Here is a 57,671-nt window from a genome sequence, read left to right as displayed (position 1 = left end):
GTGAGCTGGATGAAAAAGTAGGCTGATTGTATTTTTCCGCAGCATTAAAAATAGCCAATGTATGAGCTAAAGAGGCTGATATGGGCTTGTCTATAAACATAGGCTTCCCAGCTTTAAATACCTCAAGAGCCTGCTCCAGGTGTAACCTTCCGTCATTTGTTTCAAGCAGAACAAAATCTACTTTGTCAAGGAGACTTTTGATGGAATCGACTACTTCTACTCCCAATTCTTTGATTTCCTTGATGTATCCTGGGATCCGGTCCACGGAGGATTTGATTTCTTTGCTGCCGTAGGGATAGGCGGCCACCACCTTATATCCTCCCAGATCAGCGGCAGCATCCGAAGCATTGAATGCTTTGGTAAAGGCGATACTGTGAGATGTGTCCAGCCCGATGATTCCGACCCGTTTGGCATTGTTTATTCCAGTGCGGCTTGAAAAAGCAGCAAGCTCCGAAGAAAGGCCAATGCCCATACCTGCCATAACAGCCGTACCTATAAATTTCCTTCTATTAATGGATGAAGTCATAACTGATATTTGCGTTTAAGGATTATCATTTCAAAACGTTGTAGACTTATGTCTTTTTGAACTCACAATTTAGTGCTTTATTTATAAAATCGGCCAATTGAACCTAACGAATTATATGTTCGGTTCAGGGTAATTGATGGACGGGAAAAATAAACATGGAATTGACATAAGTAGCGATTTAAGCTGAGGTGTACGTACCCATTTTTTATGAAAGGAAAAATTGTGCTTTTCTATTTATGGGACTTCGTATCTGCGGGGATTAGGGAACGGGTATAAAAACGTAACGAAGCCAGATATTGAATAACCTCTCGTGAACACGAATCAAATAGTAAAATGAAATCGTTATCTTCACGGTAAAATACCATTAAACCAATGGAACCAGTTAATATCCGGGAAGAAATAAACCAATACCTTGAACATGCAGATGATCGTTTATTAAAGCTTATACATGGACTGATCAAAGCAGACCAAGCATCTTCATCAGCCGGGTATAGGCCGGATGGCATAGGTATCACAAAAGAGGAGCTGATAGCTAGAGCGGAAACGGCAGAAAGGGACATCAGTGAAGGCCGTGTAAAAACTTTAAAGCAGATCAGAGAGGAAATGAAGAGCTGGTGATCTACGGAGGTGAGGTATGCAGTATGGGAGGGAAATTGTCTTAAAGAAAATTACTCACAATATCCCTTCACCAAATAGATATGGTGATGGAGAAGTTCAAATTCTCAGATTTTTTATGGAACAATTCAGACTATTATTGTCCAAACTAACCAAAAGATAAAAATGGGAAAACAGAAAGATTTTTCAGGCCCGTTTATGAAATTAAAGCTTGATAAAAAATTATTGGAGAATGAGATGAATATTGTGCGGAAAGGAAAAATCCCCGTCGATATGGACGATAGATGGTTAATTTGCTACAAGGAAAGTGTATTGTATTTTTATAGAAGTTGGACTGGAATTTGTATTTACAAAGTTAAGATTGATGAAGGTAGGCTGGTAGAAGTGCAAATAAATGCAGATAAGGAAATTTATAATATAACAGACGAAAAAACAGAGCTGAATTTTTTTTATGAGCTTTTGGAGCTCTTTTTAGAATCAAAAATTTAAAAATTTCGGCTTCACGATGACAACTGGTAATTCAAATTCCAAAGATAAAAAGTTGACTTTTAACTACACCTAGCCGGGGAAACATTGGGAAAATGACAAGATGAATAGTAAGAAAATAGTAAAGGGTATAAAGGTAGCATTACCTTTGTTGGCGTTTGATAATAAATCGGTTGAATGAAAGATTTGCAAATTAAACTTGAAGAGTTAATAGGTGTATTGAAAAAAAACAATACAGAATCCTATGAATATTTTGTAAATCAAAAGGAGCTTTTGGATGACGAACAGCATATGTTTGAAGCCGTTGAAAGCTTAAAAAAATCTTATTCAATAATTCAATATGCGAATTTTTCCTTTGAAGAAGAAAAATTGTATAATCAAATGTATGATGCCTTGGAAACGACTTTTAATTCAGATTGATTTTTTAAATTGTTTATTCGATCGAAACCAGCGTCCTGAGAAAAAGAAGGCAGACCGACCATTGAATCGGTTTTGGCGGGAACGTGTGGGCAGAACTAACGTGATAGCGGCCAAAACGATGCTACGGGTAATCGTTTCATACCCCTGGGTTGAAACCCACGGCTACTATATCGGCCACCCCTCTGGGGTTGTTCAAATGATTTATCAAAATAAATTACGAATGATCGTATTAACCGATTACATATGATGTGATCCGTTGTAAGAGATGCCGCTTAAATTTTGTTAAAATCAAAGGTGAGTCTTTCACCATATACTAAAACTGGAGGAAAAATATGTAATTATAGGGATCGTAATCCCTAAATATACGTATATTTGGGGATTACGATCTCTGAATATGCATATCACCAGATTTCTTGAGAAAAGTCTAGCTGCAAAAGTAGATTGGAAAAAAGCCTTGATTTTGCTTGGCCCAAGACAAGTAGGGAAATCTACACTTGTCAATAAATTAGCCCGTGATCTGGATCCTGATTTTCTTCTTTTGAATGGGGATGAAATTCAAACCCAAGAACTTCTGGCCAATTCAAGCCTTGAATTTCTTAAAGCCTACTTGGGAGATTCAAAGGTAATCGTTATCGATGAGGCGCAAAGAATCCAGAATATAGGGTTGACACTCAAACTAATCATTGATAATTTTAATGATGTCCAATTGATTGTTACCGGATCATCTTCTCTTGAACTTGCTAGCACCATCTATGAACCTTTAACGGGAAGAAAATGGGAATACAGAATATTTCCTGTTTCTTGGGAGGAAATAATAGGCTGGAAAGGTTTAGCTAAAGCTTTGCCAAAACTTGAAAGCCTTTTGGTTTTTGGAGCTTATCCTGAAATACTCACACATTCCGGAGAAAAAATTCCGTTACTTCAAAATCTATCTTCAAGCTATTTATATAAAGACCTACTTAATTTCCAGGGTATTCGAAAACCTGAGTTACTCAACAAATTACTACAGGCTTTAGCATGGCAGGTAGGTTCGGAAGTAAGCTATAACGAGTTGAGCAACACCATCCAAGCAGATAAAGCAACTGTCTCCAGCTATTTGGATCTTTTGGAAAAGGCATATATAATTTTCAGATTAAATCCCTTTAGTAGAAACCTTCGATCCGAAATAACAAGTAACAGAAAGATATTTTTTGTAGATAACGGCATGCGCAATTCCATCATTGGAAATTATGCGCCATTGTCCAACCGAAATGATATCGGACAACTCTGGGAAAACTTTTTGATTGCGGAACGTCAAAAATTACTCAATTATCATGGATTTTACGGAAGGACATATTTTTGGAGAACTGTCAGAGGTCAGGAAGTGGATTATGTTGAGGAAATTGATGGGGAAATCCATGCCTTTGAATTCAAATGGAATCCTAAAGCCAAAGGAAAAATACCAAAATCATTTATTGAAGCCTACAATCCCAAAACCGTGAAAACCATTCATCGGGAAAACTTTTGGGAATGGTTGGGGGCTTATCCTTATGGTTGGGGAAAACAACTTGGAGGTATTGGAAATTGATGGGGTTATTAGTTGATTGGTCTATAGGTCTATGGTTCTAAAGGTCGATGAGTCTATAGGTTTGTAGGTTGGATTGGTTGCTCCGCCCCGGAAGAATCGTCAATGGAGAAGATTGTCTTTTTTGACGGGCTCTAAAGGCCCCCCTACAGGGGGGATTTAGGGGGGCAGTTCAAAGACGGATTTGAATAAATTTTGAAGCTGGAAAACATTGGTGCGGTCATAAAGGCCAAAAACCAATTAACCCATCGACTCATCAACCCATCGCCTCATCAACTTACTTAGCAAAGCTTTTAAAATCCTTCTCCAAATCCTTATCTCCAGCTTTCTTTCCGGAATAAACGATAATGCGATGCTTAAATGTTATTGACTCCCCACTTTTTAGCTTGTGGTTGAGTTCATCTTTGCCGTCGCTCATTGCTTTTTGACCTAGGGGATTTGCGGCATATAAGCCGTATCCTCTGGCATGCCAGTAAGTAGGATAACCTACATTTTTTGGATGGTCCAGGATGGCGACAGAAATGTTTTCTCCTTCTATAGTTCCGGAAAGATTCATCCATTTGCCACGGGTACCCCATACGTCATCTCCCTCTATTCCTTCGCTACTTCTATACATGCCAGTGACACCTTCATTGTTCATAGAAGGAACATCAGTGGGATTGCCTTGAGCATCGGTAAATTTTTCAGGCTTATTAGATGGGTGCTCCAATTCACGGGCCATACGTAGTCCCAGCATACCTTCTTTATTGTCGGTAAAAGAAACTTCCTGTCCTTGGGCGGTGAGGGTAGTGATGCGGTCAATTGACCGTTTGTCACCTTTGCCGCTAAAGATAAAGGTAGTGTTTTCCTTCAGCAATACATTGCCCTGATGGTCTACCCAGTCCATGCTTACTTCCAAAATGCCTTCGTTTTTACCGCTTTTGGTCTGTTTGATTTCCTTGTGAACAATGGAACCGTATTTGCTTTTCCGATCTGCGGGAATGGCATCAGAATTATTCCAGAAATCCAACCCGTTTACATCGCCGTAATTCAGCCAAAGGCCGATATGGTGGGGATGGTCCACACGCTCCCCCGGACGGTTAGCGATGGGGTAACCACGGGTAATAAAGGCGCCTTTGGAAGTTTTGATAGGATATAAAACGGGTTTGTCAATAGTAGAAGGGTACATGTAGGAGGTGAAATGTTCCCCGTCAATATAGACGTCAACTTTTTTTTCCGCATCGTTTCGGACGAGCGAAATGCGTTCATCATTTTGCATGGGTGCAGTCGATTCTGGATTATTGGCAAATGTTACCAATGTCACCATCAAACATAAAGAAAGAGAAAGCAGGGTGTGTAAGAAATGGCGAATATTCATAAGTGTTTTGGGTTTTGTAATTTTTTAAAGTAGTACACATAGGAGCTAGCGCCCCTATGTGTACTACCTGTTTTGAGCAAATGGACCATTAATTGGTAAATGGCAAAATGGATTTATATAGAACTTTATTTCGAAGTTAAACTTTCAAATTGGGTTCCCAGCCTTTTTCATACTCCCGCTTCCAAAGGCCCTTACCTTTTTTGCTGTTTTTGATATGGCCATTGCTTGAGTCGCATTCCAAGATCTCCCCGGTTCGGGAAGCGATATTGGCTAAGTGACATAACAGAACACTTTTCGCACCTTCAAGAATAGGCGAGCGTTGTTCTTCTTTGCCTCGAATCGCTTCAAAGAAATTTACCACATGTCTCGTCGACATGCCGCCGCCACCTCCAAGTTGCGTACCTCCTTCGTCACTTCCGGAAGCATTCTCTTTAATTAGCTTGCCCGCTCTGTCATACATTTTGTATCCTCCTCTATCAATAAATACCGTTCCTTCTGTACCATAAATAACCGTTCCCCGTCCAGTAGGTCCAAAGGTATTGTAGCCATTTCGGCTCTTACCATCCCATTGGATAGTCTTGTTGTCTTCAAATTTAAATACAGCATCCATAGTGTCATACATGGTCCAGCCGTCGTTGGGCCAGTGGTATTTGCCGGAGTCAACGATCACGCGGCTAGGAAAGTGAACATCAAGTGCCCATCTAGCCACATCCAGTTCGTGGGTTGCATTGTTTCCTGATTCGGCAGTGCCGTAATCCCAGCCGTACCAATGCCAGTTGTAATTCCAAGTATCATGGGTGTACTCTTTCCGCGGTGCTGGACCCTGAAACAATTCCCAATCCAACCCATCAGGCGGAGAAGCTTTCTGGGGAAGAGGAACTTCTCCCCTTGCGGAATTGTAGAAAGCGGTGGCTTTATAAGCATTTCCAATCTTTCCTTCGTGAATGTCTTTGATGACTTCAATACTTTCAGGGGCGGACCGCTGTTGATTCCCCATTTGAACTACCTTATTATACCTCTTCTGGTAGGCAACTAGCAATTCTCCCTCATAGGGGTTATGGCTACAGGGCTTTTCCACATAGACATGCTTTCCAGCCTCCAAGGCCAGCCAAGTGCCGGGTGCATGCCAATGATCGGGAGTGGCATTGATTAATGCGTCCACTTCCTTGTCCTCAATCACTTTCAGGATGCTGTTCTCCAATTTAGGTTTGTAATCAATGACCTTTGCAAAGTTGCTCGCAGCCTTTTCCCGTTGGGAGGCCATCACATCACATAAGTATACCAAATTGACGTTGCTGGTTTTTAGACCTATAGGTTGATAGAATGCTCCGAGTCTTCTACCCAGCCCAGCTATCGCTACGTTTATCCTATCATTTGCACCGATGATTTTGGCGTAACTTTTAGCAGAGAAGCCGATAGATCCCAAGGTGGCAATGCCCGCAGTGGTCAAGGCAGTTTTTTTGAGAAATTCCCTGCGGACTTGGATGTTTTTTTTATTTTTCATTTTGGTTTTTATTGGTATCGATTTTTTTTATTCCAATCATTGGTTTTTATAATATGGTGTGAATAAGCCCTTTTTCCAACCCACGCAATTCCGCCAAGCCTTTTAGCCTTCCGATTGCGGAATAACCGGGATTGGTTGTTTTGCCCAAGTCATCGAGCATTTGATGACCGTGATCGGGGCGCATAGGCAGGGATTTTTTACGCCGCTGCTGGAGCAATACCAATTCTCTTACCACATCTATCATGGGAACATCGCCCTCAAGATGATTCGCTTCATAGAAATTCCCTTCCTCGTCCCGTTGCGTACTTCTTAGGTGGATGAAGTGGAAATAATCCCCATACTTACGAACCATCTCAGGAAGATCATTGTCAGCCCTGACCCCCAGGGAGCCTGTACAATAGGTAAATCCGTTGTGCGGACTATTGTTCCCGGCAAGAATGCGGTCATAGTCTTTGGCTGTACTAACTACCCTTGGCAATCCAAATATCGGAAATGGCGGATCATCGGGATGTATACAGATAAAGACGCCACTCTCTTCCGCCACCGGAATGATGGCATCCAGGAATAATTGTAGATGAAGGGCAAGTTTTTCGGCATCAATTCCTTCATAGGTATTGAGCGTCTCTTGAAAGTCTTCTACGGTATATCCAGCTTCTGCCCCGGGAAGTCCTGCAATAATCGTTCGTACGAGTTTTTCCCGGCCTTCATCTGGCAGGTTTTCTGCATAAGTCTGCGCCTTCGCCAAGATTGCGGGCGTATAGTCTTTTTCAGCTCCGGGTCGTTTTAATATAAACACATCGAATGCCGCCAAGGAGGTCATGTCAAAACGCAACGCTTTGGAACCGTTATCCAAGGTATAACCCAAATCAGTTCTCGTCCAGTCCAGAATGGGCATAAAATTATAGCAAAGCACCTGAATACCCTCAGCCCCCAGATTACGAATAGTTTGTTGGTAATTGGCAATGTGTCGCTCAAAATCACCTCTGCGTGTTTTGATACTTTCATGTACGGGTACACTCTCTACAACCGACCAGGTTAACCCACCTTCAGATACGATTTTTTGCCGTTCTCTAATGGCTTCCCGAGACCAAACTTCCCCATTGGGAATATCGTGTAGTGCCGTTACGATGCCAGTAGCTCCAGCCTGAAGGATGTCAGCAAGACTGACAGGATCTTTGGGACCGTACCATCTCATGGTCTGCTCCATATAAATTGCTTGTTCGCTCATACTCCCGCAAAAACGTTAAATCCCCCATCAACCTCAATAATGGCACCCGTGACAAATTTAGAAGCGTCACTACAAAGAAACTGAACTGCACCAAAAAGTTCATCCGGACTGCCAAACCTTGCCATCGGCGTGTTTTGAATTATCAGATTTCCTCTTTCTGTTAGGCTTCCGTCTTTATTTGTTAGTAAAGTTCGGTTTTGCTCGGTCAGGAAAAAGCCGGGCGCAACAGCATTGACACGCATACCCTCACCGTATTTTTTGGCAAATTCTGTGGCCAACCACTTTGTAAGGTTATCAACGGCCGCCTTTGCAGAGGCATAACCCATAACCCGAGTCATTGGCCGGGAAGCAGCCATTGAAGATATATTGACAATACTTCCTTTTTTGTTTCCTGTCATCAACGGTAAAAAAACCTTAGTTGGCAAAAATGTACCCATGTAATTCAAGTCCATGATTTTTCTCACATCCTCTCCGGACAGGTCTGTCAAAAATTGATCGGGCATTACAACCGCTCCGGGCATATTTCCTCCGGCGGCATTGATGAGCACATCAATTTGGTCAAATTCCGAAGCAATCTCCTTATAAAGAGCCTGAAGTTGATCTTCTTGTGTCACATCAGCTACAGCGGGATGGGCAAATCCCCCTTCATCCTTTATATCATTGACCAGAGTGTTCACCTTCTCTGGGTTTCTTCCCAAAACAATGATCTGGGCACCTTCTGTTGCGAGGTGTTTTGCCATCGCCTTGCCCAATACTCCGGTAGCTCCGGAGACCATGATGATTTTATTTTTTACTGAAAATAAATTTGACATGAGTTGGTTATTAATTTGTCGATTTTGAATTTAAAGTTTATAAAGATACACCTCTTTTCCAAGGTATAAAATCATCTTGATTCAATTCAACAGCTTTGGGTTTGATTTTTCCGCTGGCTACTTGTATAATAAACTCAAACATGTCATCACCTACCTCGGCGATTGTTTTTTCACCCGAGACCACAAACCCTGTATCCACATCGATGATATCGGACATTTTTTTGGCCATTCGGTGGTTGGAGGAAACTTTGATCACAGGAGTAATAGGATTACCGGTAGGAGTTCCCAAGCCTGTTGTAAATAGGATGATAGTTGCTCCTGATCCTGCCATCGCTGTGGTACTTTCTACGTCGTTTCCAGGAGTACAAAGCAAATTAAGTCCTGGTTTGGTGGCTTGCTCTGTATAATCCAGAATGTCTACAATAGGGGATGTACCTCCTTTTTTTGCCGCTCCCGCAGATTTAATGGCATCGGTAATTAATCCATCTTTAATATTGCCCGGAGAAGGATTCATATCAAATCCAGACCCAACAGCTTCGGCAGAAGCAGAGTAGGTACGCATTAAATGCACAAATTTTTCCGCATTGGCATCTGTGGTGCACCTGTTTATTAGCTCCTGCTCCACTCCACAAAGTTCCGGGAATTCGGAAAGAATAGTTTTGCCTCCAATAGCTGCAAGAATGTCGGAGACATGTCCAACGGCTGGATTGGCGGAAATACCCGAAAAACCATCTGACCCCCCACATTCCAATCCAATAGTCAATTGGCTCAGCGGTGCAGGTTTCCGTTGTAGCTGATCAGCATCTACCAATCCCAAAAAAGTTTCCTGGATAGCCCTGGTTATTAGTTGGGATTCAGTTCCTTCTTTTTGTTGCTCCAGGATGATCACCGGTTTTTTTAGATCCGGGTCAATGGCGGCAAGTTTTTCTCTTAAAATAGCAGGCTGGGCGTTTTGACAGCCAAGGCTTAGGATTGTCGCGCCAGCCACATTAGGATTGGCTATATAGCCGGCAATCAAAGCGCAGAGAGCTTCCGAATCTTGCCGGGTACCTCCGCAGCCTCCCTGATGGGTGAGGAATTTAATTCCATCTACCTGCTGGAAGAGGCGGCTATTGGCATCACGCTCCACTGTCTGTAAATCCATGGATGCGATTTTGTGTCCCTCACCTTTCTCATACACTGCCTTCATCTGTTGTACAAAGGATTTGTAGGGGTTGGGTTTCGCAAATCCGAGTTCTTCTACAAAGGCTTGCTTCATGATATCCACATTTCGATTTTCACAAAACACAAGTGGAACGACCAGCCAGTAATTTGAAGTCCCTACTTTTCCATCGGCTCGGTAATATCCATCAAAAGTTCGGCCCGTCCAATGGCTTACATCGGGTGCTTCCCAAGGAGTGCTTTCCCGCTTGCCTGTATAGGGAGATGTAGCGTGAGCCAAATTTTCGGTGGTGATGGCGGCACCTTTTTCTATTGGAGCTTTGGCTTTTCCCACGATAATGCCATACATATAAACGTAATCGCCCGTAGCAAAATCCTGTTGGGCATATTTATGTTTTGCATTGACGGAAGTCTTGAGCGTAATGGTTTGGTTTTCAAAGGTAATGTTGTCGCCTTTGTTTAAATCAGTCAGCGCAACCAAGACATTGTCCTTGGGATGTATTTTTAGAACGTTGTGTTTCATTTCATTTATTTACTTATATTGAGCAATCGATTGCACAATTTATGGAAAAATCGACTGAAAAAGGTGGGCTGCTTAGCTTTTTTTTCAGTTTTTTGAATTTTAAACCTAACTTCAAAAAAGAAAACTCGAATGTCCAAACGCATAATTACATTGGGAGAGGTCATGATGAGGCTTTCCACCCCTGGTCATGAGCGATTCATACAAACCCACAATTACGAAGTTCAATTTGGCGGTGCAGAGGCCAATGTTGCTGCCTCACTAGCTTATTGGGGGCAATCAGTAGCCCATATTTGCGCCTTTCCGGATCACGAGATCGGCAGGGCGGGAGTCCGCTATTTGCGTTCATCTAATATAGATACCTCTTTTGTTTTTTTAGGAAAGGGACGTATGGGGCTTTATTTCTTTGAAAACGGATCCATGCATCGATCGTCTAAGATCATTTACGACCGCTTCGATTCTGCCTTTTCCCGATTTGATGGCGATCAGGTGGATTGGAAGAAGGTCTTTGCCGGTGCTGATTGGTTTCACTGGACGGGAATTACCCCGGCAATTTCAGCGCCAGCCGCCAAATTGTGCCTTCAGGCGGTAAAGGCAGCTCATGAACATGGCGTAAAGGTCAGCGGTGACATCAATTATCGGCGAAACCTCTGGCAATACGGGAAAACTCCCATAGATGTGATGCCTGACCTTATCCAATATACCGACGTGATTATTGCAGGCTTAACGGATTTTGGCAATTGCCTCGATATTCTGGAAGATGATTTTGTCATAGCTTGCGAAAAGGCAAAATTACTTTTTCCCCAGATTCAATATGTGTCCACAACACATCGGGATGCGGTAAGCTCAACCCACAATAAGCTGTCAGGGGTTTTATGGAACGGGAATGAATTGATTCAAGGACCTACGTTTGACATGCCTGATATAGTGGATCGGGTAGGAGGAGGGGATGCATTTATGGCGGGCCTTATTTTCGGGTTATTGAACAAAGCAGATAAGGATGCGCTGACCTTCGCTCTCGCAGCTTCGGTATTAAAGCACTCGATTTCCGGGGATGCCAATTTTGTAACGGTGGAGGAAGTTGAGCATTTGGTCAAAGGAGAAAATGTCGGCAAACTGCTTCGCTGAGAAAGATACCTTCTACATAAAACACGTACGTTTCTGGAAAAAGAAAGACAACATACTATATTTTTTGCCTAAACCAATGTAGTTTTAGGCGGTAAAAGATTTGTTTTGCTTTTTGCTAAAAAGTACCAATCAATTCATCCATAATAATCACCAATGAGAGAATCAATTAACAAGAATTCCCGATTTAATCTATTTCGAACAGGTTTTTCAATCCTGTTAGTGCTGACGTTTTCAGCCTGTTCCAAGCCGGGAGGAGTACGGATCCTAAAACTCGGCCACGGTCTTGACACGAGCCATCCCGTACATGAGGCCATGATATTTATGGCCGACCGGATTGAAGAAAAATCAGGAGGGGAGATGATAATTCAAGTCTATCCCAATCAACAGCTGGGTTCCGAAAGGGAACTGGTAGAGTTGCTTCAAATTGGAAGTCTCGCCATGACAAAAGTTTCCACGGCTGCCATGGAGGGTTTTGCTCCGGAGATTAAAGTGTTAAGCCAACCTTATTTATTTAGAGATGACGCCCATCAGGTCAAGGTATTGGAGGGTCCTATTGGCAAGGAATTGTTGGCCGCTGGTGAAAAATATTGGTTCAAGGGATTATGTTTTTATGATGCTGGAAAACGTAGCTTTTATACAAAAGACAAACCAGTCAATACTCCGGAAGATATCCGGGGATTGAAAATCCGGGTCATGGAAAGTCCAACGGCAGTTCGGTTGATTCAGAGCTTTGGTGGATCTCCTACTCCGGTTTCCTTTGGGGAATTGTACACGGCACTTCAGCAAGGGATTGTAGATGGTGCTGAAAATAATCCGCCGAGTTTATTAACCTCCAGACACTATGAGGTGTGTAAATTCTATAGTATCAATGAACACACAGCCGTTCCCGACATGATGATTGTCAGTACAAAGGTATGGGAAAGGCTTTCAGAACAGGAAAGGCTTTGGTTGCAAGAAGCGGCGGACGAATCCGCAACATTCCAATATGAGCTATGGGCAGAATCTGTGGAAGAGTCGATGAAGGTCTTGCAGGAAGCAGGAGTACAGGTATCGTACCCCGATAAGGCCCCTTTTGAAAAGGAAGCTGAAAAAGTTTACGAGGCCTTGAAAATCGAAGATCCCGAAATGTATGCGTTGGTACAGAAAATTAAAAGTTACTAAAGGCAATGATAGAACTTAAGAAGAAAATAGACAGAATGGTATCCGTGATGCTGATAGTGATCTTGGGTGTTATGGTAATAAACGTAACTTGGCAGGTATTGTCCAGATATGTGTTTCAGTCTCCAAGTTCGTACACAGATGAGCTTTCCCGGTATCTGTTGGTTTGGTTGGGTATGCTTGGGGCGGCCTATGTGGCCGGCAAAAATGAACATCTCGCCATAGATTTGTATCCCCAAAAGCTCTATGGAGCGCCTAAGCGAAGGCTGATGATATTTATCAGTTTGGTGATTGTTGCGTTTGTACTGCCAGTCATGGTGCTTGGTGGGGGAAATTTGGTTTATATCACCTATGTACTAGGGCAAAAATCCGCTACGTTGGGATTACCATTGGCCTATGTCTATGCAATGATTCCCATCAGTGGACTTCTCGTCATTTTTTACCAAATCGTCGAGATTAAAAATATCCTCAGTCAACCATTAACCCAAACAAATCAGTAGCATGGAATATGTCAGCATCATAATACTTGTTCTCAGTTTTATTACTTTAATGGCATTGGGCGTGCCCGTTGCCTGGAGCTTAGGTCTCTCCAGCTTTTTGACCCTTACAGTAACCATTGCTACGGTACCTTCAGCCACTACCATTGCCCAGCGAATGGGAACCGGTTTGGACAGTTTTGCCCTTTTAGCTATTCCATTTTTTATTTTGGCAGGAGAGATCATGAACAAGGGAGGGATTGCCAACCGGTTGATTAACCTTGCCAAAGCACTTACCGGCAGACTACCGGGGGGCTTGTTATACGTGAATGTTATCGCTTCCATGCTTTTCGGTGCCATAGCCGGTTCCGCTGTGGCTGCCGCATCAGCCATAGGGGGAATATTGGCACCCCGGATGGAAAAAGAAGGCTATCCAAGAGAATTGGGAGCGGCGGTGAATATTACTTCTTCGACTACAGGCTTAATTATTCCGCCTTCCAATGTATTAATTGTATATTCATTAGCGAGTGGAGGAGTTTCTATCGCCGCATTGTTCGTTGCGGGATATATTCCAGGCCTATTGATAGGTCTAATGCTGATGATTACGGCAGCAGTGTTCATCAAAAAGCATAACTTACCTGCGGGAGAATTAACCCCCTTGAAAGAGTTGGCAAAGAAATTCTTAGATGCACTCCCCAGCCTTTTTTTGCTGGTAGTTGTTATTGGCGGGATAGTGATTGGCGTTTTTACCGCAACGGAAGCTTCTGCTATAGCCGTGGTTTATACGATTATTTTGTCACTTATATACAGGGAGATATCATTTAAGGACCTGCCGCGGATTCTTCTCAAGTCATCTGAGACGACAGCCATCGTCATGTTGCTAATAGCGACATCCATGAGCATGTCCTGGGCGATGTCCAGTGAAAATATCCCCCAATCGATTAGTACGACTTTACTTGCTCTCAGCGACAATAAGTTTGTAATCTTAATCATTATCAATTTGATCTTGTTGTTTGTGGGTACGTTTATGGATATGACTCCTGCAGTGCTAATTTTTACCCCTATTTTCCTTCCGGCTGTTGTGACATTGGGTATTGATCCTGTTCACTTTGGCATCATGATGGTGCTTAATTTGTGTATTGGCGTTTGTACGCCACCGGTAGGGTCCGTCTTATTTGTGGGTGTAGGGGTGGCTAAATCGAGTATTGCCAAGGTTTTCTTCCCACTTCTACCCTTTTTTATTACGATGATCATCGGTTTATTAATTATAACCCTTTTTCCAGGTTTGTCTCTTTGGCTGCCTTCAATATTCGGATTGTAGAGGTAATTCACATTGCACACCAAAGGTCTTTAGCTCAGTGCTGGACCTTTGGTGAATTTCAAGTAGTTTTTTTATAATAAATATGCCTCAGTTCGGAGGTTCACGCTTTTTTTAGTATCTTTCATTTATCAAAAATCTGATGTGATATTACTCATTTTTACTGTTATTCATGACCAAAAAACTAACGTTTGCGAATGGAGATCAAATGCCCGCTATAGGGCTTGGTACCTGGCAATCAAAACCCAATGAAGTTTATGAAGCTGTTTTAGCCGCCATCCAATTGGGATATAGGCATTTTGATTGTGCGCACATTTATAAAAACGAAAAGGAAATCGGAGAGGCCTTACAAAAAGCCTTTGCGGAAGGTTGGGTAATCAGGGAAGAACTTTGGATCACATCCAAATTGTGGAATGACTCACATGCTCCTGCTGATGTGTTACCAGCCTTGCAGCTCACGCTAAGAAATCTGCAATTGGAGTATTTGGATTTATATTTGGTCCATTGGCCTGTGTCATTAAAGAAAGGTGTGGATTTCCCTACCAAAAAAGAAAATTTTATCAGCTATACAGATTCTCCATTAACCTCCACTTGGACCGCAATGGAGCAGCTTGTAGGACAAGGCCTTACGCGGCATATAGGGGTGTCCAATTTCAATACAAGTAAACTGGCGGAAATACTGGCAGTTGCAAAAATTCGCCCTGAGGTAAACCAAGTGGAGCTTCATCCGTTTCTTCAACAGGAAACCTTAACTTCTTTCTGTGAGAAAAACAGGATTTTTCTAACGGCATATGGCCCATTGGGGGCCGCCTATAGGGTAGCCAACGAGGAAGTCAATCATCCCATATTGCTTGAAAACACAACCATTCGGAGGATTGCCGACAAACACAAATCAACCCCTGCCCAAATCGTTCTGGCTTGGGGAATGCTTGGAGGAATTGCCGTCATACCTAAATCTGTCAACCACCAGCGGATACGGGAAAATCTTGAATCTATTCACGTTGCGTTGGATGAGGAAGACATGGAGCAAATTAGCTTCCTCGAAGGGCCTTACAGGTATACCTCAGGTCCTGCATGGATTAAGTTCGACAGCCCATACAAGTTGAGTGACCTTTGGGAAGAATTCAATGTATAATTATAAACTAACTACCAACTAATAAATTCTATGAAATACATCACGTTTGCAAATGGTGACAAAATGCCTATGTTAGGTCTAGGGACTTGGAAATCAGCTCCAGGCGAGGTGTTTCAGGCAGTTCTATGGGCACTGGAGGCTGGGTACAGACACATTGATTGTGCGGCCATTTACCAAAACGAAAAGGAGGTCGGAGAGGCTCTTGCGAAAGCATTTTCAGATGGGCTGGTTAAAAGGGAGGACGTTTTTATTACTTCAAAGCTATGGAACAATGTTCATGAAGAACATATGGTAGAAGTGGGCTTGGATCAGACATTAGCAGATCTAAAGTTGGATTACGTGGATCTTTACCTGATACATTGGCCTGTTTCCCTAAAAAGTGAGGTTATGTTTCCAAAGGAAGGCGACGATTACCTTACGTATGAACAGGTTCCACTTACAAGTACTTGGAGCGGGATGGAAAAGCTTAAAAAATCAGGTAAAGCCCGACATATTGGCGTCTCAAATTTTAATATAGCCAAGCTCAATATGATCTTGCAATCGGCTGAATTGGCACCTGAAATGAATCAAATTGAATTGCATCCTTATTTGCCACAATACCGACTTTTGGATTTCTGTAAAAATAAAGGCATTGCCGTCACTGCTTATTCTCCACTGGGCTCTGGAGATAGGCCAAAGGGACGAAGAAGCGACGATGATCCCGTCTTGTTGGAAGAAAAGTCCATCCATGAAATTGCCAAAAAGCATTCCGTTTCTCCAGCCCAAGTGTTGATTTCATGGGCAATTCACAGAAATACCGCAGTCATCCCCAAATCGGTATCAAACGAACGAATCAAACAAAACCTCGCCTCTAAGGATATAATACTCGATTCCTCAGATATGGAAAAAATAAAAACCATCAACCATAAATTTCGATATATTGATGGAAGTTTCTTTACGGATATTCCGGGAAGTCCCTACAAACAGTCTGATCTCTGGGAAGAGGCTTAGGGATATTTTCATTTTACAGTTCATGGCCTGGAAATTATATTTCCAATGACCAACGTTTAAAATAATTACAAAAGCAAAAAATATCATGGGTGAAGTAAAAGAAGAATATAGCTTATTTAAGGATGTTAGTAAAGTCGTTGATTTGGCAGCTGTATATCTGGATATACATCCGGGATTATTAAGTCAAATCAAAGAATGCAACAGCATCTACAAATTCCATTTTCCACTGCGCAATGACGACGGTACCTACGAAGTGCTCAAAGGTTACCGAGTACAGCATTCACACCATAAATTGCCTGTAAAGGGCGGTATTCGGTACAGTAGTTTTGTTGACGAGGAAGAAGTTAAGGGATTGGCCGCTTTGATGACCTATAAATGTGCGCTGGTTAATATCCCCTATGGAGGAGCAAAGGGTGGAGTAAGTATTGACCCCAATAAATACAACGCTACCCAACTTGAACGTATCACGCGGAGATATACTTCCGAGTTGATCAAGAAAAACTTCATCGGCCCGGCGATCGATGTTCCTGCTCCTGACTACGGAACTGGAGCAAGGGAGATGTCTTGGATTGTGGATACATATGAAGCTTTTAATCCGAATGCAATCAACGCAAAAGGCTGCGTTACTGGAAAGCCGCTTTCCCAGCACGGAATTGATGGACGTACCGAGGCCACTGGTATGGGTGTGTATATAGGAATCCGTGAAGCAGTTAGTGTAAAAGAGGATATGGATGTTCTGGGTTTAACTACGGGACTTGGTGGAAAGAAAGTGATTGTGCAGGGATTGGGAAATGTAGGTTATTACGCGGCCAAATATTTGCAGGAAGCAGGCGCAACAATTATAGGTGTAGCAGAGTATAATGGTGGCATATTTGACGAAGGCGGGATAGATATAGAAGCATTGAAATCATTTCAGGTAAAGAACAAAGGGTTTAAAGGATATCCCAAAGGGAATTTTGTGGAGGAGTCTGCTGAGATGCTCACCTATCCATGCGACATCTTGGTTCCCGCAGCTCTGGAGAATGTAATCACAGAAAAAAACGCAAGTCAAATACAGGCTAAAATTATTGGAGAAGCTGCAAATGGTCCTGTCACCCAAGAGGCTGCCCAAATATTAATTGAAAAAAATGTCTTGGTTATTCCTGATATGTATCTAAATGCAGGTGGTGTTACGGTCTCTTATTTTGAATGGCTAAAAAACCTTTCCCGGGTTTCTTTTGGTAAGTTGGAGAAGCGGTATGATATGAAAAAATATGAGGCTTTGTTGGAAAGCATCGAAAATGCGACAGGGGATACTTTTACTGATGAACAAAAAGACTTAATTGTTCGCGGAGCCAGTGAAAGAGATCTTGTAAACTCAGGATTGGAAGAGACGATGGTGACAGCGTATCATCATATGAATAGTGTCAGAAAATCTAAGGGGATAAAAACTTTGCGGATAGCAGCATTTACAGTAGCATTGGAGCGTATTGCTGTTAGTTATTTGGATCTGGGTATTTTCCCTTGATTTTCAATATACATGAAAAAGCGGCAGTTTATTAAAACTTCTACCCTGATCTTAGCGGGCAATTACGTAATGCCTATGATGTCTTGTAAAAGTACTCCCAAACAGCCTGCCCGGTTAAACTGGGCAGGCAACCTTACCTACCACGCAAGCGATCTAGACCAGCCGGAAACTGTAGAGGATCTCCAAATCCTTGTGCGCAGCCATAATAAGGTGAAGGCCTTGGGTACCCGCCATTCATTTAATACCATTGCCGACACCCAATATAGACACCTGTCCCTGGATAGGCTGGCCAATCAAATTGAGATAGACCGTGTTAACCAGACCGTAACCGTAAGTGGCGGGGTACAATATGGCGTATTAGCTGCCAAGCTCCATGAATCAGGGTTTGCGTTGCATAACTTGGCATCTCTGCCCCACATTTCCGTTGCGGGTGCCTGCGCCACGGGTACCCATGGATCCGGCGATTCCAATGGCAACCTTCCTTCTATTGTAGTCGGTATCGAAATGTATACGGCAGAAGGTGAAAGAATACGGTCTACTAAAAATCAGGATGTGGGGAGGTTTAGTGGGATGATTGTAAATCTGGGGGCGATGGGAATTGTTACAAAGCTTACCCTATCCATTCGGCCAACATTCGATATGGTCCAGTTTGTTTACGAGGACCTGCCATTAGCTTCCTTGCAGGATCATTTTGAGGAGATATTTTCCAGCGCATACAGTGTCAGTCTATTTACGGACTGGCAAAAAGAAAGAATCAATCAGATTTGGCAAAAAGTCAGAATTCAGGGAATGCAAATACCGCGTGTTGCTTCGGATTACTTTGGTGCCACCCTTGCCAGCGACCATTTACACCCTATACGGGAGATTTCTGCGGAAAATTGCACGGAGCAAATGGGTCTTCCTGGACCATGGCATGAACGGCTTCCCCATTTCAAAATGGATTTTACTCCAAGTAGCGGGAAAGAACTCCAATCTGAGTTTTTTGTTCCCAGAACTCATGCTGTTGAAGCAATAAATGCAATGTATAGAATGGGTGATGAAATCTTTCCCCATTTGTTAATATCCGAAATAAGATCCATAGCTGCGGATAGACTTTGGCTAAGCCCGGCGTATGGAAGGGATAGCATTGCCATCCATTTTACATGGAAGCAGGATTGGCCAAATGTCCAAAGACTACTTCCCAAAATTGAAAATGAACTGAAACCTTTTCAAGTGCGTCCACATTGGGCGAAGCTCTTTACGCTACCTGCGGAGTATCTAAAAGATCAATACGTGCGTTTGGATGAATTTAAAAGTATTGTAAGGGAATTTGATCCCAAGGGGAAATTTCAAAATTCTTTTTTGGAAGAATATCTACCTATGGTGTAGATTAGTGCTCACCATGAAAAATATTATATGTCATAAGTGTCAAGGTGATTTCTTTGGGTTTTTCTCCGCCAGAAAAATTTACCGAAGAAATTTTAATGTAGAGGAATCCGTAGAGCAATTTTTCCTGTCGTTATGCGTAAAGACAGAAAACATAGACATTTGAATTGTCGGAAACAGGTTTTCAATAAAGATGAAAATAAAAAAGGCCCTGAAAAATCAGAGCCTTCGTGTTTTTGAATAAAACAACCCCCTTAAAGCTACTACCGAACTTCCTTAATAGTCTGTATGGCCTGTTTTGTAAGTTCCTGAATTTTGTCATAGTCTTTAGCTTCCAAAAGCTGTTTGCTGACAAGTTTACTTCCCATACCCACCGCACAAACGCCAGCTTTAAACCAGCCTTCTAAATTTTCTCTATCTAGGGAAACACCACCAGTTGGCATAAACAGCAGGTCAGGAAACAATGCTTTGATGGATGACAGGAAGCCGGGTCCCAGCATGTCTCCGGGGAATAATTTGATAAGCTTGGCTCCCAAATTTTCGGCGGCTATAATTTCAGAAGGCGTCATGCAACCGGGTACCCATAGCATGTTGTGTTTATCCACCGCTTCCGCGACTTCCGGAATTGTGCCTGGACAAATGATATAGTCCGCACCTGCGGCAATATAGGTTTCCGCCATGACAGCGTTTTTTATTGTCCCTATGCCCAAGTAAAGATCTTTCATCTCCTTGTCACGGAGGTCACGCATCTTCTTGAAGTTTTCCAACGCTGCCGCACCTCGATTGGTGTACTCCACCATACGAATTCCTGCACCGTAAAGAGCTTTTAAAACATTCAAGCTTACTTCCGGGTCTTTGTCAAAATATAGCGGTAATATTCCCTGTTCGGGTAGGCGTTTCAATAATTCTTCTTTCATGTTCATTCGTTAGGGGTAAAAACCCCACTTTACCGAAAATATCCTGACAAAGTGGAGTTTATTTAACATTTCTTGGCAGTCAAAGTGTACTTAGATTTTAACTTTGAGAACCAGCTTTTTTATCGTTCCTTCCCCAATCATTGGGGCATGTACGTCTTCTGGAAAAAGGATCGCAAACTGACCGTCATGCAACTGAAAATACATATCCGGTGCATCACTGTAGTAGGCCACGTCTTTTTCAGGATTATAATCACCCTTCGGGTTGGCGCAACTTTCCCTAGGTTTCCAACCAATGGTTTCCGATCCCTGTATGCAAAGTTGGATATCTATGTGTTTATTGTGGCATTCAAACTTTGCAAGGGATTCTTCGGCGGTTTTGGCCGGACTGTCGAATGCAATGGCTTTCAGTTCGTCGCCAGACACTTCGTACTTTCCGGGTTCAATCTCCGCCAAGTTAAGAGACCTGATATAGGCAAAAGCTTTTCCAAACAGCGGATGTACGGAAAAATACTTGTCTGCATTGGATAATGAATCTATAATCATGCGCTAAATGGGTTTGTTTTGATAACGAAGTTTTTTATCGTAGCCTACCGCTGAACACGACCGCTGGCATCACCTTCCATTAGCACCTTTACCTCACTGAGTGTGGCATGGTTCATGTCCCCGGGGATAGTGTGCTTCAATGCGGAAGCTGCCACTGCAAATTCCGTTGCTTCTTTCATCGGCATGCCTGATACTAGGGCATATATTAATCCGCTGGCAAAAGAGTCTCCACCACCTACTCGATCCACAATTCGGACATCATATTTTTTGGAATGATGGAATTCATTGCCGTCATAGACAAGGGCACTCCAGCCATTATCCGAGGCACTATAGCTTTCCCGCAAGGTGGAGGCAATATACTTGAAGTTGAACTTCTCTTTCATTTGTCTGAATACGTCTTTGTACCCGTCAAGATTCAATTCTCCTTTGGTCACATCTGTTTCCTTACTGTGGAAGCCAAGGGTAGTCTCGGCATCTTCCTCATTACCGATACATACATCCACGTATTGGCAAAGTCTAGTCATTACTTCGCGGGCCTTTTCCTTGCTCCATAATTTTTTACGATAATTCAAGTCAATGGAGGTAGTCACTCCTTTCGCCTTGGCTGCTTTTAAGGCTGCTTCGGTCAAGGCGGCGGCTTTATCACTTAGCGCCGGGGTGATGCCGGTGGTATGAAACCAAACGGCTCCATCAAATATTTTGTCAAAATCAAATTCAGACACGTCTACATCAGAGATAGATGCATCAGCCCGGTCATATACCACTTGAGAGGCACGCATGGAAGCACCTGTTTCCAAAAAATAAATCCCCAACCTTTTTCCCCCACGGACGATAAACTGTGTATCCACACCATATCGTCGGACATGGTTGATGGCAGATTGACCGATTGGGTTATCAGGTACTTTAGTTACAAAGACACCCTGAAGACCATAATTACAAAGGGCCGCGGCCACGTTGGCCTCACCGCCACCGTAAGTGACATCAAAGGTTTCAGCCTGAACAAATCTTTTGAAATCAGGAGTAGACAGACGAAGCATGATTTCACCAAGTGTTACGACTTTTTTTGACATGATTAGTTTTGTGTTTAATTAATAGATAGTTTATGTTTTGTTAATTGTATTTGAGTGCATTTACCCAATTCTCTTAAATCTTACTAAAAAGAGGTGCGCTTAATCCGTATAAATGTTAGTGGTAATGGGGAAAAAGTATAGTCCAACTCATTCCCAGAGCTGCTTTTATAGACAAGTCTACTGTTTTATTTCGGTAAAAGCAAATCCCAGTGCCTTGCATCAGATAGATGGTTTGAAATCAGTCATATATGAATTAGAGTGCTTTACCCCTTATTTACACCGATTTTATGAAACCGCACAAAAGTGCTTATTCATGCGATAGCGGTACAAACTGGGCGCTTAGGTCCGGATCCAACATGCCTCTGTCCAATGGAAACATGGGGCGGTTGATGCGCTTATGTCCAAGCCTTTCCAGGTCTTGATCTACTCCGCCGGGAGTCAGGGCCATAATCCAATCGGCGCGCATATCGTACAATTCCGGGACGAGATACCCGATCTTCACCATCACAATATCACTTTCCCTGGGTGATAAGCCCAATCGTGTAAAATCGTTTTCCCGGTGGTATGGTTTCCGCTTTTTGGTTACGATTACAGAAACACTTCCTATTTTAACCACAACCTCGGTTTCCGCGTTTCTATCCCCATGCTCTATAGCTGTTACGGTTCCTGAAAGCTTCACCGGCGGGGCAAAACGGTCATCGACTGCCGCTCCTGCCCATCCTTCGACCTGATTTCCTATACCTGACGCCACTGCTTTTTCTACAAATTCAGGACCGGGGATAGAGGCATAAATCAACGAAGGCCCGTCTTCATTTTTGAATTCAGGGCGGGCAAGCACCTCATGCAGGGTCCATGTCACATCTCCCGCACCGCCTGCAGTAGGGTTGTCACCCATATCGCTGATCATAAAAGGTTTTTTATCGCTCGCAATGGCCATATCGAGGCTCTCCTTGAGGGTAGCAACCGGTGCAATAAAGTCAAATTCATTTCTTACATCCCAAAAACTCTGGGCGAGGTATTCCGCAGCACTTCCTACCTTTTCACGGTCATCTCCAGTAACCATGACATAAGCCTGATTTCGGGGTTCATCGGCCCAAGCATATCCAATCCAAATCCCCGCATCTACAATTCCTTCTTCCTTGGTTACCGGATCTACCTTTGCATACAGGCTTTTTCCGGGCTCTACCCGTGTGCTCGTTTTTTCACCCGGAAGGAGGATTGGAACTGGAATCCAGGCCTTGTATGCTGGCTTGCCTTTGCCACTCTCCAGTCGTTCCAATAAGTTGTCCACTGTGCGTTTTTTGGACTCCATGGCGTCTTCGTGCGGTGCAAGGCGGTAGCAGGTGATCAAATCCGTGTTCTCCGCCAATCTCCAGGAAACACTTCCATGAAGATCCATGGAGGTAGAGATTATGGTTTCATCACCGATGACCTCTCGGATTCTGATGATAAAGTCTCCTTCTGGGTCGTCCATTCCCACCACACTCATTGCCCCATGAATGTCAAAAAACAATCCATCGTATGGCAGATTTTCCGCCAACATTTCTAAAGTTTTGGTGACTAAAGATTCATATGCTTCTCTGGTGACGATTCCGCCGGGAATGGCATGACCTCTTAGTGTTGGAAACCAGTTTGCACGCTTCCTATTTGCGGAATCTGTAGAAAAAAAAGGATACATGTTGAATATATCCTCGCCAGTTCTTGCCAGAAAAGCGTCTTCCTCCGTTTGGGCTGGGGAGAAGGTGCTAGACTCTATAGCTAGTCCCGCAATGGCAATCCGGGGAAGGGAATCACTGTCGCGGTTTTCATTGTCTTTAGATTGATTACATCCATAAAAAAGTATAGTGAGGGTTAGAAATAACGCCAGTTTTTTCATGTTGGTTGGTTTTTACTTGGTGGCTGCTAGTCGAAACTGTAATATTCAACCCAAATGTAACTACTTTTTGCCCAACAGTGGTATTAGAAATCAATTTTTGAAACGGAATTTTCTCGCTTCAACCCACAAATCCTTTTTTTTAAGTAAGGTGTAAAAATAAAGCCTGCTTTCCCATGGGAAAGCAGGCTCATCATCCGGAGACTACGATACTAAAAGCCGAAACCAATGTAAATTTGACCCACCGAGTTTTTAGAATTCTCGGTTAGGTTACCAGCTAGGCTACTGTTTCCAATCTCTCTAAGACCGTAATTGTACCTTGCGCCAATTGTAACCTGCTGAACATCAAACCCAACGCCGACAACAACTCCGTAATCTACTTTGTTGAAGTCGTCGGTATCAAGTTCTCGAACTGTCGTACCGCTTAATTCCGACGGTTTCCAATCTCTCACATTCGCTGACAGAAGATAGGAAACGTAAGGTCCTGCGTGAACATTTAACGGGCCAATGTTGACAGCGAGTGCAACAGGAACTTGAATATAATTCAAGTTGAAACGTACCTCTCCTGGTTCAATGCCAAAGAGATTTTCCAAATTAGATCCCCCATATGTTACTTTAGATCCGACATTGGTGTAAAGCACTTCTGGTTGTAATGCCAGAAAACTGTTAATGGGAACTTTCGTGAAAACACCGAAATTAAATCCAATTTTCATGTTTTCATCCTCAACGTTGGGTTGATCTACGTAGAGCTGTGATGCGTTTAAGCCCCCTTTGATCCCAAATCTAGGGCCGGGATTATTGCTTTGTGCCATAGACTGTCCGGCTCCCAGAACAATGAAGCCAAGTGCGCAAAGCAAAGTGAATAATTGAGAATTATTGATTTTTTTCATGATTGGTTAATTAAAATATAGATAGAACAGTTTTAATATTAAAACGTAAAAAGAGTCGAAAAAGTTAAATTTTAATCAGAAAAATTTAATTTATTTTGTTTATTTATGATATGAAGCAAGTTTATATTTTAAATATTTAAAGATAACTGTTTAACTTACTATAACCTGCAACTAATAGATTTAATCGGTCTAGAAGCGACTAACTCAAAAATGAATTTCTTTGAGTTTGATATGGAATGACATTGATCGGGATTTCGTACAAATGATTCTTCTCCACTGGCGATAAATTAACGAAGGTGATCTCTACCGTAGCGCTGTTTCGGACCTGCCATTCTTTCAACTACCGGACAGAAAATTCCATAAAGTTTTATTATATTTAATTTTCAAATTTAGTTGTAACTCTATTTTGGTGCGCCTCTCATGAAATCTATCCTTTCTGCTATTTCCGGATTATGCTTGGTATCTTTTCTTTTGTCCTGCGGACCAAAGGGAAGTTTATCAAAAGAAAATGACCTTCAGGTTATGGCGTATTACTATGTTGGGTGGAAAAATTATGACTTGGAGAAACTTCCTCTTGAAAAGTTGACTCATATCATTTATTCCTTTACTGAGGTGATCGATGATGAAATGAAATTCAAAAATGACTCTTCGGGCATTGTTTTAAGAAGTTTGGTGGAGAAGCGGAAGGAACATCCGGATCTCAAAGTTATGATTGCCTGTGGGGGTTGGGGTGGATCTGGCGGGTTTTCGGATATGGCCAAAGCACCGGAAACTAGAAAGAAATTTGTAGAAAGTGTGGTTAGATTCATCAACGAGTACGAATTGGACGGTTTGGACATAGATTGGGAATATCCTGGCCTTAAAGGAATTGGGAATCCCTATTTGCCGGAAGATAAAGAGAATTTCACTACCCTGATGAAAGAATTGCGCCAAGGACTTGACCGGATTGGTGAGGATCAACTGCTGACATTTGCAGCGGCAGGATGGGAACGGTTTTTTCATCATATTGAATTGCCAAAAGTGATGAAGGTTGTAGATTACATAAACATCATGTCCTACGACCTGGCTGGCGGCGGAAATCCGTATACTGCGCATCATACCAACTTGGGTTGGGTCACCATGGAAGACATAGCAGAAACTCCTGCTTACGAAATGAAAATCCGTGATTTGGGTGATTCAGCAGAAGTGTACTCCGCCGAAAAGATTATTGCCTATTGCATGGAGAATGGAGCACGACCAGAGCAGATTGTTATAGGGGCTGCTTTTTACGGCAAGGGATGGGTGGGTGTGCCGCCTATGAACAATGGGCTTTATCAGAAAGCTGCTGGCGCGTGGACAGGAAGTGGATCTTATGCGGCAATTAGGGAAAACTTCGAGAATAAAGGAGGATTCATAAGACATTGGGATCCAGTTGCCAAAGCGCCCTTCCTATATCATCCGGCAGATAGTATATTTATTTCGTACGAAGATACAGTTTCCATCAAACTAAAAACCAGGTATGCTGCGGACACAGGATTGGGAGGAATCATGTTCTGGCAATTGGGAAGCGATGCCCCTGATGATGGTTTGGTAGATGCTATATATGAGGCAAAGATGAAAATGTCAAATCTTGAATAACTTGCCTACTCTTTCCGCGTAAATTAAATTTACAATTTTAGTTAGTTTTCTAAACCTTCTTCGTTTTCACCTGACTTATGCTTGGAAAACCACTTTGAGAACGTTTCCTTATGTAAATGGTCTTTGGTAGGTTCTCCGATAAGAAAACTGTAAGGTTCTGTGTTTTTGTTTAAACCGAGGAGGATCTTTAACACAGCCATAATTGGAATTGCAAGGATAAGGCCCGCAAGACCAAACAACATGCCGCCCAACAACAGGGAAATAATGGCAAACAATGGGTTTAAATTTACCTTTCCACCCACAATATTTGGGGTAATAAAATTACCCTCTAGAAACTGTACTACTTGAAACCAGATAACTATTCCTAAGGCATACCAATAGCTATCCATGGTCGCCAAGGCAAACAAGGCGGGAATAACAGAGCCAATAGCAATTCCTATATATGGGATTAAAATCATTACCGCAGCAAAAATCCCGAAGAACCACGCATAATCGATACCCATTACCAACAGCCCTGCGGTGTTAAGTATTGCTACTATGCCCATGACTGTAAGCATTCCTAGCAAGTAGCTTTGGATCACGGCATATATTTCCTTTATGATGTTTCTAGTCTTTTCCGCCGGATCATCGCTATTAAGCCTGATAAAGAAATCCTGGAAAAAATCCCTGTAATAGAGCATAAAGAATATATAGATAGGAATTAGTACCGCATTAGCTAAAGTGCCGCCAGCAGAGCTGAATGCGGCAAGAGCATATGACCCTGCGTTGGAAAGCGTACTTTGTCCCTGTTCCCTGATTCTATTGGTGAATTCTCCTCGCTCTATTCCGAAGGTGGACTCAATCCATTTAGTGATGGAATCATATACCGTCAGGAAGTTTTTTGCGATGTCATCACCATCCTTGCCAATAATGATGACTTGATTAACAAGTAATGATACCGCTCCAGAGACGATGATGATAAGCACTAAAAGCGAAACAACCGATGCCGCAGCTCGGGGAAGCTTCCAACGTTCCAAAAGATTGCATAGAGGAAACATCATGATAGAAAAAATTATCGCAAAAAGCAGTGGAACTATAATAGACTGCATGACATAGACAATTGCGATTACCGAAAAGATAATTATTAGCGTCGCTGCGGTAGTTACACTTTTAGGAGTCATAGTAGAAATAAAGGGTATTAAATATTTGGTTAACAATAAAGGATTGACTGAACGGCTAAATTTAACCAAAACCAATGTGTTATGGCTTTCGCATTAAAAATAGACTTACCCTCGTTTCTTTTGAAAACCCAAAATCAAATATCATTCCACATATATTAAAGTTAAAAATATTTTCGCCAATAACTGACCCGAACTGAATAAGCTCTTTTCAAATAAAGGAATTTTTGGGATTTTTTTCAAGAAAGTGAAATCCCGGTTTTTATTAAGTCCCCTTCTCAATAGTTTCCTGAACTTCTTCCTCAGCTTCTTCATCAACCTTTTCTATAAACTCACTCTGGTCAACTTCTGGCTCAAAGGTCAGTTCAATATAAATAGGGAAATGGTCTGACCCTATATGTTCCAGCCTTTCCATTCTTGTCAAACCAAATTCCTCGGAGTAGAATATATGATCCAACGGGTATCGGAAGAAGGGCAAACTGGTATTGTACGTATTGAACATGCCAACGCCTTCCCTAGGATCAATCAGCTGTGCGTAGCGCTGAAATAATTCAGAAGTATGAGACCAGGCCACATCATTTAAATCACCGGCCACGATAGACGGTATAGAACTCTCTTGGACCTCCTTGCCAACCAGCAGAATCTCTGTATCCCGCTCATAGGTATCAGAGCCTGGCTTTGGAGGTCTTGGGTGGAGGCCATACAACATTACCTCATCACCTGTCCTTAGAGTGATTTTTGTGGCAATAGAAGGAACTTCCTCTTCGACCAAGTACCTGACTTTTTTTTCCGACAATGGAAATTTGGAAAAAAACATCATTCCATAGGTATTGGGGAGTGGCTCTTTGATTTGAAATTCGTATTCTTTGTCTAATACCGAAAGGGCTTCAGCCCATATTGAATCCGGTTCTGTGATCAATATCATGTCTGGATCCCATTTTTTTACCAAATCCACAAACTTTTCTGTTTCCTCATTTTCCATCCGCACATTGAAAACTAGAATTGAGAGCCGATTCTCCTCTGTTATATTCTGGGATACCTTTGCTTGCCGGGGATAGAGGGGCGTGTAAAAAATGATCTTTGAAAGCTGAAAAACTAAGGCAACTGCCAAAAGGCTGATAAGTGCGATCTTATATATTTTTCTAGGGTGTATATACCGAAAACAAAGTATAAGCGCAAGAAGGCAAAATACGGCAATAGACATGCGTGGGAAATCGAAGATCCTAATCCACCATTTAGCCGATTTGATCAAGGGAAGACCAGTGGCTATAAGGGATATGGCACTAAGAATATAAACAAAGAATTTCATTTTTTCAAATTAGGGGCGATTCGTTATATGGGTTCATTGTAGGAATTCTTTTCTTGGAGAACAAAAAAATAGCCAGTTTATCAATTGAGGCGAATAAACCTCGAAATAACTTTAGATTGGTGAAATAAATTTTTGCTCGAAATTAATGAATGCTTGCGCCGAACCTAGACTGAATCTGTTAACTTTGACAAGCTTCAACATTCCCGTATATGGTTCGTTTTGCACTTTCATGCATCATTCTATTCTCTTGGTTTCCAGTTAAGAGCCAGAATTATTCGCTTGAACAACTTTTGTCGTATCCTTTTCCTTCTGAGTTAACGGCATCTCAGGTTAAAAACCGACTTGCTTTCGCAGTTAATTTAAAAGGGCAAAGAAATGTTTTTGTAGCCCAACCTTCGGAATTCACTCCAAGACAAATAACATCTTATAGCGAAGATGATGGGCAGGAAATAACCAGTTTGCAGTTTAGCCCAGACGGGGAATGGTTGGTTTATGTAAGAGGCGGTGAACATGGGAGTAACTGGGATGGCAATACAGGGGTTAATCCAAATCATATAGCATCCATACCAAAAGTAGAAATCTGGAGGACAACCTATGACGGAAAGGAATCCAGAAAACTGGCAGAGGGTGACTATCCTGCCATTTCTCCGGATGGATTACAGATAGTGTTTATTAGAAATGGAAATATATGGAAGGTGTCACCGGAAGAAGCAAAACCGGATCTAATGGTGGAAGTAAGAGGGACTGTAGGAGACTTAAGTTGGTCGCCAGATGGCAAAAAATTACTCTTCGTGACGCAACGGGGTACTCACTCCCTGATCACTTACTTTGATCTTGCCACTGAAAACCTAACTTATTTGGCTCCATCATTCAGTAGGGATATGATGCCTAGGTGGTCATTGGATGGCCGAAGGGTCGCATTTGTCAGAAGGCCAGGCGGCAGTGGGGAGGCCAAGACCTTATTAGGCCAACACCCCACTCCATGGGAAATATGGGTAGCCGACATTGAATCCGGTGAAGGTGTACAGTGGTGGCAATCCACACGTACAATGAGAGGGTCTTACCCCACCACCCACGGGGATGCCAATCTGAACTGGACAGCAAATGGTGGTTTGGTGTTTTTATCCTATGCCGATGGATGGCCCCATTTATATCAGCTTACTGAAAACCATCAAACCCAAGTTACCAAAGGTAATTATATGGTGGAGCATATTAGGGTCGACGGTTCTGGATCTACGCTGCTTTTCGCTGCTAATCATGGGGATGAGTCTGAAGATATTGACCGCAGACATTTAGGTATGGTTGATCTCGAGACTGGTAAACTCGATTGGCTTACTTCTGGATCTGGAATAGAAACGTTTCCTGTCCTCCTTTCTGAAGGAAAACAAGTTGCATTTCTAGGGTCAAATGCCCGGCAACCGTTGCTTCCAACCGTTTTAGAGTTAACAAGTGGAAATATAAAGGCATTTGGGAAGAGCTTACTTCCGACTGAGTTTCCTTTAAATGAACTGGTAACTCCGCAACAAATGACCTTTGAGGCAGAGGACGGTGTAATGGTTCATGCGCAGCTATTTGAAAAAAAGAACGGCGTGAAAGACAAACCGGCGATCGTTTTTGTCCATGGAGGCCCACAACGCCAAATGCTACTTGGCTGGCATTATGGGGATTACTATGCCAATACGTACGCAATTAATCAGTACTTGGCAGCAAAGGGATTTGCGGTATTGTCTGTCAATTTTAGATTGGGAATAGGGTACGGCTATGAGTTCCACAAGCCGGCAAATACCTATTGGCAGGGAGCAGCTGAATACAGAGATATCAAGGCGGCAGGAGAATATCTTAAATCCTTACCTCAAGTGGATCCACAACGGATTGGTATTTTTGGAGGATCATATGGTGGCTATTTGACTGCCTTAGCTTTGGCTCGGGATTCGGAACTTTTCAAAGTTGGGGTGGATATACATGGTGTACATGAGCTATCTAGCAGGTTGGAGATGCCTGAAGGATTTGAAAAGGCTCCCGATTTTGATTTGGCACTAAAAACCGCGTGGAAAAGTTCCCCCTTGGCAGATCTCGAGACATGGACTTCTCCCGTACTCTTTATCCACGGGGACAATGACAGGAACGTACAGGTAGTTCAGACTGTGGATATAGTTAGGAGATTTCAGGATTTAAATAAATCCTTTGAATTTCTGATGATCCCGGACGATACCCATCATTGGATGAAGTTTGGCAATCAGGTAAAAGTCGGAATGGCAACGGTTGATTTTTTGGAAAAGCATTTAAAGGATAAATAAAAAGCATTAAGTCCATTAAGGAATCAACATTCTGGAGGTCCCTACAGCGGTTATTTGATTTAGCAGGCATTGGATTAATTCCGTTTTGTTCATTGGTGAGGGGAGTCTCCATGAGTACACAGACGATCAAAAAGACAAGATATCCCGTGCTGTGTAAAATGGCACCTGATTAGGATATGCGCTCAGAATTGCCTGGGGGAATTCTCCGTTGCCGGATCTGGATACTTGGTTTTAGGTTTTGATTTTTTCATTCTTTTAAGTTGCTTCTTTGCGGGAGCCACCGCCCATTTAATCGTTCTTGAAAATCTACCATCTGTAGGATATTTCCGTTCAGGGGTAATATTGTTAAAAATGACGGCTATAAGTAGCAAAACAAGAACTCCACTAAGTACGGGAGATAAAACATAAAAATATCCCAATGATTTTATCTTTTCTGTTCCCACTACTGCGATCAAAGCGGTTGCGCCGCCCGGAGGGTGTAAAGTTCTCGTGTACTGCATGGCCAATATGGAAAGTGAAACAGCCAATGGAGCGGTTATCCATATGATTTCCGGCATTATTTTATACACACTCACCCCGATGATCGCACTGATAATATGTCCTCCAAGCAAATTTCTAGGCTGGGCTAGCGGACTTTGAATTGCTCCATAAATAAGCACCGCAGTTGCTCCAAAAGAACCTATTAAAAAAATATTTTCCAGTGGAGTTAAATACAAACTCTGGATATAGGCAATTATTCCAATTCCCACAAACGAACCTAAAAAGGACCATGTTTGCTCCTTGAAATCAACTAAGGTCTCTTTATAAACGATATATTTACTTATTCGGTAACTCCGCTTTATTTTACTTTTGATCATGAACCCTTGCGTTGACCTACAAAGGTAGGTGAAGGGTTTTAGTTAGACAAATATTTTCCATTTACCTTGGACATTGCGGCACCCGGTCGAAAAGTTCGACCCACTTTGGGGTCGAGGTGGGGAGGGATATCAGCGTCTTTCTCTTATTAACGCTTATTCTGCCTTTACCCAGACATTTATGTATCCATTTGGTAATTCCAGTACTACTTTTAGGTTTTGGTATTCATGACCAAGATCCAAGCTAGCCTGTTCATCACTCAAATTGACTTCTCCTACCAATCGATACTGGTCTGTCCTTCCAAATCGAAACTGGTTGCCCGCAGTCACCCATACTTTGGCTTTGTCTTGCGGAGAATAGGCATTCCAGCGTAGCTCAAGCTTATTTTCTGTTAGTGTGCCAGCTAGATTTGCGGCATATGGTTTTCCAATCAGCGAGATGCCGTCGAGTTCCATGGCATGGTTTTTTGGGAGGGGAATATCCATATAGGTGCAAATGGTGGGAAAAATATCCACTATACCGGGAATCTCTGTTGAATGGGCATTAAGCCTTTCACTAGAAACTATCCAAGTAGCCCGTTCCTGATCCGATTGTCCGCCATGGTCGTACCCTCGGTTTCTGCGGCCGTGATCGGTGGTGATAATGACCAGCCAAGATTCCCGAAAGGTTTCCTCCCTATATTTTATAGCTTCCCAAATCAGACCAACCTGTCGGTCAGCCTCCTGTATAGCCAGATCCATCTGTTCACTTTCCCCATACCTATGTCCCATGTCATCGGTATATTGCAAGTAAACCCAACTCAAATCGGGACCTTTCAGCTTAACCTCATTGGCGGCATATCCCGAAACCTGCCTGTCAATTTGCCGGATATAATCGCTTACCTCATCGTGGGGAAAACTCAGTGTATCTATTTCCAGCCCATCAAAGTGATAGTCCAGGTTAAAAAAACCAGTTTCTTCCAAGTTTTCTCCCACAAGCTTGGTCCGGTTGTCCAACCAAGTAGAATAGACTGCAGTGGTCTTATGGGGATAGGCGGATTTAAAATGGCGGAAAATGCTCCAATAGTTATAGTTGGGCTGCTCGATGCTATTGCCCCGAACATTATGTTTATTATACCAAACCCCCGTTAAAAGGCTGTTGTATCCCACTGCTGAGATGGTTGGAGTTTCGGAATATCCGCCTTTCAGGCCGCCTACATAGGCATGGACATAGGCTCCCCTCTGGCTGATCTGATCAATGTTCGGTGTATTATTTTTTTCAAGTAGCTCCCGCTGTATGCCATCGAGGATGATAAAAAGGGTCTTTTTTTCCTGTCCGATGGCTAAGCCACCGGATAGGAAAAAGATAAAAGATGCAAGAATGGTGGTTTTTAATGTTTTATTCATGGATAGTTTTATTGTTGTTTCAGCAAGCCTACTCCCAACCGAAGATTTGCTGCAAATTATTGTTTAAAGTTACCTGCTGAATCGGAATGGGTCTGTAGTAATATTTGGGATCTATAAACTGCCGGGGAGTTGTCTCCGTGACTAAGGTACCTCCGTTTTCTCCATTCCGGAGGTATACGGTAACGTTGTCATTGACAGTTCCAGCCCGGTAGTAAACAAGGAGCGTTCCGAGCTCATTTCGCTCTTTTTCCGGATCCGTTGGTATATTGCTTTCCTTATCTATAAGAATGATGTCTTCGTGACCGTCACCTGTCAAGTCATATTTACCCAATCCGGGGAAATACATGCCTTCGGGAATTCTTTCCAACAGTTTTCCCGATGCCCATCGCATCAGATCGTCATGACGATACCCTTCCATCGCAAATTCCACCCGTCGCTCACGGCGGATTTCAAGTAAAACACCTGCATTTGGCCCACTTACCTGAGGATACTTTTCCATCAGGAACGGATCAGGGGCAGCATTGGCTTGGTTTAAGTCTAGGTGAGGCATACCTGCCCGGGTGCGTAAAAGGTTTACGCTGATATCCAAATCGGCCTGACTAAGCTCATTTAGCTCTGCTTTTGCCTCGGCGTAGGTCAACAATGCCTCGGCATACCTATAAACCGGCACGTCAAGACTGCCGATAGCAATGTTATCGATCGTGTTGTTGTATCCCTTACGCTGATAGTATCCGGTAAAGTTTCGATTCATAAGCGGCACATACGGAGCAGGATCCGGTACACGCACCCAGCCCGGATAAACGAGGGTTTGGGACATTCGTGGATCTCTATCCTGAAATTCTTCCACAAACTGAAGCGTTTCATAGCTTGGCTGATCGGTAAATCTGCTGCCATCCTGCATCAGATAGGTTTGAACGAGGTCTCTTGAGGGGGACTGCTCATAGGTACCAAAAACAGTAAAGTTGATATTACTGTTTCGGTCTTTATTGATATCATAGGGATTCACTAAAATCATTTCCGGATTGCCAATAAGATTTTGGCTGGAGAATAGGCTGTGGTAATCCGTCTGTGGCTGACCGGTCATATAGATGGAAAATTTACCCGAAGAAATAATTTCCTGCGAAAGCTCTGTAGCTTTGGAAAGGAAGGCACCTGCACTTTGTTGAAGGGAAAGCTCCTCATGATATTTCCTGTAGGTACCTTCGTACAAGGCAGTTCTTGCATAATAATTCTTAACGGCCCATTTTCCGTGGCTACCGGTAGGGACATTCTCCCGCACATGCGTGGAGGCAAATTCCAGATCCTCCATTACTTTTTCCATTACAAAGGCTCTTGGATCACGCGGTTTAAAGAGTTCCTCATCTGTAGGGGAGAGAAGTTGATCATACCAGGGTACATCCGAGTACCGCTTTACCATGTCCACATAAAACTGTGCTCTGTAGAATCGGGCCAAACCTTCGAAATGGTTTATGGCTTCGGGTGAGGCATTGGTGTTTGTCAGGTTGTTCAGGAAATAATTGATGTTTCTAAGCCTACGCCAATGCCAGCCTCCAGTAATAGTCTGCGAACTAGGCGAGCCTGTCATGATATTTTTAATCTCAATTGCTCCAGTAGTTGCCATATTGTCACTGCTTTGGTCAGCCTGGTATTGGCCCATACCTGGTAGGGAATCTAGCCCGTATATGTACAAGGCCAAGTCTTCCTCTGTCTTGAAGAATTCTTCCGGTGCAATGGAGGTTTGTGGAAACCTGTCCATAAAATCGTCATTACAGGCAGCCAATATAAGAACGCTTACGATATATAAGAATGTATTTTTCATCTGTTTATAATTGTTTTTTAATGGTCAGATGGAATCTCGCATGGTTGATAGTCATCCCAGTGTTTGACGGTTGCGTCATGCTCGATTTCATGATGTCAGCAGGTTAAAGATCAATATTGATTCCTCCAGAATACCTTCTTTGGAAAGGATAGGACCAGCCATATCCGTTATTCACACTTTCCGGATCCACAAAACTCTTAATGGCGGAAAATTCATACAGGTTTTCTCCGGAAACAAATACCCGAATTCGGGAGGCTTTTATCTTTCGGGCAATTTCCAAAGGAAGGGTATACCCGATGGATAGGTTTTTCACCCGCACATATGCAGCGTTTAGCAGGTACTGGGTTTGGGGAATATCAAGACCGGCGCCGTAGTTATTGTCGGCAAGCCATGACTGCAATACCGGATAGGCAGAATTGGTATTGGCATCCGCCAATCCTGCGTCAATATAGGACTGGGAATGTCTAGCCCGTAGGTCATCGCTGTCACCCTGCCCTCTGTAAAAATCCAAATTCCAAGGATATATATTAGCATATGGCTGTTGGTAAGGCCCCCAGAAGAGGTAGTGTTGCGGGTAATAATCCTGCCTTCCCACCCCTTGTAAGAAAAGAGAAAAGTCGAAGCCATTCCAAGACAGGTCTAAATTTCCTCCCAACTGATACCTGGGACGACTGTTCCCAATTATGCTTAAATCCTTCGGATCGTCTTCGCGAAAGCCCTGCTCGATTTTGGCGTCACCGTTTAAATCAACATATCTTGGCCATCCTGGAACAATGTCCAATGCGCCCCAAGGAATAATGGCTGATTGATCTAATTGACTGATTTGATCTTCATTTTCGAAATAGCCGTCGTTTGTCAATCCCCAAATTTCACCTACTTCCTGGCCCACCCGGTAGTTTGAAAACAAACCTTGTTCGTTTTCAAACCTAGTTATGAATGACCTGGAGTCTGCCACAAAAAACTTGGACGTAAACTGTATGGGTTGATTTCCGGTGGCAAATTGCGTGCGATAGGAGAGGCTTACTTCCCATCCCTTTGTTCGCAAATCCGCGGCATTCTGTTGCGGCGGAGAAGTGCCTAAGACTCCGGGTAGCTCCACGGGATTAGTCAGCATATCTTTGGTGTCTCGTATAAAATAATCGAAGGAACCAAAAAACTTATCCTCCCAAAGACCCATGTCTAATCCAAAGTTGGTAGTGACCACTCTCTCCCACGTGTAGAAATTGGGATCTACGGCCAATGGGGGAGCGGAAGTGATAACTACTTGACGGTCCCCATTGAATAAATTACTGGACAAACCAGTAGGAAGGGCTTGGATGTAACCAAAGTTGGCCACATTTTGATTACCCAAACTTCCATAAGAAGACCTGAGCTTTAACGTGGGTGCTAAGCCTGTCGATGCTCCCGGGAAGAAGGATTCATCGGAAATGATCCAAGCACCTGATATTGAAGGAAAGAATCCCCATCGGTTACTGCTAGGAAATCGGGATGACCCGTCATATCTGCCGTTAAATTCTAATATGTATTTGTTATTGATGGTATAATTGGCGCGGCCAAATACACTTCGGGTGGCGTAGGAGCTGTAACCGGGAGTGATAAACTGATCCCCAGTAGTTAATCCCAAATAGGGGAGAGAGGAGGAAATAAGCACCCTCCTCTCAGCCTCCACCGAGCTATAAACATAACTTTCCTGATTGTATCCGGCCAATAGATTGAAGGTATGTACACCAAAAGTTTTGGTATAATTTCCATAAAGGTCTAAAATAGTATTCTGAAGAGACCCGTTGCGCTCCGCAACCAAACCATCTCCACCTTCGGTACGTATATCGTCTGGTCCAAAACCAATGTCAAACTTAGTCCTTTCCCAGCCATAATTCCACTGCTCGCGCTTGAAACTTGCGTTTCCCGTTACGGTTAGATCGCCGTTTAGAAAGGTGCCAGTTCCACGAATGATGTTGTGAAAACCAAACATGTTCTCCCGGTTGCCTCCCCCGTCTTTGAGTCGTGCAGCCAGTCTGCCTGCTGCTGTGTTTGCCCATGTTCCATCAGGATTCTCAGCAACTTGAATAGGAGTCAAGTAATAAATATCTGTGATATTGGTGACGGGTTCTTCCCGCTCAGTTTGGTAGAGATTCAGGTTGTTGTCGATTTTAAGCCACTTTTGTGGATTGGCGCTCACCCTCGCTCGAAGCGAATAACGGTCCCAAAAATCGGGAACCAGCTTATTCATGCCGTTTTCCCGGGTATAATCGCCCGAGATATAGTAGTTGATTGGAAGGTCGTTGACCGAAGCCGATCCACTAATCGCAAGACTCTGATTAGTGGAGAAACTCGATGAGTTGAGAAAATAGTCATACCAGTTATTGTTTCCCATATAGGCCCACCTATTGGGATCATTGGGGTCTATTCGGACATCTTCTATGGCTGGATTTTCAGAGCGTTCCTTTGCCCACTGGTAATGTGCGTCATTGAAATTAACATAATTCCAAGGTGTATTGCTGGTAGCCTGATCCATGACCCTCGAATAAATATAGGGATCTGTCACAGGAACGGGAAGTACGGTAGGTCGTCCCCAAGTAAAATTGCTGTTATAGCTGATTGTTTGAGTGGCACCACCTGTTTTGGTAGTGATTAAAACTACTCCGAAGGCTGCCCTGGCCCCATAGATCGCAGCCGAAGCGGCATCCCTTAAAACGGAAAAGCTCTCAATATCTGCAGGATTTAGACGCAGTAAATCCTCATACGCTCCAGCTACACCGTCAATTACGATCAATGGGCCACCGCCGTTGATGGATGTAAACCCTCTTATGTTGATGTCTGGAACGGTCCCCGGCCTGCCTCCATTATAGGTGATATTTAGTCCGGGACTAGCTCCCTGTAGGCCTTGCATCACATTGGCAACAGGGCGGTTTATTAACTGTTCACCGCCAATTTGATCCACAGCTCCTGTGAGGTTAATTTTTTTCTGAACGCCATATCCGACTACGACTACCTGTTCCAACAGGGTATCTTCCAGCAGCATGGTGATATTGATGATACTTCTGTCACCTACCACCACGGTTTGAGTCTCAAAGCCGATAAAGGAAAATACCAGTTCGGATTCGCTGGAATTTACCTGAATACTGAAAGCCCCGTCCATATCGGTAATTGCGACATTCGAAGAATTTTTCTGATAAACAGATACACCCGGAAGCGGCAAGTCTTCCGCTTTGTCTTTAACGATGCCAGTTACGGTCTGTTGGCCATAACCCATTGACATTAAAAGAAAGGTCAAGCCCAGACTTATCAGGGACTTGACAACTATCTTTCTTCTAGCATTAAGTAAATGTGTTTTCATAGATAGAATTAATGTGGTGGATAATTGATGGCAAATCTTATTGCGAAGGTAAGACGGTAGTTTTACCAAGAGATGAACGCAATGTTAACAAATATTTATTGAATGTTCATTCAATATTAAGTAAAAGATAATTCAGATAAAAGTAAGTTTTAATTCTTTTATTTGTGAATTCAAGTTTCTTTATATATATAAGTGGTATGAAAAGGAAAATTAGACAAGAACGGGAATCCGAAATCATCGAAGGGTTTTACCAACTGGCTAAAGAGGTGGGGTTGGAAAATGCATCTATTGCAAAAATTGGGAAGTTTTTGAATATCCCACCCAGCCTAATCATGCATTACTTCCCGAATAGGGATTTTTTAATTCAAGCGTTAATCCGTTACATCTTGGAACACTATCAGTTGATTTACGAGCCAATCATCGAGCATCTAAATGTTTCTCACAAATTGGATGTACAGGAGCTGGTAGGGCGGTTGTTTTCAAGGGAATGGAACTTGTTATTTGACGACGGCGTATTTTACAGTTGTTACGCCCTGATTTTTAGGGATAAATCCATAAGAGCAGCCTACAAAAATCTGCATCTTGCACTGCGCAGGACTTTGGAGGACATCCTGAACCAAGACTCAGCATTTGCAGAAATGGACACCAGACAGCTAGCGGAACAAATATACGTGGTGGTGGAGGGAGCTTACTACTACCTCGCCATGATCGATGATGAAGAAGAGTATCAAGAAAAGTTACAGTATTTTAAAAAGCAGGTGTTGGGTTTGCTTCAGGATGAAGTAAATGCTGAATTTAGAAGGTAATGGTAAAGCGGGTAGATGTGGTTGTTATAGGTTTGGGCGGACTGGGTTCATCCGTTTTATGGCATCTTAGTCAGGCTGGGGTTCGGGTTTTGGGAATAGATCAGTTTGATCCTCCCCATGATATGGGTAGCTCTCATGGGGAGACACGCATTACCCGCCTGGCGGTAGGGGAGGGAGAAGCCTTTCTGCCCTTAGTTGCGCGTTCACACCAACTTTGGCGGGAAATTGAGTGTCTAACTGGGGTATCCCTATTTACCCAATGTGGAGCATTGCTTATCGATTCCAAATCGGACAGTTGGACCAAACACGGGGCAGCCAACTTTTTTGACAAAACGGTTTCTTATGCCCAACAATCAGGAATTCCTTTTCAATTAATGGAAAAGGCAGAAGTGTCAATTAAATTCCCTTGTTTCAATTTGGAGAGAACCGACAGGGCCTATTTTGAGCCTGGTGCTGGTTTTTTACGGCCGGAGGTGGCCATAGAAGCCCAACTTGAACTTGCCAGGCTAAACGGTGCCGAGGTCATGACAGGGACTAAGGTTAAGGAAATTTTACCAATTTCCGGAGACAGGGTAAAAATAATTTTTGAATCTGGTTCAGTAGAGGCAGGTCAGGTTGTGGTCGCTGCGGGAGCTTGGGTAAAAGATTTTTTACCCGAACGGTTTAGAACCCCTTTTTCCATCTGCAGACAAGTTCTACATTGGCTACCTATAGAAAGAGGAGCCTACAATTTGGGCAATACCCCAGTCTACATGTGGGGTTTTGGCGGGCATATGGAAGATTTTGTTTATGGTTTCCCTTCTCTGGACGGACGGTGTGTAAAGATGGCCTCGGAGTCCTTTGTTCCCATTGAGCATCCGGACCTTATAGATCGCACTGTCTCCCGAAAGGAGCAGATTGATTTTTTTGAAGAAAAAGTGGGTGATCGGTTTCTGCACTTAAAGAGAAACGGAATTGAATCCAAAGTATGCCTATACACCGTTACTCCGGATGCCAATTTTATTGTGGGGCATCTACCGGGATATAAGAATATTTATATTGCATCAGCCTGCAGTGGGCATGGATTCAAGCATTCTGCGGGGCTGGGGGAAGCTATTGCCGTGGATATTTTGGGATTGGATATAAAGGTTAGTTTGGAGGCGTTTAGGTTTTTTTAGATATTGACACTTAAATATAAAACCATCGCCCTGTCAGATAAAAATATTTTTAATGTTTCTTTCCCTAAAATTCTGCTCTGTGGTTAATCTTTCTTAGTAAGCCTAAACCGATAAATGGTGGGTTTACCACTATTCCCAGCAAATAACTCCTCATTTCGCAGGGCATAAAAATCAACAGCTGGGTCCTCAAACCCTAAAATAGCAGCTACATGCGGTGGCAATGCAATTTCATTTGACCAGCCCCGTTCATTGTGGTATATTTTTAACAAATTTCTCTGCTTGTATTTTAGGTATTTGGGGTTAACGTTTATAAGTGTTTCCATTGTTCCTTTCTCCAGACCTTCACCATACGCCACTGCAAAACCTGAATCAAAAGGAAATACCCCTTCAATTAAACCCGGATACACGCCCTCAAGATTTCCAAGAGGAATGGGCTGTCCGGTCACTTCAATGAATTTGTTGGGATCTAAGGGTATTATAATAGGTTGATCTTCCGTATTGAGTAGGCTATATTCATAAATTAACGGTTCGCTGTCAAAAGCTAAATAAAGGCGATCACCCAAGATTGATACATGTAAATAAGGATCTTCAAAATACAGGTCTTGATTAAATTTACTATCCGGAGATAATTTTAGCACAGAAGTCAATTCATGAGTTGCCAAGGATATCATTTCGAGTAAATGGCTTTTTTTAAAATACCCTTTATCAAGCGGGTTTTCTCCATTTCTCCCAGGATAATAGACATATACATCCTTACCAACCATATCCAAGCTTTTAATATTACTTCTTAGGTTTGGAGAAACTGACGCAAATGGAAAGATGACTTTTTCCACCAACTTCAGGCTGTCGTTCAAAATTGCGATTTCTCCATTCAGTGTTTGAAGCAGGATTTTTCCGTTCGGTTTCATTTTCATTCCAGAAATGTACCCTAAGGAATTGGGTCCCTCCAATGGAAGGAATTCTTGTCGGAGAATCGAGCCACTAGTGTCAAATAGGACGAGAGACCCTTCTCTGAAATTGTAAAATATTCCCCGTGTACCCTGAAATGCGGCCACATGAATTTCCGAAGAATAGTCAACCTGAAAAGAATCCACCAATAAAAGATCATATTCTTCAGCGAAGAAAGGTTGGGACTGCGGCCCACTACAGGAAAAAATAGCTAGTGGGAAGAAAATTACGAATATTGGAAGAAGTGAGCGAAATGGTGATTTTATCATGCGTAAAAGTACACTACCTTCATTCTTTTTTCAACATGAAATGAAAATAAGTAAAAGCAAAAGCAAAAGCAACAAATTCCGTCCGATACCAAACACACAAGATCTATTGATCTTCGTACCAGCGATCCTCAAATGTATAAGCACTGTCGGCATCAGCTGTCAACACACTGTACACCATCCAAATCATCACAATCGGGGAGATTGAGAATAGAAAGAGAATCAGCCCGGTATTTAAATTGGTAAATAGTACAGTCAAATAGATAATCAAAAATCCCGTGGTAGCAAATACAGGAAAGAGGTAGTTTTTCATAACTTAGTCAAGATGGACCTTATATAAGATACAAATAACTTGCCAAATTGTTTATACAGGCCAACTGATCAGTTACTTAAGATGCTACATATTTAAACACCTTCTATTCTCGGAGCCCAATACGTACAGTAGGCTTTTTCTTTTACGGGTCCCTTAAACAACTGGCAGCCTCCACATTTCCTCTCGGGGGTAGGGGGTAAATACAATTGGCAATTGTCGCAGGTATTGTCATCGATCGGGGTTTCTTCCACATACCCCAACTGTTTTCGCTTGTTAATCTCTTCTTCGGGAAGGCCTTCCAAGTCATCGCATGAAGTAACACCGGCCAGATCATAGGATGAACTTTTTTCGCTCCCACAACTAATAGCCAATAACCCTCCACCAATTCCTAATACAGTACCGGAAAATAATTTCCGAATCGTCTCTCTTCTATTCATCTCAACTAGTTACAACAGTGACACCAACTTATCTAAATTTTTATCAGCCTCTTCCGTAGAGGAAGCGATGGATTCCAAGAGAACTTTGAGTTCTGGATTTTCATCTGTGTGGCGCTTCAGTCCCTTGGCAATTCCATTGAGGCTTAAAGTTTGCCACGTTTTGGCATGTGGAAGGCTTGGTTGGGTAAGTAAGGCGATTAATTTCTCTATCTCTGCTTTGTCACCTTTGGCTCCTATAATGTGTGCAAATTCACTGATAAATTCTTTTTGCCAGGTACCTTCATTGGAGAAGAAATTTGCCTTCTCATTTAATACAGACAGTAAGCGAACATCATCACCTACCGCCGAACTCAATATAGCCATTCGAAACCATTTGTCTTCTCCTCGCAGGTTAAGTTGTTCGCCAAGGGTGGTAATAGTTGCTTCATCCGAAAATCGTCCTAAACTGAGAATTGCCTGCATGGCGATTATAGGGTTGCTGTCACCAGTTAGGTTCATCAATTCCTTTTTAAAATCGGTATGCTGTTCAGCCAATCTGATTGCGTGTTTTTTGACTTCCGCATGGGTGTCGTTAAGAGCTTTTTTTATCACAGAAACATTCAACTGTTTCATCCCGTCCAACACATACATGGCGTGAAGCCTTGCCCTTGGATCGGAATGGTCTGTGGCCATTTTCTCCACAGCCGATGAAATATTCAGATCAGGCTTTTCCAACAACAGACGCTGGGCATTGAGCCTATACCAGCCGTTTGGATGGGCTAGAAATTCCACGAGCTCGGAAGCTGCTTTTGTGGACAGATCTACGGCTGCGCTTTTACGGTTGGTTTCATTCTTAGGACGAATTCGATAAATTCTACCGTGATTCTCACCGGCATAAAAGTCCATGTCTTCCTTCAGATCATCGGGTATGGAGACAGGGGTTTCTATATGTTGGCGATAATAATCGACCACATAGAGATATCCGTCTGGACCCACGGTGAAGTTAGTTGGTCTAAACCAGGGATCCCTAGAAGCCAAAAACTCCCGATCCAGCTCCTCGGGAGCACGTTTAGCTATGAAAACTGGTTTTTCGGAATCCCTCACTAACACATCTCTATGAATCAGATTACCGGCAACATCTCCCGTAAACACATGCCCGTAAAATGCTTCGGGAAAGGCATCTCCGTTATAAACCGTACCCCCAGATGCTCCGGTAAAGTATTTGTCGGCATGTTCTACCCGATCAAGGTTTTGCTCCTGATATTGGATGTTTCTTCTACGCGTTCGTTCCGCCCGCCAATAGGGTGGTGGAGTTAGCTGGAACATGTCAAAATCATGGTCGGAGATGTTGGCGTTAACATTCATGGTGGATTGATGAAGGTTTCTTTCCAAATACCTCCTAGGAATCACCGCTTGCTGGATATGAAGCGTATTTTGGGTGAAAAATTTATTGTTCCAATCATCCAGTGTATGCCCAAACTGAGCCGTCCCGCTTTCAAGTTCAAACTGGTCGGTATCCAACCGGAATCGGAAATCTGCTCCCCGCATATCCAACGTACCTGCCTCCGGCTTTTTGGTATAAGTGACTTCTCCCGCCTGTCCGTTGTTTGCCGCATAGATCCAATTGTCGATTCCAAAGCGTAAATTGGTAATCTGGGCTTCCGAATTGTTTTCGAAAAAACCTTCAAACAGCACCTCTTTTACATCCGCCTTGTTGTCACCGTTGGTGTCTTTTAGGTAATAGATATGTGGCGCAGATGTAACGATCAGTCCCCCTTTCCAAGGTTGCAGGCTGGTGGCATCCGGCAATCCGTCCGCAAAAATCACGGATTCGTCTACGATGCCGTCACCGTCGTTATCATGAAGCAGTCGGATTCTTCCCCTTCCTTGCCCTGGTTCCGGCTTATAGGGATAATCCGGCATCTCGACGACAAACGCTCTACCTTTCTCGTCAAAAACCATCTCAACAGGATCCCACACGTGTGGTTCTGCCGCAAAAACCTCGATCACAAAATCTTCATGTAAATCAAAAGTTTCGATGGAATCTTCGGGGCTGAGCGGTTGGGCGTACCTGTTTTCAGTACAGGCTGCTGAAATTGCCAGAATTGCAAATAGAAGGGAGACTTTAGATGAATGCATGTATAATTATTTTATCTTTCAAAACTATTTATTAATTTTCATCAAAAATGATTTTGGCCAAATTATTTACAGAATTTGATATTAACGGTCATGGATTTTGATGAATAGATGGGGAAAATCCCAAATGCTCGTCAAGGAAGGAATAAGCTTCTGTTCGTGTTTCCAATGGGAAATCATGACCAGCCTCCGGATATCGGACTTGCAAGTTTTCTTGAACACCCAGGTATTTGTAGACGGGCTCCACGATTTTAATACCAGCTTTTACCCCCTTTATATTAAAATTTCCATCCCCGGTGGGGGAGTTGGAGAAAAATGCACGGGGAGCTAAGCTGGCAATGATATCCGGAAAATCAAAGGGAATATTTTTGTCAGGCATGTAATTTTTGATAGCAGGCATGTAACGATCCTGTGCCCAAGGCCCCAGTCGACCCCCGTAGCGTTTGGCTGCCTCTTCTCCGATATTGTAAAAGTCAAAAGGTGTCCACCCGCAGCTGCTCACCACAGCCTTAATCCGGTCATCAAAAGCAGCCACAAATAGCGCATTGTGCCCTCCTAGTGAATGTCCAATTACGCCGATTCTCTCCGGATCCACCATAGGGAGATCTTGAAGAATATCCACACTACGCATATGGTTCCAGATTCCCAAAAGGGTGCCGGATTCGAACCCATCAGAACTAAAATCATGGTCAATCAGGTCACCGTAACTTGGGTAATCCGGAGCAATGGCTACATAGCCCCGTTCCGCCAGTTCTCGCGCAACAGCCCGATTTTCCAGTGAGGTCTGACCGTCCACAATCCGTTTTCCCGGATCTCCGGTACTGTGAAGTACTAACATGCCAGGCAATTTCTTTTGAGTCAATTTGTGGGGAAGGTAAAGAAAAGCATACCCGGTGATGTTCTTAAATGATTCATAGCTAACCGTATATTTGGTAAAATTAACTTCAACCAAGGTATCCAAATAAGTGAGGATCGGAGCAGGTAGGCCGTCTCTGGAAGGAAGCTTGCCCATAACTTTCTGCATCGAATCCCTAACTGATTCTTTACTCACCTCCCATTCCCCCAGATTGGTGACAGCCTCGGGTTCGCTGTCTGTAGTAGTAATAGTAAGCAGGGGATGGGAAGGAAGGGGCCTGACAGGTGTATGGGAAAGTAATGTCTCGATAGTCGCCATGACCTGCTTTTCCGCGTCTGCAGTAACCGGACTAGTGATGATTTCGTAGCCGCCTTCCTCATAAGCTTTGGCAGTTCCAATATAAAATGGACCGTAATCCCCATAAGCGGCCAAATGAACAGATAGATCAGCATTAAAAGACTTTGCGGCCAATTGATATTCCACGAAAAGCTCACCGGGTAGGTGAAGAATTCGTTCATCCCCTAAATAGAGGCAACCCACTGGTATGGTTTTCCCCATTTCCCAACGGTCCTTCCAGGCGAGTTTTTGAACATTGTTCGTTTTCCAACGCATGTCTTTGTCTTTTATCTCTTCACGGATACTTTCGACCTGAGGTGCTGGGGATAATTCAAGCGGAAGCGCTCGCCAATCCACGGTATTGGGGTCAAGAGGAGTTTTGACTGTCGCTTCCCATGCTTTTTGCATGCCATCTGCAAGACGTTGGGCAAGAATAACACGGTTTTCTTTGCCTCCATCGTTATATTTTCCCGCGGTCACATTTGCGCCAGCACCGTTGAAATGCACATGAAGTGCATCTGGAACTTCCAATTGCCGCATATAACGTGCTATTCCCGGGAAATCCGGATTGGCTACTCGGGTGAGGTAATAGCTTTGGGGGTGAACGGCGTAGTAGCTAAGTACAGCCAAAGGATCCTCTCCGTTCCAAAAGCTTACCAAGGACACCTCAGGATCTATAAGTCCTTCGGGATAGGCTCTGATTTTCTCATCCTTGGTTGCTGAAGTTCGGGAATATTGGATCTTTCCATCAGGACCGGGAATTCTTCTGTTTGACGCTACCTGCATGACCTCCGCCTTGCCAGTGCCGATATGGGTTACAGGGATTGCCTGTTGGATGGAGGATTTTACAACGGCGGCGAGGTTTTGGATGAATTTCTTCTGATAGGAACTTTCAAAAGCACCGGGATCCAGTCCTGCTTCTTTTAAAATCCGCTCAGCTCCGAAGTCGCTGATAGGCGCATCGTGTTGGTGCACCGTGTGGATAGCTACCCGGTCTGCAAGGGTACCGACAGCGTCGGCCAATGCATTTTTAAATGCATCCTGGCTCTCATTGCCAATTCCAATCCAATCAATGGCACAGAGAACAATTGGAAGGCCACTTCCTGTCAAGACTATTCCCCTTGCCCTCAAGCCTAGCTCACCAGCTTTTTCCATTGGATCATAGGCCAACATACTGCCCACGGGAGGCGTTGCATCCATATCAAAGGTGGCCAGGTAAATTACAGGGGGCTCGCTAGCTTTTTCTCCGCTCGGTAGTTCCATTGGAGATACCAAACTAAAAATTCCATGAAGCAGGAACGCAAATTTATAAATAACTGGAAGCGGCATCTATTTGTGTAAGTTGGTTTGTTCAGAAACCCAATTGACCAGCATCAGGTGCTGATCTCTGGTAAATCGGTTGTAACTTTTTGGGGTATAATGGGAAATATTATCCAATGCACTCCATGCTTGGTAAACCGACTTAGCAGTTGAAACGTTTGCTGTAACAGCTGCAAAATCGGCATGCCGGTCTAGGCTAGGGGAAATAACGAGGAGGGGCTTAGGTACTATTATGGATAGTATTTCCGCAAAATCCACAGGAATTCGAGCTTCCTGTCCCTCGAACAGTCCCAACTTGGGAATTAACCCATATTGGTGGGCCAAACCCCTGTTTCCTTCGTAAGACGCATCAGCCGTCCAAGCCCTCCATGGGGTGAATGCTGCGGAAACCGCTACTCCGGCTACCTGGTCTTCAAGAGCCGCTGTAAGTAAGCTTACCGTACCCCCAAGTGCATATCCACCCAGAAAAACCTGATCAGAATCGACAAAGTCAAGGTCCTTGAGCGCATGTATCGCTGCCCGGGTATCTTGCACCATTTTTCCCATTTTTGACCATTCCGGATAGCGGTCATAAAATAACGACCCCTCTTCTATTCGGCTGCCATATCCCAATAGATCCATGACCATCACTGCGACACCTTTTTCCAGAAAATCCTGAATTAAAGGTGTAAGTCCTGCATCAAACCCGGTGTTCACGAATTTGTGGGACCAAATGACAATAGGAAGCTTCCCCGAAGCGGGAAGTTTTAACTGGCCACTTTGATCAGTGGGATAGTAGATGGCGCCATGTTGATAATCTCCCAAGGCATTATATGGAGCGATGTTTTTTCGGGCACCATTTTTAGGTTCAGGCCGCTGTATGAGCTGGTCCATGTAATCAGCCTTATTGCTTATTTCTTCTATGGGACGGGCCAAAATACCCGGAGGAGTTTCTCCGAGGACCCAGGTAAGGTGGTTACGAATGACTTCTTTTTTTGAAGTCCATTGGGTTGCGGAAAGATTGCCGGAGCTAACCATAGCATTCATACCTCCATTTAAGTTTTTTACGGGGAAATCTTCCAAATTCGGCAAGCTACTAAGGTTGCCCTTCCACAATTCAAAATCAAAGTCATAATATGTCTTGTCCTGCCATGGAAGGTTTTTTCGGTTAAACTGAATATCTAACCAATCGACATAAGATTCGATATCTCTTGCGGACAAACTGTGCCCTCCATCCCGAAACAAAAGACCTACTTTTCCCGAAACCCCAAAAGTACTGTAAACTTGTTTTAAAGATTTGAAATTTTGTTCAATAGCCCAGGGGTCCCCTCCGCCCGCCTCCCTGATGGAGGAACTCAAAAGCAATGAATTGGGGGCAATTAAGGCCATCAAAGAATTTTGATCAATGGGTATTTTGTGCTCCCTTCCATTGTAAAACCTCAGTCGTGGATGAAACCATTGGGGCCTTATGGAATTTAGGTAATCAATCGATTCATTCTCGTGCCGCTCATCGGTATATCGGTATGGGATTTCTCCGCCAGTACCTCCGCTGCTGCTAATTACAGCCGCGATCCTTGAGTCAAAAGCAGCTGCGAATAAGGAAAGTTTTGCATTTCTAGAATGACCCGTAAGGGCTATTTTCCTATTATCCACTTGGGGCAATTCATATAAATAATCTACCGCCCGCATCGCTCCCCAAGCTCTGGTCATCAGTGCTGTCCAGTCGTACCCGGGATACACTTCCTGATAATGAATGGTATCATCCAAGTCATCGGCACCGGCATAAATGACGCCCATATATCCCCTCCGAACTGCAACCTGTACCCATCCGCGGTGGTTCCACTGGGTTAAGAATACCGGGAAAGGTCCGTCTCCCGGAGGTGTATATACTTCCAATGTCAATTTCGCCTTTTCATGCGACCCCCATTTTAACATAATCCGCTGGATCAGGACGTCATTTTCCATTCGCTCCTCCAATACACTGGAGGTCAGGTCCTGGGGAGGATCCGGAAAGGTACCTGATAGCAATTCCTTGACCTGACCTTGAATCCAATTTCTCTTTTGATTCCATTGAGCGGTGGTCGTGATGGGGATGTTTTGACCACCTTCATCCCAAATCATCGGATTTGGCAAATAGGGAAGGTCAGGCATTTGATCGAAAATAGGAGGGAGTTCCCCGGTCCGTTGCTGCCAGGCATCCCAGGTACTGTCCTGATAACTTAATCTCACAAAGGAGGCATATACATTTCTAGGCCTTTGAGCGGGAGTTGGATGGGGTCGGTTCAATTCCTGCAATTCTTTCAAATAGTCGTTTCTGTTTAGTTCTCCGGAATTTTGTGCAAACGCACCTTCACCGCTGATCCAAAATAGAGCAGCAAATGCGATAGAATTAAAGGTTGTACAAAGTAATTTATAGATCATCTGAATGCAGCGAATTGAATCAATCAATTTCCCAAGTTAATTTAAAATCCGTTTATATGGGTTGGAATGAGCTCTTTTTTTGATAATTGGTATTAACTGGGCCTTCTACGCAAAATAATTCAAAGATTTGCTTATTTTTCGGCCTGACATTAATTTCTATAAATTTTGAAGAATTCCGGCAATCAGTTAACATACTTGGTTTTTTTATCCTCCGTAGCCGCCTTGGGAGGTTTTTTGTTTGGATATGACACGGCAGTTATCTCCGGCACCATAGGACAGGTGACACGGCAATTTGAGTTGGATGTGCTGCAACAGGGGTGGTATGTGGGCTGTGCGCTAATAGGATCGATAGTTGGTGTCAGTATAGCGGGCATTCTCAGCGACAAATTTGGACGGAAAAAGGTGATGTTGCTCGCGGCCTCCTTGTTTACTGTTTCTGCAATAGGCTGTGCCATTTCCCAAGGGATCACTGAACTTATCGTCTACCGAATCGTGGGAGGTGCGGGTATAGGAATGGTTTCCATCATTTCTCCGATGTATATTTCAGAAATTGCCTTGTCCCGATATCGGGGTAGCTTAGTGTCCCTGTATCAACTAGCCATTACTGTTGGTTTTTTGGGAGCCTACTTGGTCAACTTCCAATTGCTTGCTTTGTCATCAACGATTTCCTATGATTCCCCCGCCTGGGTTGTTTGGATATTTAAAGATGAAGTGTGGAGGGCGATGCTGGGAATGGAATTTGTTCCAGCCATGCTTTTCTTCGGAGCGATATTTTTTATTCCAGAAAGCCCCAGATGGTTATTGGTCAATGCCAAGGAAGCCAAAGCCCGGGTTGTGTTTTCCCGTATTTATGCATCCGCAGCCGAAATACAATTGAGAATAGATGACGTCTATACTTCCATCAAAAATACTAGAGGCCAAGATTGGAAGGTGATTTTTCAACCGCTTATCAGGCGACCAATTCTAATTGGTGTAGCCATAGCCATCCTAGGTCAATTTATGGGTGTCAATGCCGTATTGTATTACGGTCCCACAATTTTCGAGCAAGCCGGCTTAACTTCCGGGGATGCGCTTTTTTATCAGGTGTGGGTAGGGTTGGTGAATGTACTTACTACCGTTATCGCTTTGTTCATTATAGATAGGGTAGGCAGAAAAAGTCTTGTCTACTTTGGCGTAACAGGAATGATTTTGACGCTGATTTGTATAGGGATTTACTTTGTGCAGGGAGAAAATTGGGGACTGTCTTCCAGTTGGTTGCTGGTGTTGTTTTTGGGGTATATATTCTTTACGGCTATTTCTATATCAGCGGTCATCTTCGTTCTACTTTCCGAGATGTATCCAAACAAAATCCGTGGTGTTGCCATGTCGATTGCCGGCTTATCCTTGTGGGTAGGAACCTACCTTATAGGTCAACTAACACCCTGGCTATTGGAAAATCTCAGCCCTGCGGGAACCTTCTTTCTATTTGCGCTGATGTGCCTACCGTATATGTATATCATTTGGAAGATGATTCCTGAGACCGCCGGAAAAACATTGGAAGAGATCGAGAAATTCTGGATGGAAAGGAAGGATAACGATGCCTAAGCGTCTTTTTTTATTAGGTGTAGGCACCTTGGTGGTTTTTGGAGGCTTGGGAATTATTCTGGTTGAATTGTTTCAGGAGATTGATTTCATTTCTATGTTGAATCGGGGATTGCCATTTAGTTGGCAGGTGGGAGCGGGGATTGTAGTGGGCGGAATCGCTGCCGGTTTGGCATTGGTGATCATTACCAGAGATTTTTTCAAAGATCAATTGGCCTTTTACCAAAACTTGATACAATCATTCACCTGGACGCAGGGCAGCATTATTTTTGTTTCCTTTTGTGCCGGTGTAGGGGAGGAGTTGTTTTTTAGGGCTGGTATTCAGCCTTTTTTGGGAATTGGCTGGACATCTGTCTTGTTTGTTGCCATACACGGGTATCTAAACCCCAGTAATTGGAGGATCAGTATCTATGGCGTATGTATGGTTGGGATTATCGCAGGATTCGGTCTCTTATTTGAAAAGTGGGGAATCGTTACCGTCATGGTGGCCCACATGGTATTTGACTGGGTGTTGCTAACATTTCTTACCCGAAGATCTTCGGAATGAGTAAAAAAATACCCGGAAATTGTAGTTTCCGGGTTTAAAATATGCTGCAAAACTTCCTATGGGCGATTGATTTCAACCGAAAACTGGTTGCTGCTTCGCCCCTTTGGCGTAACCACCGTATAGTTTAAGGTTAAAGGATCCTGATCTTGTCCCGGAATTGGAGCGAGAAATGGTCCTGTATACAGATTTGAGGTCTGATCGGCCTTGTGTCCGTCTAAGGTGTAATAAACTTTAGACTGCGCCACCAAAGGAACAATATTTACTAGATGTCGGCCTGATGCTTCATCTTTGGAGATTTGCACCTGAGCCTCCGGAATTCTGTAAAATACATCCATCTCTTCCAACTCTTTCAAACGGGAGGGAAGTCTCTCCTGGGAAAATTCTTCGAAGTTTTTTTCTTCCCGATCCATCCACGCCACCTCTGCCAAGGCAAGTGCTCTTGGAAAAAGAAAATACTCCATTTTATTGATGGTAGGGATATATTCGGTCCAAAGATTGGCTTGTACACCCAAGACATATTTCCGCTCATCTACATTCAGCGTATCCGGTACTGGAGAATAGCTATACACTTTTTCCAAAGGCAAAAATCCTCCAATCGCCAAAGGTTCCGTAGTTTTATCAGCCGCCTGATAATGGTCAAAGTAAAGATGGCTGTTCGGAGTCATAATTACGTCGTGTCCCATTTTTGCGGCAGCAATCCCGCCTTTTTCCCCTCTCCAACTCATTACGGTAGCATTGGGTGCCAAGCCCCCTTCCAGAATTTCATCCCAGCCTATCAGCTTGCGTCCGTTTTTATTCAAGAACTTCTCTATTCTCCGAATGAAGAAACTCTGAAGCTCATGTTCATCAGCCAGCTTTTCCTTTTTGATGACTTTTTGCGCAATGTCTGAGGTCATCCAGTGGTCCTTTGGGACTTCATCACCCCCAATGTGGATATATTCGCTGGGGAAAATATCCATAACCTCTGTCAAAACATCTTCCAAAAAACCATAGGCCTTTTCCGTAGGTCCATAAATGTTATAATGCACCCCCCAATAGCCTGGAACCGCCTGACTTAAATCGTTGTCATGGGGTTCACCCTTATCGTTAACTGCAGCGATACTTCCCGGAAGTGCTTTTCCGTCTTTTACTTCAAAACTCCCAAATTCAGGATAGGCAGCCAATACCGCCGAACTGTGCCCCGGAAGCTCAATCTCCGGAATCACGGTAATCTGCCGATCGGCGGCATAGCGAACGATATCCTTTGCCTCCTCCTGGGTATAATAACCTCCATGGGGCTTTCCATCATAAATAAATGGCTTAAAGTCGTAATATTGGCCGATAATGGTGGAGTCCCTCCAGGCACTGACCTGCGTGAGTTTAGGATACTTTTTGATTTCCAGTCTCCAGCCCTGGTCTTCGGTAAGGTGCCAATGCATGCGGTTGAACTTGAAATAGGCCATCAAGTCAAGCATTTTTTTGATCTGGTCAGTGGTGAAAAAATGGCGGGATACATCCAACATAATTCCCCTGTAGCCAAATGCGGGTTCATCCTCAATGGCTAAAACAGGCACCTGAAGACTCCCATCCTTATTTTTTATCAGCTGAAGAAGAGACTGCAGACCATAGAAGAGGCCAGCTTTATTCCCTGTAATGATGATTTTATCTGTTTCTACTTCAAGCGAATAACCTTCTTCGGAGGCGAAATTTTCCGATTCCTCCAAAACTATCGTCTTACCTGGGAGTGCTATCAGAGAAGTTTTGAGGGTTAAGCCATGGCGGGCATGGAGAAACTGATTGAAGAGGGCTGCGGACTTTCTGGCATCTTCGCTAACCGCAATAATTGGGGTGCCGGCACTTAGCTCAAAATGACCGCTGCCCATAGAGACGCTTTTGGGGGCGGGAATGATTGAAATTTTCTGTTGCTGGGCAACCACGAATCCATGTACGGAAAAAAGAATTCCCGCAAACAATGCTAAAACTTTGTTCATGCGTATAATTTATGTTAGTTATTTTAATTCCAGCGAGTTAAGTTCTTCAACACTTTCAATAATACCCTCCTCATAGGTAAGTGTCCAACCCATACTTTGGGTGAGAATGTAGATTTTCGCAAGTTCACTCAACAGCCTTTCCTTGGCATTTGCCTTTAGGTTGGATTCTTGAATCTTTTTCTCCATGAGTTGGTTCACTGAGCTCTTAATCTTATTATAGTCTTTTGCTTCAAATTTATTAAAATAATCTTGCGTGACATCATAATACTCAATATCCGGATAGATATTTAACTCAGGAGGAGGGATTTTCAGGATTCGCACTGTCTTGGCGGCTTCATCAATTTCAGTCTGAATTTGACGGAGGTCATAGCCAACAGTTACCTTCGCATTTACGATTACAAGAGCCTTCTTGTTGGCGGAAAAAATATCAAAATAATTTTTGCGTGTATTCTTGTAACTTACAACTTGGGAAAAATTCCCTTCGGTTACTACTAGTTTCCCTACCTGGGTGATCTGTTGTTGGATAAGCGCGGTGTTATATCTAAGTTCTTGAGTTTCTTGGTTTTTGTTAGTGATAAAATAGACGGCTAATACAATCACTAAGGTAAGGATGACACCGGCAATGAATCGATACATGGATGAGTGGTTAAACACCCCCGGTAGCTATTCTACCGGGGGATAGAGATTAATTAAATCAATAAACCTTGTACATTTTTGTGGCCGAATTGATATAGTCAAGTGGACTAAAAGTTTTGTCAAAGGAATTTTGAAGACTAAGCAGTTTGGTTTCTAGCTCGACAATCCTGTTGCCCATATATTGGCTGTTTTTATATTTTACAATAAGGTCATTGTATTTGCCGATGTTTTCGCTTATGCGAAAGGTAATCGTGCCAAACCTTATTTTTAGGGATTGAATCTCGCTCATTTCGTAATAGAATGTGTTTTTCCAATTTTTAGGGTTTTGATTTTTTTCTTCCGTTACTTTTCGGCTAATGGTTTCGGTTAATTCATTCAGGTACTGATACCGTCTGTTAGCGTCGTTTTCCAAGGTAAATCTTCTGTCAAATTCCGCACGGTTGATCCCTAAAATACCCAGATTTTTCTCCAAATTAGACTCGTAAAGGCTCTTAAGTTCTTCCAATTCCACATTAATGGCCTCCCATTCCGTTTCTACCAAATCTTTGTCATTGGTGAATTGTCCGATTTCCGTTACCAGCTCGAACATTTTTTGACTTCTATCCCGCAGATCCTGTGTTTTTTTATTTGAACCCAAATTGTCCACGTAGGTGGACATACCCATAAAAAGTGTTTGGCTGAACGTGCCAAAAATTGGCGTTCCGGCGGATAAGCTTCCAGTAAGGTTCATCAAATTGGAAACTACACCCAAGGTGGCATTACTTTTTTCGTTCTCTTTTACGTACGACTGAAATCCTTTGTACCAGTCATTGAACCCCGGATATTGGGTGGGGTTGCCTATATTATTAAGCGTAGTGAAAAATTCCCTGGCAGTATTAAAAAGAATCAGCGGTTTTAATTCCCGCTCCATGGAGACCAGGTTGATAATTGCGGATTGGTAATTGCCTTTGTAGATGTTGAGTTCGGATTCTTTTTCAGCTTGTTGGAAATCCTCTATTAACTTCACTCGCTCTACCAGCTTGTCAACCAGTTGCCTTTCGTTGGTAGTTGCTTCCATGGATTGGTCCAACATTTGTATTCGCATGTCAAGGTCAGAAAGCTTGGTGCCCAAATTGTTGTTGAGGGAATCCGTTTTTAACTCAATACTTTTTAGCAGGCTTTGTTTCAACGAATTTTCGATTGAAATTGCCAGAGAATCCTGCTGCTGGCCAAATATATGGTAGGGAGACATAAAGACTCCTGCCATTACAAGAAAGATTATGATTTTTCGATACATTGGATCATTAATTTTTATCATGATATGCCAAATTTATGCCACTTTCATCCACACTTCCAAGAACTATTGTATTGAACGGCGCACAAGTGCGGTTGAATATAAAAAAAGAGGGGTTTAAATTTTTATAAGTTTGAATCTTTAATATCTTAGTACTTTAAGATCCTGACTATATCATCCAAAAATAACATAAACTCAAAACTAATCAACATGCAAGATTTTCCATGGTTTAAATTCTATCCTAGTTCTGTACCTAAGGAAGTAGATGTCCAAGCCTTTGACAGTGTGGTAGACCTCTTCGAAGAGAGCATACTAAAGTATGGGGATGCAGTGGCGTATGAATGTATGGGAAAGACTATTTCCTTTTCCGAACTGGATCAGCTTTCCAAAGACTTTGCCGCTTTTTTGCAACATGATCTTATGTTGAAAAAAGGGGACAGGATTGCCATTCAAATGCCGAATTTACTGCAATACCCCATCGCAATGTTCGGTGCCCTCCGGGCAGGCTTGGTGGTGGTCAATACTAACCCCCTGTATACTTCCAGGGAGATGAAACACCAGTTCACCGATTCCGGGATTTCAGCGGTCGTGATTTTGGCGAATTTCGCCAGTAACCTTCAGAAAATCCGCCAGGAAATACCCGCCAAACACATCATTGTTACCGAAATCGGTGACTTATTGGGCGGACTGAAAGGGGGGATTGTCAACTTTGTGGTCAAGTACATCAAGAAGATGGTACCTGCGTATGACTTGCCGGGAATTCATACCTTTAAAGGTGCTATGGCCTCCGGCGCAGGCAAAAAATTCACCCGAGAAAAAATTGTTCAGGCTGACCTGGCCTATCTTCAATATACCGGAGGAACCACTGGCGTTTCTAAAGGAGCTGAACTGACCCACGGGAATATTGTTGCCAACATGCAGCAAATTTCCGCATGGATGAAACCAAAATTGAGGGAGAGGGAAGAAGTTGTAATTACCGCATTACCCCTGTACCATATCTTTGCGCTGACCGTCAACTGCCTTGCAATGTTTAAGATAGGCGCCCACAATGTCCTTATCACTAATCCGCGGGATATGCCGGCATTTTGCAAGGAATTAAAAAAGCATAAATTCAGTGTTTTTACTGGAGTAAATACATTGTTTAATGGGCTGCTAAACCAAGAGGCTTTCCGTGCGCTGGATTTCAGTTCACTCAAAATCGCCGTAGGCGGAGGGATGGCGGTTCAGCGCTCCGTAGCCGAACGCTGGCAAAAGGTTACCGGAACTCCTTTGGCAGAAGGGTATGGTCTTACGGAGACCTCTCCCGTTGCAACTTGCAATCCCATAGACGGAACTGAAAGGTTGGGGACAATAGGGATGCCCTTGCCTAACACAGATGTAAAAATTGTTGATGAAGAGGAAAATGATGTTGTTTTGGGCGAAAAGGGGGAACTCTGTATCAAAGGACCACAGGTAATGCGCGGATACTGGAACCGGCCTGAGGAGACATCCAAAGTTTTAATGGGCGAGTGGCTGAAGACTGGCGACATTGCCACAATGGATGGAGACGGATTTCTAAAAATTGTAGACCGTAAAAAGGAAATGATTTTGGTGTCCGGTTTCAATGTTTACCCCAATGAAGTTGAGGAAGCCATTGCCAGTCATGACAAGGTCAATGAGGTTGGGGTGATCGGAATACCGGATGATAAATCGACTGAAAAGGTAGTGGCTTATGTAGTGGCCAATGACAAATCCGTCACGGCCGAAGAACTGATTGCTTATTCCCGGGAAAACCTTACCAGCTATAAGGTACCTAAAGAAGTATATTTTGTGGATGAATTACCCAAATCAAATGTTGGAAAGATCCTCAGACGGGTTATCAAAGAAAATCATGAAAAAAAATGGGGGTAACTCCTCAAATCAAAAAAACAGGTTGAACAGGAAATAGTATTTCCCGTTCAACCTGTTTTTTTGATTTGATTTAGAATATTGATGTATTTTAATGGTGCATCATATTTGTATAAAGAATACCCGCTAATCTGTGTTCTTTTTTGCCTGCAACAAGGATAGTCCACAGAACTTTTTACCAAAAAGCCGGGACAAGTTCCGCGGGAGATTGTTTCCCGCAGATTGCGCAGATAAGCGCAGAAAAAGGTCGGAGATTGTAATATGCACAAACTAGCGCAAAAAAAAATCCGCGAAGATCAGCGAGATCCGCGGGAGATTGTATCCCGCAGATTGCGCAGATAAGCGCAGAAAAAGGTCGGAGATTGTAATATGCACAAACTAGCGCAAAAAAAAATCCGCGAAGATCAGCGAGATCCGCGGGAGATTGTATCCCGCAGATTGCGCAGATAAGCGCAGAAAAAGGGAGGAGATTGTTATTTGCACG

The 57,671-nt window shown here is 43.2% G+C and carries 46 protein-coding genes (1 of these 46 running past the window's edge); 19 read left to right on the top strand and 27 right to left on the bottom strand.

Features of this window, described 5'->3' with window-relative positions; translation table 11 throughout:
• Positions 1-526: the 5' portion of a Gfo/Idh/MocA family protein gene (locus tag FQ608_RS25830; RefSeq protein WP_158861400.1), read on the bottom strand. It extends 518 nt beyond the left edge of the window; the window shows 526 of its 1,044 coding nt (coding positions 1-526); its start codon is at positions 524-526; its stop codon lies off the left edge, out of view.
• Positions 527-898: 372 nt separating this feature from the next.
• Between FQ608_RS25830 and FQ608_RS25825 the strand changes: the two genes are divergently transcribed.
• The 4 genes from FQ608_RS25825 (at position 899) to FQ608_RS25810 (ending at position 3,614) form a co-directional block, all read left to right on the top strand.
• Positions 899-1,144 carry a hypothetical protein gene (locus FQ608_RS25825; RefSeq protein WP_158861399.1) on the top strand — a complete coding sequence of 82 codons (246 nt, stop codon included), beginning with the start codon at positions 899-901 and terminating at the stop codon, positions 1,142-1,144.
• Positions 1,145-1,306: 162 nt separating this feature from the next.
• Positions 1,307-1,630 (top strand): hypothetical protein, encoded by a 324-nt coding sequence (locus FQ608_RS25820; RefSeq protein ID WP_158861398.1) that lies wholly within the window; start codon positions 1,307-1,309, stop codon positions 1,628-1,630.
• 174 nt (positions 1,631-1,804) lie between these two features.
• A complete protein-coding gene (locus FQ608_RS25815; RefSeq protein ID WP_158861397.1) occupies positions 1,805-2,047 on the top strand; it encodes a hypothetical protein in 243 nt (80 codons plus the stop codon).
• Positions 2,048-2,441: 394 nt separating this feature from the next.
• Positions 2,442-3,614 carry an ATP-binding protein gene (locus FQ608_RS25810; RefSeq protein ID WP_158861396.1) on the top strand — a complete coding sequence of 391 codons (1,173 nt, stop codon included), beginning with the start codon at positions 2,442-2,444 and terminating at the stop codon, positions 3,612-3,614.
• Positions 3,615-3,888: 274 nt separating this feature from the next.
• Here the strand turns inward: FQ608_RS25810 and FQ608_RS25805 are convergent, their stop codons facing one another.
• The 5 genes from FQ608_RS25805 to FQ608_RS25785 form a co-directional block, all read right to left on the bottom strand.
• On the bottom strand, positions 3,889-4,968 hold the full coding sequence (locus tag FQ608_RS25805; protein WP_317168961.1) for a DUF6807 domain-containing protein: 1,080 nt from the start codon (positions 4,966-4,968) through the stop codon (positions 3,889-3,891).
• A 136-nt stretch (positions 4,969-5,104) separates the two neighbouring features.
• Entirely contained in the window at positions 5,105-6,472 is a 1,368-nt protein-coding gene (locus FQ608_RS25800; RefSeq protein WP_158861395.1) for a Gfo/Idh/MocA family protein, read from the bottom strand.
• 46 nt (positions 6,473-6,518) lie between these two features.
• Positions 6,519-7,700 (bottom strand): mannonate dehydratase, encoded by a 1,182-nt coding sequence (gene uxuA, locus FQ608_RS25795; RefSeq protein ID WP_234364407.1) that lies wholly within the window; start codon positions 7,698-7,700, stop codon positions 6,519-6,521.
• Positions 7,697-8,512, bottom strand: a complete 816-nt coding sequence (locus FQ608_RS25790) for an SDR family oxidoreductase (protein ID WP_158861394.1) — start codon at positions 8,510-8,512, stop codon at positions 7,697-7,699. Before FQ608_RS25790 ends, uxuA begins: the two co-directional genes overlap by 4 nt.
• 37 nt (positions 8,513-8,549) lie before the next feature.
• Positions 8,550-10,196 (bottom strand): UxaA family hydrolase, encoded by a 1,647-nt coding sequence (locus FQ608_RS25785; RefSeq protein WP_158861393.1) that lies wholly within the window; start codon positions 10,194-10,196, stop codon positions 8,550-8,552.
• Between the two features lie 129 nt (positions 10,197-10,325).
• On the opposite strand from FQ608_RS25785, the gene FQ608_RS25780 reads away from it, so the two are divergent.
• From FQ608_RS25780 to FQ608_RS25745, 8 genes are all read left to right on the top strand, one after another.
• A complete protein-coding gene (locus FQ608_RS25780) occupies positions 10,326-11,321 on the top strand; it encodes a sugar kinase (RefSeq protein ID WP_158861392.1) in 996 nt (331 codons plus the stop codon).
• A 153-nt stretch (positions 11,322-11,474) separates the two neighbouring features.
• Positions 11,475-12,482 carry a TRAP transporter substrate-binding protein gene (locus tag FQ608_RS25775; RefSeq protein ID WP_158861391.1) on the top strand — a complete coding sequence of 336 codons (1,008 nt, stop codon included), beginning with the start codon at positions 11,475-11,477 and terminating at the stop codon, positions 12,480-12,482.
• 5 nt (positions 12,483-12,487) lie between these two features.
• On the top strand, positions 12,488-12,979 hold the full coding sequence (locus FQ608_RS25770) for a TRAP transporter small permease (protein ID WP_158861390.1): 492 nt from the start codon (positions 12,488-12,490) through the stop codon (positions 12,977-12,979).
• Position 12,980: 1 nt separating this feature from the next.
• The gene (locus tag FQ608_RS25765) at positions 12,981-14,276 is read left to right on the top strand and encodes a TRAP transporter large permease (RefSeq protein ID WP_158861388.1); all 1,296 of its coding nucleotides are present in this window, start codon (positions 12,981-12,983) and stop codon (positions 14,274-14,276) included.
• Between the two features lie 169 nt (positions 14,277-14,445).
• On the top strand, positions 14,446-15,408 hold the full coding sequence (locus FQ608_RS25760; protein ID WP_234364406.1) for an aldo/keto reductase: 963 nt from the start codon (positions 14,446-14,448) through the stop codon (positions 15,406-15,408).
• A 30-nt stretch (positions 15,409-15,438) separates the two neighbouring features.
• On the top strand, positions 15,439-16,398 hold the full coding sequence (locus FQ608_RS25755; protein ID WP_158861386.1) for an aldo/keto reductase: 960 nt from the start codon (positions 15,439-15,441) through the stop codon (positions 16,396-16,398).
• Positions 16,399-16,483: 85 nt separating this feature from the next.
• The gene (locus tag FQ608_RS25750; RefSeq protein ID WP_158861384.1) at positions 16,484-17,905 is read left to right on the top strand and encodes a Glu/Leu/Phe/Val family dehydrogenase; all 1,422 of its coding nucleotides are present in this window, start codon (positions 16,484-16,486) and stop codon (positions 17,903-17,905) included.
• Between the two features lie 12 nt (positions 17,906-17,917).
• A complete protein-coding gene (locus tag FQ608_RS25745) occupies positions 17,918-19,273 on the top strand; it encodes a D-arabinono-1,4-lactone oxidase (protein WP_158861382.1) in 1,356 nt (451 codons plus the stop codon).
• A 260-nt stretch (positions 19,274-19,533) separates the two neighbouring features.
• On the opposite strand, the gene FQ608_RS25740 is transcribed toward FQ608_RS25745, so the two are convergent.
• The 5 genes from FQ608_RS25740 to FQ608_RS25720 form a co-directional block, all read right to left on the bottom strand.
• Positions 19,534-20,187, bottom strand: coding sequence for a bifunctional 4-hydroxy-2-oxoglutarate aldolase/2-dehydro-3-deoxy-phosphogluconate aldolase (locus FQ608_RS25740; RefSeq protein WP_234364405.1), 654 nt, complete (start codon positions 20,185-20,187; stop codon positions 19,534-19,536).
• 90 nt (positions 20,188-20,277) lie between these two features.
• Positions 20,278-20,730 (bottom strand): YhcH/YjgK/YiaL family protein, encoded by a 453-nt coding sequence (locus FQ608_RS25735; protein WP_158861378.1) that lies wholly within the window; start codon positions 20,728-20,730, stop codon positions 20,278-20,280.
• A gap of 44 nt (positions 20,731-20,774) precedes the next feature.
• Positions 20,775-21,800, bottom strand: a complete 1,026-nt coding sequence (locus tag FQ608_RS25730) for a sugar kinase (protein WP_158861376.1) — start codon at positions 21,798-21,800, stop codon at positions 20,775-20,777.
• Positions 21,801-22,107: 307 nt separating this feature from the next.
• Entirely contained in the window at positions 22,108-23,676 is a 1,569-nt protein-coding gene (locus FQ608_RS25725; RefSeq protein ID WP_158861374.1) for a M81 family metallopeptidase, read from the bottom strand.
• Positions 23,677-23,885: 209 nt separating this feature from the next.
• Positions 23,886-24,563: a porin family protein gene (locus FQ608_RS25720; protein WP_158861372.1), complete on the bottom strand. Its 678-nt coding sequence runs from the start codon at positions 24,561-24,563 to the stop codon at positions 23,886-23,888.
• 420 nt (positions 24,564-24,983) lie between these two features.
• On the opposite strand from FQ608_RS25720, the gene FQ608_RS25715 reads away from it, so the two are divergent.
• Positions 24,984-26,180 (top strand): glycoside hydrolase family 18 protein, encoded by a 1,197-nt coding sequence (locus FQ608_RS25715; protein ID WP_234364404.1) that lies wholly within the window; start codon positions 24,984-24,986, stop codon positions 26,178-26,180.
• A 41-nt stretch (positions 26,181-26,221) separates the two neighbouring features.
• Here the strand turns inward: FQ608_RS25715 and FQ608_RS25710 are convergent, their stop codons facing one another.
• Both FQ608_RS25710 and FQ608_RS25705 read right to left on the bottom strand, forming a co-directional pair.
• Entirely contained in the window at positions 26,222-27,340 is a 1,119-nt protein-coding gene (locus tag FQ608_RS25710) for an AI-2E family transporter (RefSeq protein WP_158861371.1), read from the bottom strand.
• Between the two features lie 262 nt (positions 27,341-27,602).
• The gene (locus tag FQ608_RS25705) at positions 27,603-28,646 is read right to left on the bottom strand and encodes an endonuclease/exonuclease/phosphatase family protein (RefSeq protein WP_158861370.1); all 1,044 of its coding nucleotides are present in this window, start codon (positions 28,644-28,646) and stop codon (positions 27,603-27,605) included.
• Between the two features lie 209 nt (positions 28,647-28,855).
• On the opposite strand from FQ608_RS25705, the gene FQ608_RS25700 reads away from it, so the two are divergent.
• Positions 28,856-30,943: a S9 family peptidase gene (locus FQ608_RS25700; RefSeq protein ID WP_158861369.1), complete on the top strand. Its 2,088-nt coding sequence runs from the start codon at positions 28,856-28,858 to the stop codon at positions 30,941-30,943.
• 182 nt (positions 30,944-31,125) lie between these two features.
• On the opposite strand, the gene FQ608_RS25695 is transcribed toward FQ608_RS25700, so the two are convergent.
• From FQ608_RS25695 to FQ608_RS25680, 4 genes are all read right to left on the bottom strand, one after another.
• Positions 31,126-31,800 (bottom strand): HPP family protein, encoded by a 675-nt coding sequence (locus FQ608_RS25695; RefSeq protein ID WP_158861368.1) that lies wholly within the window; start codon positions 31,798-31,800, stop codon positions 31,126-31,128.
• Between the two features lie 153 nt (positions 31,801-31,953).
• On the bottom strand, positions 31,954-33,183 hold the full coding sequence (locus tag FQ608_RS25690) for an alkaline phosphatase family protein (RefSeq protein WP_158861367.1): 1,230 nt from the start codon (positions 33,181-33,183) through the stop codon (positions 31,954-31,956).
• 28 nt (positions 33,184-33,211) lie between these two features.
• Positions 33,212-35,002, bottom strand: a complete 1,791-nt coding sequence (locus FQ608_RS25685; protein ID WP_158861365.1) for a RagB/SusD family nutrient uptake outer membrane protein — start codon at positions 35,000-35,002, stop codon at positions 33,212-33,214.
• Positions 35,003-35,105: 103 nt separating this feature from the next.
• On the bottom strand, positions 35,106-38,339 hold the full coding sequence (locus FQ608_RS25680) for a SusC/RagA family TonB-linked outer membrane protein (protein ID WP_158861363.1): 3,234 nt from the start codon (positions 38,337-38,339) through the stop codon (positions 35,106-35,108).
• 197 nt (positions 38,340-38,536) lie between these two features.
• On the opposite strand from FQ608_RS25680, the gene FQ608_RS25675 reads away from it, so the two are divergent.
• Positions 38,537-39,145: a TetR family transcriptional regulator gene (locus FQ608_RS25675; protein ID WP_158861362.1), complete on the top strand. Its 609-nt coding sequence runs from the start codon at positions 38,537-38,539 to the stop codon at positions 39,143-39,145.
• Complete coding sequence (gene solA / locus FQ608_RS25670; protein ID WP_158861361.1) at positions 39,145-40,302, top strand: N-methyl-L-tryptophan oxidase; 1,158 nt, start codon at positions 39,145-39,147, stop codon at positions 40,300-40,302. The genes FQ608_RS25675 and solA overlap by 1 nt, the downstream gene beginning before the upstream one ends.
• Positions 40,303-40,385: 83 nt before the next feature.
• Here solA and FQ608_RS25665 read toward each other — a convergent pair whose 3' ends face one another.
• The 6 genes from FQ608_RS25665 to FQ608_RS25640 form a co-directional block, all read right to left on the bottom strand.
• Positions 40,386-41,519 (bottom strand): hypothetical protein, encoded by a 1,134-nt coding sequence (locus tag FQ608_RS25665; protein ID WP_158861359.1) that lies wholly within the window; start codon positions 41,517-41,519, stop codon positions 40,386-40,388.
• Between the two features lie 103 nt (positions 41,520-41,622).
• Entirely contained in the window at positions 41,623-41,829 is a 207-nt protein-coding gene (locus FQ608_RS25660; RefSeq protein WP_158861357.1) for a hypothetical protein, read from the bottom strand.
• Positions 41,830-41,921: 92 nt separating this feature from the next.
• Positions 41,922-42,266 (bottom strand): high-potential iron-sulfur protein, encoded by a 345-nt coding sequence (locus FQ608_RS25655; protein WP_158861356.1) that lies wholly within the window; start codon positions 42,264-42,266, stop codon positions 41,922-41,924.
• A gap of 9 nt (positions 42,267-42,275) precedes the next feature.
• Positions 42,276-44,384: a PVC-type heme-binding CxxCH protein gene (locus FQ608_RS25650; protein ID WP_158861354.1), complete on the bottom strand. Its 2,109-nt coding sequence runs from the start codon at positions 44,382-44,384 to the stop codon at positions 42,276-42,278.
• A gap of 88 nt (positions 44,385-44,472) precedes the next feature.
• Positions 44,473-46,836 carry an alpha/beta hydrolase gene (locus FQ608_RS25645; RefSeq protein WP_234364403.1) on the bottom strand — a complete coding sequence of 788 codons (2,364 nt, stop codon included), beginning with the start codon at positions 46,834-46,836 and terminating at the stop codon, positions 44,473-44,475.
• Positions 46,837-46,902: 66 nt separating this feature from the next.
• Positions 46,903-49,293, bottom strand: a complete 2,391-nt coding sequence (locus FQ608_RS25640; RefSeq protein ID WP_158861353.1) for an alpha/beta fold hydrolase — start codon at positions 49,291-49,293, stop codon at positions 46,903-46,905.
• A 165-nt stretch (positions 49,294-49,458) separates the two neighbouring features.
• Here FQ608_RS25640 and FQ608_RS25635 point away from each other — a divergent pair, with 165 nt between their 5' ends.
• Positions 49,459-50,877, top strand: coding sequence for a sugar porter family MFS transporter (locus FQ608_RS25635; protein ID WP_158861351.1), 1,419 nt, complete (start codon positions 49,459-49,461; stop codon positions 50,875-50,877).
• Positions 50,870-51,421, top strand: coding sequence for a CPBP family intramembrane glutamic endopeptidase (locus FQ608_RS25630; protein ID WP_158861350.1), 552 nt, complete (start codon positions 50,870-50,872; stop codon positions 51,419-51,421). The genes FQ608_RS25635 and FQ608_RS25630 overlap by 8 nt, the downstream gene beginning before the upstream one ends.
• A 56-nt stretch (positions 51,422-51,477) precedes the next feature.
• Here FQ608_RS25630 and FQ608_RS25625 read toward each other — a convergent pair whose 3' ends face one another.
• Genes FQ608_RS25625 through FQ608_RS25615 form a run of 3 tightly spaced genes read right to left on the bottom strand, consistent with a single transcriptional unit; the run spans position 51,478 to position 55,324 of the window.
• Positions 51,478-53,391: a family 20 glycosylhydrolase gene (locus tag FQ608_RS25625; protein ID WP_158861349.1), complete on the bottom strand. Its 1,914-nt coding sequence runs from the start codon at positions 53,389-53,391 to the stop codon at positions 51,478-51,480.
• Between the two features lie 18 nt (positions 53,392-53,409).
• Positions 53,410-54,027 carry a DUF4230 domain-containing protein gene (locus tag FQ608_RS25620; RefSeq protein ID WP_158861348.1) on the bottom strand — a complete coding sequence of 206 codons (618 nt, stop codon included), beginning with the start codon at positions 54,025-54,027 and terminating at the stop codon, positions 53,410-53,412.
• 58 nt (positions 54,028-54,085) lie between these two features.
• A complete protein-coding gene (locus FQ608_RS25615; RefSeq protein WP_234364402.1) occupies positions 54,086-55,324 on the bottom strand; it encodes a hypothetical protein in 1,239 nt (412 codons plus the stop codon).
• A gap of 186 nt (positions 55,325-55,510) precedes the next feature.
• On the opposite strand from FQ608_RS25615, the gene FQ608_RS25610 reads away from it, so the two are divergent.
• The gene (locus FQ608_RS25610) at positions 55,511-57,190 is read left to right on the top strand and encodes an AMP-binding protein (protein WP_158861347.1); all 1,680 of its coding nucleotides are present in this window, start codon (positions 55,511-55,513) and stop codon (positions 57,188-57,190) included.
• Positions 57,191-57,362: 172 nt separating this feature from the next.
• On the opposite strand, the gene FQ608_RS27685 is transcribed toward FQ608_RS25610, so the two are convergent.
• A partial coding sequence (locus FQ608_RS27685; RefSeq protein ID WP_234364401.1) for a hypothetical protein occupies positions 57,363-57,671 on the bottom strand: 309 nt, incomplete at its 5' end.

Source organism: Lunatibacter salilacus (assembly GCF_009797935.1).
In the GTDB taxonomy this organism is placed as follows: Bacteria; Bacteroidota; Bacteroidia; order Cytophagales; family Cyclobacteriaceae; genus Lunatibacter; species Lunatibacter salilacus.
The sequence above is the reverse complement of the archived record's forward strand: the minus strand, read 5'-3'. Positions and strand labels throughout refer to the sequence as shown.

What these genes read in the sequence shown, in the direction of transcription:
- FQ608_RS25790 (WP_158861394.1), bottom strand. Translation starts at nt 8,512, where the DNA reads ATGTCAAATTTATTTTCAGTAAAAAATAAAATCATCATGGTCTCCGGA.
- FQ608_RS25730 (WP_158861376.1), bottom strand. Translation starts at nt 21,800, where the DNA reads ATGTCAAAAAAAGTCGTAACACTTGGTGAAATCATGCTTCGTCTGTCT.
- FQ608_RS25715 (WP_234364404.1), top strand. Translation starts at nt 24,984, where the DNA reads ATGAAATCTATCCTTTCTGCTATTTCCGGATTATGCTTGGTATCTTTT.
- FQ608_RS25815 (WP_158861397.1), top strand. Translation starts at nt 1,805, where the DNA reads ATGAAAGATTTGCAAATTAAACTTGAAGAGTTAATAGGTGTATTGAAA.
- solA (WP_158861361.1), top strand. Translation starts at nt 39,145, where the DNA reads ATGGTAAAGCGGGTAGATGTGGTTGTTATAGGTTTGGGCGGACTGGGT.
- FQ608_RS25680 (WP_158861363.1), bottom strand. Translation starts at nt 38,339, where the DNA reads ATGAAAACACATTTACTTAATGCTAGAAGAAAGATAGTTGTCAAGTCC.
- FQ608_RS25820 (WP_158861398.1), top strand. Translation starts at nt 1,307, where the DNA reads ATGGGAAAACAGAAAGATTTTTCAGGCCCGTTTATGAAATTAAAGCTT.
- FQ608_RS25695 (WP_158861368.1), bottom strand. Translation starts at nt 31,800, where the DNA reads ATGATCAAAAGTAAAATAAAGCGGAGTTACCGAATAAGTAAATATATC.
- FQ608_RS25725 (WP_158861374.1), bottom strand. Translation starts at nt 23,676, where the DNA reads ATGAAAAAACTGGCGTTATTTCTAACCCTCACTATACTTTTTTATGGA.
- FQ608_RS25740 (WP_234364405.1), bottom strand. Translation starts at nt 20,187, where the DNA reads ATGAAAGAAGAATTATTGAAACGCCTACCCGAACAGGGAATATTACCG.
- FQ608_RS25650 (WP_158861354.1), bottom strand. Translation starts at nt 44,384, where the DNA reads ATGCATTCATCTAAAGTCTCCCTTCTATTTGCAATTCTGGCAATTTCA.
- FQ608_RS25685 (WP_158861365.1), bottom strand. Translation starts at nt 35,002, where the DNA reads ATGAAAAATACATTCTTATATATCGTAAGCGTTCTTATATTGGCTGCC.
- FQ608_RS25735 (WP_158861378.1), bottom strand. Translation starts at nt 20,730, where the DNA reads ATGATTATAGATTCATTATCCAATGCAGACAAGTATTTTTCCGTACAT.
- FQ608_RS25675 (WP_158861362.1), top strand. Translation starts at nt 38,537, where the DNA reads ATGAAAAGGAAAATTAGACAAGAACGGGAATCCGAAATCATCGAAGGG.
- FQ608_RS25775 (WP_158861391.1), top strand. Translation starts at nt 11,475, where the DNA reads ATGAGAGAATCAATTAACAAGAATTCCCGATTTAATCTATTTCGAACA.
- FQ608_RS25660 (WP_158861357.1), bottom strand. Translation starts at nt 41,829, where the DNA reads ATGAAAAACTACCTCTTTCCTGTATTTGCTACCACGGGATTTTTGATT.
- FQ608_RS25780 (WP_158861392.1), top strand. Translation starts at nt 10,326, where the DNA reads ATGTCCAAACGCATAATTACATTGGGAGAGGTCATGATGAGGCTTTCC.
- FQ608_RS25640 (WP_158861353.1), bottom strand. Translation starts at nt 49,293, where the DNA reads ATGATCTATAAATTACTTTGTACAACCTTTAATTCTATCGCATTTGCT.
- FQ608_RS25770 (WP_158861390.1), top strand. Translation starts at nt 12,488, where the DNA reads ATGATAGAACTTAAGAAGAAAATAGACAGAATGGTATCCGTGATGCTG.
- FQ608_RS25785 (WP_158861393.1), bottom strand. Translation starts at nt 10,196, where the DNA reads ATGAAACACAACGTTCTAAAAATACATCCCAAGGACAATGTCTTGGTT.
- FQ608_RS25705 (WP_158861370.1), bottom strand. Translation starts at nt 28,646, where the DNA reads ATGAAATTCTTTGTTTATATTCTTAGTGCCATATCCCTTATAGCCACT.
- FQ608_RS25800 (WP_158861395.1), bottom strand. Translation starts at nt 6,472, where the DNA reads ATGAAAAATAAAAAAAACATCCAAGTCCGCAGGGAATTTCTCAAAAAA.
- FQ608_RS25710 (WP_158861371.1), bottom strand. Translation starts at nt 27,340, where the DNA reads ATGACTCCTAAAAGTGTAACTACCGCAGCGACGCTAATAATTATCTTT.
- FQ608_RS25700 (WP_158861369.1), top strand. Translation starts at nt 28,856, where the DNA reads ATGGTTCGTTTTGCACTTTCATGCATCATTCTATTCTCTTGGTTTCCA.
- FQ608_RS25630 (WP_158861350.1), top strand. Translation starts at nt 50,870, where the DNA reads ATGCCTAAGCGTCTTTTTTTATTAGGTGTAGGCACCTTGGTGGTTTTT.
- FQ608_RS25610 (WP_158861347.1), top strand. Translation starts at nt 55,511, where the DNA reads ATGCAAGATTTTCCATGGTTTAAATTCTATCCTAGTTCTGTACCTAAG.
- FQ608_RS25755 (WP_158861386.1), top strand. Translation starts at nt 15,439, where the DNA reads ATGAAATACATCACGTTTGCAAATGGTGACAAAATGCCTATGTTAGGT.
- FQ608_RS25745 (WP_158861382.1), top strand. Translation starts at nt 17,918, where the DNA reads ATGAAAAAGCGGCAGTTTATTAAAACTTCTACCCTGATCTTAGCGGGC.
- FQ608_RS25690 (WP_158861367.1), bottom strand. Translation starts at nt 33,183, where the DNA reads ATGAATAAAACATTAAAAACCACCATTCTTGCATCTTTTATCTTTTTC.
- FQ608_RS25625 (WP_158861349.1), bottom strand. Translation starts at nt 53,391, where the DNA reads ATGAACAAAGTTTTAGCATTGTTTGCGGGAATTCTTTTTTCCGTACAT.
- FQ608_RS25810 (WP_158861396.1), top strand. Translation starts at nt 2,442, where the DNA reads ATGCATATCACCAGATTTCTTGAGAAAAGTCTAGCTGCAAAAGTAGAT.
- FQ608_RS25620 (WP_158861348.1), bottom strand. Translation starts at nt 54,027, where the DNA reads ATGTATCGATTCATTGCCGGTGTCATCCTTACCTTAGTGATTGTATTA.
- FQ608_RS25615 (WP_234364402.1), bottom strand. Translation starts at nt 55,324, where the DNA reads ATGATAAAAATTAATGATCCAATGTATCGAAAAATCATAATCTTTCTT.
- FQ608_RS25765 (WP_158861388.1), top strand. Translation starts at nt 12,981, where the DNA reads ATGGAATATGTCAGCATCATAATACTTGTTCTCAGTTTTATTACTTTA.
- FQ608_RS25750 (WP_158861384.1), top strand. Translation starts at nt 16,484, where the DNA reads ATGGGTGAAGTAAAAGAAGAATATAGCTTATTTAAGGATGTTAGTAAA.
- FQ608_RS25825 (WP_158861399.1), top strand. Translation starts at nt 899, where the DNA reads ATGGAACCAGTTAATATCCGGGAAGAAATAAACCAATACCTTGAACAT.
- FQ608_RS25665 (WP_158861359.1), bottom strand. Translation starts at nt 41,519, where the DNA reads ATGATAAAATCACCATTTCGCTCACTTCTTCCAATATTCGTAATTTTC.
- FQ608_RS25655 (WP_158861356.1), bottom strand. Translation starts at nt 42,266, where the DNA reads ATGAATAGAAGAGAGACGATTCGGAAATTATTTTCCGGTACTGTATTA.
- FQ608_RS25720 (WP_158861372.1), bottom strand. Translation starts at nt 24,563, where the DNA reads ATGAAAAAAATCAATAATTCTCAATTATTCACTTTGCTTTGCGCACTT.
- FQ608_RS25645 (WP_234364403.1), bottom strand. Translation starts at nt 46,836, where the DNA reads ATGGAACTACCGAGCGGAGAAAAAGCTAGCGAGCCCCCTGTAATTTAC.
- FQ608_RS25760 (WP_234364406.1), top strand. Translation starts at nt 14,446, where the DNA reads ATGACCAAAAAACTAACGTTTGCGAATGGAGATCAAATGCCCGCTATA.
- FQ608_RS25805 (WP_317168961.1), bottom strand. Translation starts at nt 4,968, where the DNA reads ATGAATATTCGCCATTTCTTACACACCCTGCTTTCTCTTTCTTTATGT.
- uxuA (WP_234364407.1), bottom strand. Translation starts at nt 7,700, where the DNA reads ATGAGCGAACAAGCAATTTATATGGAGCAGACCATGAGATGGTACGGT.